50 protein-coding genes and 2 pseudogenes (1 of these 52 running past the window's edge) are annotated in these 56,225 nt (G+C 73.3%); 22 read left to right on the top strand and 30 right to left on the bottom strand.

Going from position 1 to position 56,225, the window contains the following annotated elements:
• Positions 1-4: 4 nt before the first annotated feature.
• The 3 genes from MRBLMG1_RS25345 to MRBLMG1_RS25335 form a co-directional block, all read right to left on the bottom strand.
• Positions 5-277, bottom strand: a complete 273-nt coding sequence (locus tag MRBLMG1_RS25345; protein ID WP_367826406.1) for a DUF6296 family protein — start codon at positions 275-277, stop codon at positions 5-7.
• Positions 278-313: 36 nt separating this feature from the next.
• Entirely contained in the window at positions 314-1,693 is a 1,380-nt protein-coding gene (locus MRBLMG1_RS25340; protein ID WP_367826405.1) for a DUF4157 domain-containing protein, read from the bottom strand.
• A gap of 92 nt (positions 1,694-1,785) precedes the next feature.
• Positions 1,786-2,616, bottom strand: a complete 831-nt coding sequence (locus tag MRBLMG1_RS25335) for an N-formylglutamate amidohydrolase (protein WP_367826404.1) — start codon at positions 2,614-2,616, stop codon at positions 1,786-1,788.
• A 398-nt stretch (positions 2,617-3,014) separates the two neighbouring features.
• Here MRBLMG1_RS25335 and MRBLMG1_RS25330 point away from each other — a divergent pair, with 398 nt between their 5' ends.
• Together MRBLMG1_RS25330 and MRBLMG1_RS25325 are read left to right on the top strand one after the other, a co-directional pair.
• Complete coding sequence (locus MRBLMG1_RS25330; RefSeq protein ID WP_367826403.1) at positions 3,015-3,560, top strand: HPP family protein; 546 nt, start codon at positions 3,015-3,017, stop codon at positions 3,558-3,560.
• 250 nt (positions 3,561-3,810) lie between these two features.
• Complete coding sequence (locus MRBLMG1_RS25325) at positions 3,811-5,274, top strand: SulP family inorganic anion transporter (RefSeq protein WP_367826402.1); 1,464 nt, start codon at positions 3,811-3,813, stop codon at positions 5,272-5,274.
• 6 nt (positions 5,275-5,280) lie between these two features.
• On the opposite strand, the gene ehuA is transcribed toward MRBLMG1_RS25325, so the two are convergent.
• The 10 genes from ehuA to MRBLMG1_RS25275 form a co-directional block, all read right to left on the bottom strand.
• The gene (gene ehuA, locus MRBLMG1_RS25320) at positions 5,281-6,060 is read right to left on the bottom strand and encodes an ectoine/hydroxyectoine ABC transporter ATP-binding protein EhuA (protein ID WP_367826401.1); all 780 of its coding nucleotides are present in this window, start codon (positions 6,058-6,060) and stop codon (positions 5,281-5,283) included.
• Positions 6,050-6,685 (bottom strand): ectoine/hydroxyectoine ABC transporter permease subunit EhuD, encoded by a 636-nt coding sequence (ehuD, locus tag MRBLMG1_RS25315; protein WP_367826400.1) that lies wholly within the window; start codon positions 6,683-6,685, stop codon positions 6,050-6,052. The genes ehuA and ehuD overlap by 11 nt, the downstream gene beginning before the upstream one ends.
• Positions 6,685-7,359, bottom strand: coding sequence for an ectoine/hydroxyectoine ABC transporter permease subunit EhuC (gene ehuC / locus MRBLMG1_RS25310; protein ID WP_367826399.1), 675 nt, complete (start codon positions 7,357-7,359; stop codon positions 6,685-6,687). Before ehuC ends, ehuD begins: the two co-directional genes overlap by 1 nt.
• Before the next feature lie 12 nt (positions 7,360-7,371).
• Positions 7,372-8,289: an ectoine/hydroxyectoine ABC transporter substrate-binding protein EhuB gene (gene ehuB / locus MRBLMG1_RS25305; RefSeq protein ID WP_367826398.1), complete on the bottom strand. Its 918-nt coding sequence runs from the start codon at positions 8,287-8,289 to the stop codon at positions 7,372-7,374.
• Positions 8,286-9,182 carry an ectoine hydroxylase gene (gene thpD, locus MRBLMG1_RS25300; RefSeq protein WP_367826397.1) on the bottom strand — a complete coding sequence of 299 codons (897 nt, stop codon included), beginning with the start codon at positions 9,180-9,182 and terminating at the stop codon, positions 8,286-8,288. Before thpD ends, ehuB begins: the two co-directional genes overlap by 4 nt.
• A gap of 97 nt (positions 9,183-9,279) precedes the next feature.
• Positions 9,280-9,684, bottom strand: a complete 405-nt coding sequence (locus MRBLMG1_RS25295; protein WP_367826396.1) for an ectoine synthase — start codon at positions 9,682-9,684, stop codon at positions 9,280-9,282.
• 36 nt (positions 9,685-9,720) lie between these two features.
• On the bottom strand, positions 9,721-11,004 hold the full coding sequence (ectB, locus tag MRBLMG1_RS25290; RefSeq protein WP_367826395.1) for a diaminobutyrate--2-oxoglutarate transaminase: 1,284 nt from the start codon (positions 11,002-11,004) through the stop codon (positions 9,721-9,723).
• A gap of 72 nt (positions 11,005-11,076) precedes the next feature.
• Complete coding sequence (gene ectA / locus MRBLMG1_RS25285) at positions 11,077-11,607, bottom strand: diaminobutyrate acetyltransferase (protein WP_367826394.1); 531 nt, start codon at positions 11,605-11,607, stop codon at positions 11,077-11,079.
• A gap of 355 nt (positions 11,608-11,962) precedes the next feature.
• Positions 11,963-12,766, bottom strand: coding sequence for an endonuclease I family protein (locus MRBLMG1_RS25280; RefSeq protein ID WP_367826393.1), 804 nt, complete (start codon positions 12,764-12,766; stop codon positions 11,963-11,965).
• 188 nt (positions 12,767-12,954) lie between these two features.
• The gene (locus MRBLMG1_RS25275; protein WP_367826392.1) at positions 12,955-13,419 is read right to left on the bottom strand and encodes an Lrp/AsnC family transcriptional regulator; all 465 of its coding nucleotides are present in this window, start codon (positions 13,417-13,419) and stop codon (positions 12,955-12,957) included.
• 119 nt (positions 13,420-13,538) lie between these two features.
• On the opposite strand from MRBLMG1_RS25275, the gene MRBLMG1_RS25270 reads away from it, so the two are divergent.
• The 3 genes from MRBLMG1_RS25270 (at position 13,539) to MRBLMG1_RS25260 (ending at position 18,214) form a co-directional block, all read left to right on the top strand.
• Positions 13,539-14,654 (top strand): asparaginase, encoded by a 1,116-nt coding sequence (locus MRBLMG1_RS25270; RefSeq protein ID WP_367826391.1) that lies wholly within the window; start codon positions 13,539-13,541, stop codon positions 14,652-14,654.
• Between the two features lie 305 nt (positions 14,655-14,959).
• Positions 14,960-16,393 carry an aspartate ammonia-lyase gene (locus MRBLMG1_RS25265; protein ID WP_367826390.1) on the top strand — a complete coding sequence of 478 codons (1,434 nt, stop codon included), beginning with the start codon at positions 14,960-14,962 and terminating at the stop codon, positions 16,391-16,393.
• 171 nt (positions 16,394-16,564) lie between these two features.
• Positions 16,565-18,214, top strand: coding sequence for a GMC oxidoreductase (locus tag MRBLMG1_RS25260; RefSeq protein ID WP_367826389.1), 1,650 nt, complete (start codon positions 16,565-16,567; stop codon positions 18,212-18,214).
• A 63-nt stretch (positions 18,215-18,277) separates the two neighbouring features.
• Here MRBLMG1_RS25260 and MRBLMG1_RS25255 read toward each other — a convergent pair whose 3' ends face one another.
• The 3 genes from MRBLMG1_RS25255 to MRBLMG1_RS25245 form a co-directional block, all read right to left on the bottom strand.
• Positions 18,278-18,766: a carboxymuconolactone decarboxylase family protein gene (locus MRBLMG1_RS25255; RefSeq protein ID WP_367826388.1), complete on the bottom strand. Its 489-nt coding sequence runs from the start codon at positions 18,764-18,766 to the stop codon at positions 18,278-18,280.
• Positions 18,763-19,842 (bottom strand): dihydrodipicolinate reductase, encoded by a 1,080-nt coding sequence (locus MRBLMG1_RS25250; RefSeq protein ID WP_367826387.1) that lies wholly within the window; start codon positions 19,840-19,842, stop codon positions 18,763-18,765. The genes MRBLMG1_RS25255 and MRBLMG1_RS25250 overlap by 4 nt, the downstream gene beginning before the upstream one ends.
• Positions 19,843-19,941: 99 nt before the next feature.
• Positions 19,942-21,354, bottom strand: a complete 1,413-nt coding sequence (locus MRBLMG1_RS25245; protein WP_367826386.1) for a pyridoxal phosphate-dependent decarboxylase family protein — start codon at positions 21,352-21,354, stop codon at positions 19,942-19,944.
• A gap of 171 nt (positions 21,355-21,525) precedes the next feature.
• On the opposite strand from MRBLMG1_RS25245, the gene MRBLMG1_RS25240 reads away from it, so the two are divergent.
• Positions 21,526-22,317 carry a hypothetical protein gene (locus MRBLMG1_RS25240; RefSeq protein ID WP_367826385.1) on the top strand — a complete coding sequence of 264 codons (792 nt, stop codon included), beginning with the start codon at positions 21,526-21,528 and terminating at the stop codon, positions 22,315-22,317.
• Between the two features lie 125 nt (positions 22,318-22,442).
• Here MRBLMG1_RS25240 and MRBLMG1_RS25235 read toward each other — a convergent pair whose 3' ends face one another.
• The 4 genes from MRBLMG1_RS25235 to MRBLMG1_RS25220 form a co-directional block, all read right to left on the bottom strand.
• Positions 22,443-23,822: an NAD(P)/FAD-dependent oxidoreductase gene (locus tag MRBLMG1_RS25235; RefSeq protein WP_367826384.1), complete on the bottom strand. Its 1,380-nt coding sequence runs from the start codon at positions 23,820-23,822 to the stop codon at positions 22,443-22,445.
• A 134-nt stretch (positions 23,823-23,956) separates the two neighbouring features.
• Positions 23,957-25,165, bottom strand: a complete 1,209-nt coding sequence (locus MRBLMG1_RS25230) for a YncE family protein (protein ID WP_367826383.1) — start codon at positions 25,163-25,165, stop codon at positions 23,957-23,959.
• Positions 25,166-25,338: 173 nt separating this feature from the next.
• Entirely contained in the window at positions 25,339-25,920 is a 582-nt protein-coding gene (locus tag MRBLMG1_RS25225; protein ID WP_367826382.1) for a dienelactone hydrolase family protein, read from the bottom strand.
• A gap of 166 nt (positions 25,921-26,086) precedes the next feature.
• Positions 26,087-26,467, bottom strand: coding sequence for a hypothetical protein (locus tag MRBLMG1_RS25220; protein ID WP_367826502.1), 381 nt, complete (start codon positions 26,465-26,467; stop codon positions 26,087-26,089).
• A gap of 202 nt (positions 26,468-26,669) precedes the next feature.
• Here MRBLMG1_RS25220 and MRBLMG1_RS25215 point away from each other — a divergent pair, with 202 nt between their 5' ends.
• The 6 genes from MRBLMG1_RS25215 (at position 26,670) to MRBLMG1_RS25190 (ending at position 32,949) form a co-directional block, all read left to right on the top strand.
• The gene (locus tag MRBLMG1_RS25215) at positions 26,670-27,878 is read left to right on the top strand and encodes an RNA ligase (RefSeq protein ID WP_367826381.1); all 1,209 of its coding nucleotides are present in this window, start codon (positions 26,670-26,672) and stop codon (positions 27,876-27,878) included.
• A gap of 2 nt (positions 27,879-27,880) precedes the next feature.
• Positions 27,881-28,795 carry an AAA family ATPase gene (locus tag MRBLMG1_RS25210; RefSeq protein ID WP_367826380.1) on the top strand — a complete coding sequence of 305 codons (915 nt, stop codon included), beginning with the start codon at positions 27,881-27,883 and terminating at the stop codon, positions 28,793-28,795.
• A gap of 66 nt (positions 28,796-28,861) precedes the next feature.
• Positions 28,862-29,563: a ribonuclease H family protein gene (locus MRBLMG1_RS25205; protein ID WP_367826379.1), complete on the top strand. Its 702-nt coding sequence runs from the start codon at positions 28,862-28,864 to the stop codon at positions 29,561-29,563.
• A gap of 289 nt (positions 29,564-29,852) precedes the next feature.
• Complete coding sequence (locus MRBLMG1_RS25200; protein WP_367826378.1) at positions 29,853-30,536, top strand: GNAT family N-acetyltransferase; 684 nt, start codon at positions 29,853-29,855, stop codon at positions 30,534-30,536.
• Between the two features lie 389 nt (positions 30,537-30,925).
• The gene (locus MRBLMG1_RS25195; protein ID WP_367826377.1) at positions 30,926-32,029 is read left to right on the top strand and encodes an enoyl-CoA hydratase/isomerase family protein; all 1,104 of its coding nucleotides are present in this window, start codon (positions 30,926-30,928) and stop codon (positions 32,027-32,029) included.
• A complete protein-coding gene (locus tag MRBLMG1_RS25190; RefSeq protein ID WP_367826376.1) occupies positions 32,026-32,949 on the top strand; it encodes a glutaminase in 924 nt (307 codons plus the stop codon). The genes MRBLMG1_RS25195 and MRBLMG1_RS25190 overlap by 4 nt, the downstream gene beginning before the upstream one ends.
• 39 nt (positions 32,950-32,988) lie before the next feature.
• On the opposite strand, the gene MRBLMG1_RS25185 is transcribed toward MRBLMG1_RS25190, so the two are convergent.
• The gene (locus tag MRBLMG1_RS25185) at positions 32,989-33,600 is read right to left on the bottom strand and encodes a TetR/AcrR family transcriptional regulator (protein ID WP_367826375.1); all 612 of its coding nucleotides are present in this window, start codon (positions 33,598-33,600) and stop codon (positions 32,989-32,991) included.
• A 91-nt stretch (positions 33,601-33,691) separates the two neighbouring features.
• Here MRBLMG1_RS25185 and MRBLMG1_RS25180 point away from each other — a divergent pair, with 91 nt between their 5' ends.
• A complete protein-coding gene (locus MRBLMG1_RS25180; protein ID WP_367826374.1) occupies positions 33,692-34,132 on the top strand; it encodes a DUF4345 domain-containing protein in 441 nt (146 codons plus the stop codon).
• 118 nt (positions 34,133-34,250) lie between these two features.
• Here MRBLMG1_RS25180 and MRBLMG1_RS25175 read toward each other — a convergent pair.
• A pseudogene (locus MRBLMG1_RS25175) lies at positions 34,251-34,975 on the bottom strand (lysophospholipid acyltransferase family protein).
• Between the two features lie 199 nt (positions 34,976-35,174).
• On the opposite strand from MRBLMG1_RS25175, the gene MRBLMG1_RS25170 reads away from it, so the two are divergent.
• Complete coding sequence (locus MRBLMG1_RS25170) at positions 35,175-35,681, top strand: hypothetical protein (protein WP_367826373.1); 507 nt, start codon at positions 35,175-35,177, stop codon at positions 35,679-35,681.
• A 144-nt stretch (positions 35,682-35,825) separates the two neighbouring features.
• A complete protein-coding gene (gene secD, locus MRBLMG1_RS25165) occupies positions 35,826-38,117 on the top strand; it encodes a protein translocase subunit SecD (protein ID WP_367826372.1) in 2,292 nt (763 codons plus the stop codon).
• Between the two features lie 92 nt (positions 38,118-38,209).
• Here secD and MRBLMG1_RS25160 read toward each other — a convergent pair whose 3' ends face one another.
• The 3 genes from MRBLMG1_RS25160 to MRBLMG1_RS25150 form a co-directional block, all read right to left on the bottom strand.
• Positions 38,210-38,608, bottom strand: coding sequence for a DUF4440 domain-containing protein (locus tag MRBLMG1_RS25160; RefSeq protein ID WP_367826371.1), 399 nt, complete (start codon positions 38,606-38,608; stop codon positions 38,210-38,212).
• A gap of 9 nt (positions 38,609-38,617) precedes the next feature.
• On the bottom strand, positions 38,618-39,850 hold the full coding sequence (mgt, locus tag MRBLMG1_RS25155) for a macrolide-inactivating glycosyltransferase (protein WP_367826370.1): 1,233 nt from the start codon (positions 39,848-39,850) through the stop codon (positions 38,618-38,620).
• Positions 39,851-39,966: 116 nt separating this feature from the next.
• The gene (locus MRBLMG1_RS25150; protein WP_367826369.1) at positions 39,967-41,487 is read right to left on the bottom strand and encodes a glycosyl hydrolase family 18 protein; all 1,521 of its coding nucleotides are present in this window, start codon (positions 41,485-41,487) and stop codon (positions 39,967-39,969) included.
• Positions 41,488-41,734: 247 nt separating this feature from the next.
• On the opposite strand from MRBLMG1_RS25150, the gene MRBLMG1_RS25145 reads away from it, so the two are divergent.
• The 3 genes from MRBLMG1_RS25145 (at position 41,735) to MRBLMG1_RS25135 (ending at position 46,819) form a co-directional block, all read left to right on the top strand.
• Complete coding sequence (locus tag MRBLMG1_RS25145; protein ID WP_414721641.1) at positions 41,735-42,526, top strand: NPP1 family protein; 792 nt, start codon at positions 41,735-41,737, stop codon at positions 42,524-42,526.
• Between the two features lie 84 nt (positions 42,527-42,610).
• Complete coding sequence (locus MRBLMG1_RS25140) at positions 42,611-44,617, top strand: CASTOR/POLLUX-related putative ion channel (protein WP_367826367.1); 2,007 nt, start codon at positions 42,611-42,613, stop codon at positions 44,615-44,617.
• A 120-nt stretch (positions 44,618-44,737) separates the two neighbouring features.
• Entirely contained in the window at positions 44,738-46,819 is a 2,082-nt protein-coding gene (locus MRBLMG1_RS25135) for a pectinesterase family protein (RefSeq protein ID WP_367826366.1), read from the top strand.
• A 28-nt stretch (positions 46,820-46,847) separates the two neighbouring features.
• Here the strand turns inward: MRBLMG1_RS25135 and MRBLMG1_RS25130 are convergent, their stop codons facing one another.
• The 4 genes and pseudogenes from MRBLMG1_RS25130 to MRBLMG1_RS25115 form a co-directional block, all read right to left on the bottom strand.
• Positions 46,848-47,615: a class I SAM-dependent methyltransferase gene (locus tag MRBLMG1_RS25130; RefSeq protein WP_367826365.1), complete on the bottom strand. Its 768-nt coding sequence runs from the start codon at positions 47,613-47,615 to the stop codon at positions 46,848-46,850.
• A 112-nt stretch (positions 47,616-47,727) separates the two neighbouring features.
• On the bottom strand, positions 47,728-50,769 hold the full coding sequence (locus tag MRBLMG1_RS25125) for a helix-turn-helix transcriptional regulator (RefSeq protein WP_367826364.1): 3,042 nt from the start codon (positions 50,767-50,769) through the stop codon (positions 47,728-47,730).
• Between the two features lie 99 nt (positions 50,770-50,868).
• The gene (locus tag MRBLMG1_RS25120; RefSeq protein ID WP_367826363.1) at positions 50,869-51,762 is read right to left on the bottom strand and encodes an alpha/beta hydrolase family protein; all 894 of its coding nucleotides are present in this window, start codon (positions 51,760-51,762) and stop codon (positions 50,869-50,871) included.
• Positions 51,763-51,948: 186 nt separating this feature from the next.
• Positions 51,949-52,314 (bottom strand): annotated as a pseudogene (locus MRBLMG1_RS25115) (DsbA family protein); the annotation flags it as partial.
• Here MRBLMG1_RS25115 and MRBLMG1_RS25110 point away from each other — a divergent pair.
• Both MRBLMG1_RS25110 and MRBLMG1_RS25105 read left to right on the top strand, forming a co-directional pair.
• Positions 52,225-52,428, top strand: coding sequence for a hypothetical protein (locus tag MRBLMG1_RS25110; RefSeq protein WP_367826362.1), 204 nt, complete (start codon positions 52,225-52,227; stop codon positions 52,426-52,428). The pseudogene MRBLMG1_RS25115 and the gene MRBLMG1_RS25110 overlap by 90 nt on opposite strands.
• 40 nt (positions 52,429-52,468) lie before the next feature.
• On the top strand, positions 52,469-53,602 hold the full coding sequence (locus MRBLMG1_RS25105) for an FAD-dependent monooxygenase (RefSeq protein ID WP_367826361.1): 1,134 nt from the start codon (positions 52,469-52,471) through the stop codon (positions 53,600-53,602).
• Positions 53,603-53,755: 153 nt separating this feature from the next.
• Here MRBLMG1_RS25105 and MRBLMG1_RS25100 read toward each other — a convergent pair whose 3' ends face one another.
• Positions 53,756-55,066, bottom strand: coding sequence for a hypothetical protein (locus MRBLMG1_RS25100; RefSeq protein ID WP_367826360.1), 1,311 nt, complete (start codon positions 55,064-55,066; stop codon positions 53,756-53,758).
• Between the two features lie 160 nt (positions 55,067-55,226).
• Between MRBLMG1_RS25100 and MRBLMG1_RS25095 the strand changes: the two genes are divergently transcribed.
• Together MRBLMG1_RS25095 and MRBLMG1_RS25090 are read left to right on the top strand one after the other, a co-directional pair.
• Positions 55,227-55,796 (top strand): DinB family protein, encoded by a 570-nt coding sequence (locus tag MRBLMG1_RS25095; RefSeq protein ID WP_367826359.1) that lies wholly within the window; start codon positions 55,227-55,229, stop codon positions 55,794-55,796.
• Positions 55,797-55,892: 96 nt separating this feature from the next.
• A protein-coding gene (locus MRBLMG1_RS25090; RefSeq protein ID WP_367826358.1) for a hypothetical protein crosses the window boundary here: on the top strand, positions 55,893-56,225 show its 5' portion. It continues 225 nt past the right edge of the window; 333 of the gene's 558 nt are visible here — the first part of the coding sequence; the start codon lies at positions 55,893-55,895; its stop codon lies off the right edge, out of view.

The raw sequence follows: 56,225 nt of genomic DNA, 5'->3' as shown, positions 1-56,225 counted from the left end.
GGCGTCAGGCGGCGGAGCCGGCGGGATCCCCCGGAGCCTCCGCATCGCCGTCCGGGAGGGGCCGGGCCACCACGCTCTGGTTGGCCTGCTGATGGCCGCCCGAGGCGAGGATGCGGACCTCGTCACGGTCGCTGATCTCCGCACGGATGATGCCGGTCGCGTCGGTGTAGACGGGATGGCCCCCGGACCCCGTGGAGTGCGTGCGCTCCACGACCACGACGTCCTGGGCCGCGCCCGTGGCATCGGAGAACACCAGCTCGTACTTGAGTGGGCTCATTTGCCACATTCTACGCCGCTTGGTCGACGCGACGGGTTATGCGGCGTCCTCCTGGGCGTCTTCCTCAGGCTGCTGCGCGTTGTTCTGCACACGCAGGAACTCGATGGCCGCTCGGGTCGCGTTCAGGGCCGCGACGATGGCCCTGAAGAGCGCGAGGTAGCGCCGTTGGGCTTCCGTGCGCCATGCGTCGAAACGCCGTTTGTCGGCAGCCACGGTCAACCGCCTGTCGCGCACCTTGGTCGCCGCGTCCGCGTCGTAGATCTTCGAGGCGAGGTAGGGCGGCCATTCGGCCGCCGTCGCTGCCGTCGCCATCTCCTGGGGGATCGTCCAGGTCTCCGCGGCACAGGATTGGGCCAGTTCGGTGAGGCCGCTGCTGAACTGGCCGTAGATGCCGGAGTTGGCGTCGGATCCGGTGGTCGAATGCTCGGGAAGAGTGGCGATGAAGGAGCTGAAGGCGGAGTTCTTTGCCGGGTGTCCGTACTCATGGGCGGCCGTTGCGGCCTCGGCCAAGGCCGCCATGGCCTCTCGTTGCGCGGTTCTGAGGGTTATCCATTGACGGCGGAGCGCCGGGGATGCCCCGATGGCGGTGGTGGTCGCGTCGTCGAGGGTCCGGTGGAACGCGTCCAGTGCGTTCGCGAGCGCTGTGGCGATGTCCGTCGCGGCGTCGTCCAGCGAGTTGAAGACGTGGTCCCCCTGGCGCTTCCCGCCGGTCGACGACCCTTCTCCCGGATCGTTCTTCTGGCCCTTCTTCGCGCGCTGGACGAAGGCGCCACCGTCCGGCTGCCGGGCCCCGGCCCGCTGGAGGGGCGCCTCGCCGGGAGGAGTGCTCATGACACGGTGGGCGTTGGCCTCGGCTTCGCGTTCGAAGCGGTCGGAGGGGTCGGAGACCTTGAGGCCGGCGCCGTTGTCGGTGCCGGCCACGGGGCCCTGGCGCTGCTGGACGACGTGGGTGAGCTCGTGGGCCAGGGTGTGCTTGTCGGCGCCGCCGTCACCGATGACGACATGGCTGCCGGAGGTGTAGGCGCGGGCGCCGACCTCGGCGGCGGAGGCCCGGGCGGCGGTGTCGTCGTGGATGCGGACGTCGGAGAAGTCCGCGCCGAGGCGGGCCTCCATGTCGGTGCGGGTCGCGTCGTCCAGGGCGCGGCCGCCGGAGCGCAGGACGTCGTGGACGGCGGACCGCTGTACGGCGGGCTGCTCGGCTTCCTGATGCCCGCAGCCGGCGCCGTGCCGGTGCTCGTCCTGGGCCCAGGCGTGACCGGTCTCCTTGAGCAGCTGGACCACGGCGGCGTTCCCCGCGAGCCGCTGGATCCCGGCGAGGTCGGGCCGCTCCGCCGGGTTCGGAGCCGCGGCCTGAGACCTCTGCCGGTCCGGCCTTCTGGCGGAGGACGCCGAGTCGGGCGCCTGGTCGTGCCTCATGGAGTGCCTTTCGTCGGGTACGGGACGGAATCGACTCCACCGGAACGGCGAGAGGGGCGGAAGGGCCCGGGGTGCAGCTCCGCGGGCAGGTGTCAGTGCCCGAAGGGGCGTGCGGCGTGCGGCGCACCCTCCTGCAGGACCACCGCGTCGACCAGTGCGGCCAGGGCGGTGCCGAGGGCCTCGGCTCCCGGGCCAGCGGGCCCGCCCGGCTCGGTCATGTAGAGATCGCGGCGGATCTCGACCATCAGCGCGGAGACCCGCGGATCGCGGCGGTAGTACCGCAGCGGCACGTACGTCCCGGCGAACGGGGTGTCGGTCGCGACGCCCCCGAACCCGCCGAACGCCTCCCGCGCCGCGTCGAGCAGCGCGGGCGGCGTGTGGAACGCGTCCGTGCCGAGGCAGACCGGCGGACGGGGCCCGTCGCCGTGGAGCTCGTACGGCAGCGGCTTCGTCGGGTACGAGTGGACGTCCACGATCACCGCCCGGCCCGTCGCCGCCAGCCGCCCCGCCACGGCCTCGGTCATGCCCTCGGCGTACGGGGTGAAGTACCGCTCGATCAGCGGCGCCGCGTCGAATCCGGCGGGCCGCAGTTCGGCGCGGTGCGTGGTGCGGGTGTACACCGCGCCCATCCCCACGGCGAGCATCTCCTCGCGCTCGTCGGGGAACCGCTCCGGGTCGACGACCAGCCGGGACAGCCGGTTGACGAACCGCCAGGGCGCCGTCCCCGCCGCCGCTGCCGCGACGGCGGCGATCTCCGCGGTGTGCGCGTCGGTGATGTGGGCCAGCTCGACGGCGAGTTCGTCGTCGCCGAGGACGATGCCGTCGCGCACGTCCGGCGGCACCACGGGCGACGAGTGCGGGACGTGGAGGAGGACGGGGGATTCCGCGGCGCCGGCGAGAAGTGCGAAGGAGTCCTGGGTCATTCGGCTCACCCTTCCACAGACCTGCGGCCGCCCGAGTGCCCGAGGGCCGCCCGCCCCCGGCATCGCCCATCCTCGGTCGCCCGCCCCCCCGGCCGCGCCCCCGCCTTCGGCCGACCGCCGCCCTCGGCCGCCCCCGTCTTCGGTCGCCCGCCCCCCCCGGCCGCCCCCCGCCTCGGTCGCCCGCCACCACCTGGCCGCCACCCCCGGCCGCCCCCACCCCCGCCCCTCTCGCCGTGAAACCGCTGGTTAGAGTGGTGGGAGGTCGCGCCGCCGCACCAGGACCGGGCGCATGACCGGGCGCATGATCGGGCCGACTGTCGACCACAGGATCCCGTACGACCGTCCCGACTCCTGTCTCGTCCCGGCCCACGGCCGCCTGCCCGGAAACGCCGCATCACATGAGCACCGACACCGCCCTGCGCCCCGAAGCCCCCTCCGGGAGCCCCCGCCGACCGAGGATGAGCGGCCGGGCCCCGGCCCGCCCCGCACCCGTCGCGGCCTTCCACAGCGTCAGCGCGGCGACCGCCGCCCTGCTCGGGCTCGTCGCCCTCGGCGCCCTCATCCACGAGCCGGTGCTGATCCCGCCACTCGCCGCCAGCGCGGCCCTGGTGCACTGCGCGCCCGCGCTGCCGCTGGCCCAGCCCCGCAGCGTGGTCGTCGGCCACCTCCTGGGCGCCGCCGCCGGCTTCGCGGTGTCGGCCGCCGCCGGCGGCAGCGCGTGGGCCGCCGCCGTCGCGGCCGGCGTGACCCTCACGCTCACCACGCTGGCCAGGACCCCGCACTCCCCGGCCTGCGCGACCTCCGTCGTCATCGTGCTCCAGGCGCCCGCGCCGGCCCGCTTCGTCCCGCTCCTCCTCGGGTCCACGGTCCTCCTCGTCCTCACCGCGTACTGCGCGTCCCGCATCAGGCGCCGCGCGCCGAGGTACCCCGCCTACTGGTGGTGAGCGGGCCCTGCGCCCCATGTGAGCGCCGTACGCCCTCCCCGGCGCGGGTGAGCGGGGCGCCCGCGGCCGGTGCGCCCCGGAGTGCCGCGCTCCCGGGCGCCGTTCCCGTAGGTGATCGGGTCACGTTGCGGCCGGTTCCGGTCGGAAACCCCGGTGATGCCCCGGATCGTCCCCGCCCGGGGCCTCCGGGGGCGTATTCCCTTCCTTGCGACGCCCGAACGTGCGTCGCGCAGTGAGGGGAGAGAACCGCATGCCGTCCTCCTGGCCCGATCTCCGGCAGGACTTCGCCGCGTCCCTCGTCGTCTTCCTCGTGGCCCTCCCGCTGTGCGTCGGGGTGGCCGTCGCCTCCGGCGTCCCCGCCGAGCTCGGCCTGGTCACCGGCATCGTCGGCGGAGTCGTCACCGGCCTCATGCGGGGCAGCAGCCTCCAGGTCTCCGGACCGGCCGCAGGGCTCACCGTGCTCGTCTTCGAGGCGGTCAGGAGCTTCGGGCTGCCCGCGCTCGGCGTCATCGTGCTCCTCGCCGGTCTGCTCCAGGTCGTGGTGGGCCTGCTGAAGTGGGGCCGCTGGTTCCGTGCCATCTCCGTCTCGGTCGTCGAGGGCATGCTGGCCGGCATCGGCCTCGTCATCGTGGCCGGCCAGCTCTACGCGGCCCTCGGCATCAGCGCCCCGGCGTCGGGCACGGCCAGGATCGTCGGGCTGCCCGGCACGCTCTGGCGGGCGCTGACCGGCGCCGCCGGCACCCTGGCGCCGCTCGCCGTCGCGGCCGCCACCGTCCTCGTGATCGTGGGATGGCGGCACGTGCCGAAACCGCTGCGGGCCGTACCCGGAGCGCTCGTCGCCGTCCTGCTCGCGGCCCTCGCGACCGCGCTGTTCGACCTGCCGGTGGCGACCGTGCGGGTCGGCGGGGTCCTCGACGCCGTCCGGATGCCCGGACCGGACGCCTTCGCCGCGGTGACCGACGTCGCCGTGGTCGGAACGGTCCTCGCCTTCGCTCTGATCGCCTCCGCCGAGTCGCTGTTCGGCGCGGCCGCGGTGGACCGGCTGCACGACGGACCGCGCACCGACTACGACAGGGAACTGGTCGCCCAGGGCTTCGGCAACACCGTCTGCGGGCTGCTCGGCGCGCTGCCCATGACCGCCGTGATCGTCCGCAGCTCGGCCAACGTCCAGGCCGGCGCCAGGACCAAGGCGTCCCGCGTGCTCCACGGCGTGTGGCTGCTTGTCTTCGCCGCCCTGCTGCCCGCCACCCTCGCCCATGTGCCGCTGGCGGCGCTCGCCGGGATCCTCGTCCACGCCGGCTGGAAGCTCATCCCCTTCCGGGGAGTGGTCGCCCTGTGGCGCGCGCACCGGGGCGAGGCCCTCGTGCTCGTCGTGACGGCCGGCGCCATCGTCACCGTCAGCATGCTCGAAGGCGTCCTGATCGGACTCGTCCTCTCCGTCGCGAAGGCGGCCTGGGACGTCTCGCACCTCCGGGTAGAGCACACCGACGACGGCCACGGCCCGGTGCGGGTGCGGCTGTCGGGCAACGCCAACTTCCTGCGGCTGCCGAAGATCCTCGACACGCTCGAATCACTGCCGGGCGACCGCCCGGTCGAACTCGACCTCGCCGGGATCCACCACCTCGACCACGCCTGCCGTGCGGCGCTCGAAGCGTGGGCGGAGCGGCACCGCACGGCAGGCGCCGCCTCCGTGCTCCTCCACGGGCACCCCTGACGCCCCTCAGCGCACCGCGCCGAGGAACGCCCGGGTGCGCTCGTGCGCGGGCGAGTCCAGGAGCTCGTCCGCCGGGCCGGACTCGACGATCCGGCCGCGGTCGAACATCAGGACCCGGTCGGAGACGTCCCGCGCGAAGCCCATCTCGTGCGTCACGCACAGCAGGGTGATGTCCGTGCCGCGGGCGATGTCCCGCAGCACGTCGAGGACCTCCGCCACCAGCTCCGGGTCGAGTGCCGACGTCACCTCGTCGAGGAGCAGGATCCCGGGCCGCATGGCCAGCGCGCGGGCGATGGCGACGCGCTGCTGCTGGCCGCCGGAGAGCCGGGTGGGGCGGGCGTCGATCTTGTCGCCGAGCCCGACCAGGTCCAGCAGGTCCCTGGCCGTGCGGTCGGCCTGCTCCCGGCTCTCGCCGAGTACGTGCACGGGCGCCTCGACGACGTTCTCGAGCACGCTCATGTGGGGGAACAGGTTGAACTGCTGGAAGACCATGCCGATCCGGCGCCGCCGCTCGGCGAGACGGCGCTCGCTCGCCGGCACCAGCTTCGCCGGCGTCCTGCCCGGCATGTGGGAGTAGGGCTCCCCGTCGACGTGGATGACGCCGTCGGTCACCCGCTCCAGCGTCATGAGCAGCCGCAGGATGGTGGTCTTCCCGGAGCCGCTCGGGCCGATCAGGGTCACCCGCTCCCCGCGGCCGACCTCCAGGTCGAGTGCGTCGAGCACCGTGTGATCCCCGTACCGCTTCGTGACCCGCTCGAAGCGGACCGCCGGGTCCTCAGTGGGCAAGGCGTGCCTCCAGTCGTCGTACCAGCAGGGACGTCGGCCAGCTCGCGAGCAGGAACACCGCGCCGGCCAGGGTGAAGCTCTCCAGATAGGCGAAGTGCGTGCTGCCGAACGTGTTCGCCTCGTGGACCATCTCGTGCACCGTGATCACCGACAGCAGGGGAGTCTCCTTGAACAGCGAGACCGCGTAGTTGCCCAGCGGCGGCAGGACGTTGCGGACGGCCTGCGGCAGCACCACCGCCCGCCACACCCGCCGGCGCGGCAGCGACAGCGCCGTGCACGCCTCCCACTGGCCGCGCGGAACGGCGTCGATGCCGGTCCGGTACACCTCGGAGAGATACGTGGCGTAGTGCACGCCCAGGACGAGGACGCCCAGCGCGAGCGCGTCGAGCGAGGGGATCAGCACCCAGGCCGCGAAGAGCTGCACCAGGAGCGGTGTCGAGCGGACGAACCCGGCGGCGCCGGCCAGCGGAACGGCCACCCAGCGGGGACCCGCCCGCAGGACCACGGCGAGCACGAGGCCGAGCACCACCGCCACGGCGAAGCCGAGGGCGGTCGCCAGCAGGGTGAGACCGAACCCCTCGAGAACCGCCGGCAGCGCGTCGCCGGCCGCCTCTCCGTCCCACATCAGACACCGCCTTCCTGCCCGAGCCGGGCCTTCGCCGCCCGCTCCAGGGCGTTCATGAGGAGGGCGAGCACGCCGGCCATGGCGCCGTAGACCCCGAGGAGCAGCAGGTACGAGGCCGCCGTCGCGCCCGTCGCGGAACGCACCTGGTCGATCTGGAAGGTGAGGTCGGGGACCGTCACCAGGGAGAGCAGCGGCGTCGCCTTCAGGAGCTGCACCAGCAGGTTCTTGAACGGGGCGACCATCAGGGCGTGCGCCTGCGGCAGGACGATCCGGCGCAGCCGCAGAGCCGGCCCCATGGCCAGCGCGATCCCCGCCTCGGTCTGGGCGCGCGGCACGGCGGCCACCGCGCCCCGCACCACCTCGGCGCCGTACGCCCCGAAGTTGAGGCCGAGCGCCAGGACGCCGCAGGCCAGCGGTTCGAGCCGGAACCCGAGCATCGGCAGCGCGAAGAACAGCCAGAACAGCTGGACGTACAGCGAGGTCCCGCGGAAGAACTCGACGACGAGCCGCGCCCCGCCCCGCACCGGCAGCCGCGCCGACCGGGACGCCAGGCCGAGCGCGTACGCGAGGACGAGGGCGAGCGCGGCCCCGAGCACGGTGGCCTCCGCGGTGACGAGCAGCCCGTCGGCGAGCCGGGGGAGCGCGCCGCGGACCTCGGACAGGAAGTCAGCCATGGCGGCCGCCCCTCATCCGGCGCACAGGTCGGCCGTGCGCAGGGTGCGCGGCGGTACCTCGCGTGCGGTGAAGCCGTAGCGGCCGATGAGCCCGACGAACCGGTCGGGTGCGCCCGTGATCTCGCGCAGCTCGCGGTTGAAGGCGTCGCGCAGATCGGTCGCTCCCGACCGGAACACCGCGCCGCCCGCGCCCAGTTGACGCACACCGTCGACGACGGGGACGAACGGCTCGGTGACCCGCACCGAGGCTCCCCGGTTGGTCCGGGCCAGCCAGCGCAGCGAGATCGCGGTCAGCGCGAAGGCGTCGATCCGGCCGGCCAGCAGGGCGTCGAGCCCGTCCTGCTGCCGGGCCAGCGTCTTCACCTGCCCGTCGGGGACGCCGGCCGCCTTCGCGTACGTCGCCTCGACGGCGGCGGTCAGCACGCCCACGGTGGCGCCCGCCGCCGCGCAGGAGGCCAGGTCGCTCAGCCCCTTCGGATTGCCGGAGCGGACCATGAGGGCGGTGGGCGAGACGAACTCCGGCTCGGAGAAGATCACCTTGGCGCACCGCTCCGGCGTGATCGACATGCCCGCACTGACGACGTCGAACCGGTCGGCGAGCAGTCCGGGGATGAGCGCCCCGAACTCCGTGAGCGTCGGGCGCAGTTCGCGCACGCCCAGGGCCGAGAAGATCTCGCGGTGCAACGTCGGTGCCTCGCCCGCGAGTTCACTGCCGTCCTGGAAGCCGTACGGTGCCTCACCGGCGAACCCCACCCGTACGTAGCCCTGCCGGCGCAGCCGGGCGAGCAGGCCGCCGTCGCTTCGGGGCGCGCCCGTTCCGGGCTGGGTGCGGGTGCACGCGGCCAGGGGTCCGGCCGTCAGGGCGAGGCCGGCGGCGAGCGACGTCCGGGTGAGGAACCGGCGGCGGTCGAGTCGGCTGCCACCCGTCACGACCGGTCCCCCGGGCGGGCGGCGATGAACGAGGGGCGCCGGACCGGGGCGGCGAAGGGCATCTCGGGGAGGTTCTCGACGCTGTTGAAGACCAGGAACACGTTGCTCCGCGGGTACGGGGTGATGTTGTCGCCCGAACCGTGCAGGGCGTTGCAGTCGAACCAGGTGGCGGAGCCGGCCGGACCCGTGAAGTGGCGGATCCCGCAGGCGTCCGCGAAGGCCGTCAGCGCCTCGTGGGACGGCGTCCCGGCGTCCTGCATCCGGAGCGACTTCTTGTAGTTGTCCCGGGGTGTCTCGCCCGCGCAGCCCAGGAACGTGCGGTGCGAGCCTGGCATGATCATCAGGCTGCCGTTCGTGGTGTGGTTCGGGGTCAGCGCGATCGACACCGAGACCGTCCGCATCTGCGGCAGGCCGTCCTCGGCGTGCCAGGTCTCGAAGTCGGAGTGCCAGTAGAAGCCGCTGGCGCCGAATCCGGGCTTGACGTTGATCCGCGACTGGTGGACGTAGACGTCGGAGCCGAGGATCTGGCGGGCGCGGCCCGCGACCCGCGGGTCCGCCGCGAGCCGGGCGAACACCTCGCTGATGCGGTGGACCTCGAAGACGGAGCGGATCTCCTGGGAGCGGGGCTCGACGATCGCCCGCTCGTCCGACCGTACGGCGGGGTCGGCGACGAGCCGGTCGAGCTCGGCCCGGAGCTCGTCGACTTCTTCGGCCGTGACGAGCTCGTCCACCGTGACGAACCCGTCGCGGTCGTACTCCTCCAGTTCACGGTCCCAGAACGGTCCCGCGGTGCCGGGCTCGGACCACACGACGGGGTCCTTGCGGCCGATGAGCACCTCCTCGGCGCCGCGGGTGGGGTAGAGGTCGACGGGACGGGCGGGGGCGGAGGTCATGGGCTGGAGTGCCTTCCTTTCGCGTACGGACGGGAGTGCGGGCCGGTGGTGACGGGGGCGGACGCGTGATGCGGAACCGCCGGCGGACCGGGCGCGGTCAGGTGGTGCCGGGCTCGGTGAGGAGCGGGTAGACGCCGTTCGCGTCGTGGTCCTCGCGGCCCGTGACGGGCGGGTTGAACACGCAGAGGCAGCGGAAGTCCCGCTTGACCTTGAGGGTGTGGCGCTCGTGCCGGTCGAGCAGGTACATCGTCCCGGGCAGGATGGTGTACGTCCGGCCCGTCTCGTGGTCCGTGAGTTCGGCCTCGCCCGCGGTGCAGACGACGGCCTCGACGTGGTGCGCGTACCACATGGACGTCTCGGTGCCGGCGTACAGCACCGTCTCGTGGAGGGAGAAGCCGACCCGCTCGCGGGCCAGCACGATGCGCTTGCTCTCCCAGGTCCCGGACGCGGCCCTCACATGCCGCTCGGTGTTCTCCAGCTCGTCGAAGGAACGGACGATCATGGGCGATGGCCTTTCGGTGTTCGGCTGTTCGGGCGATCAGGCGGCGAGGCGGCCGGCGGTGTGGCGCACGGAGCGGGCCAGGACGCCGAGGCCCTCGTCGAGTTCGTCGTCCGTGACGGTCAGCGGCGGCAGCAGTTTGACCACCTCGCCGTGCGGCCCCGACGTCTCCAGGAGCAGCCCGAGTTCGAAGGCCCGCCGGCAGACGGCCTCGGCGCGCTCCCCGTCGGCGAACTCCAGGCCCCAGACCAGGCCTCGGCCGCGGACGGCGACGCCGGCGCGCCCGTCGCCGCCGCAGAGGTCGAGCAGGGCGCTCTCCACCCGGTCGGCCCGGCCGAGGGTGCGCTCGCGCAGGACGCCGTCGCGCCAGTACGCGTCCAGGGCGGCGGTGGCGGTGACGAAGGCGGGGTTGTTGCCGCGGAAGGTCCCGTTGTGCTCGCCCGGCTCCCAGACGTCGAGCTCCGGCTTGAAGAGGCAGAGGGCCATGGGCAGGCCGTAGCCGCTGATGGACTTGGAGAGGGTGACGATGTCGGGCGTGATGCCCGACTCCTCGAAGGAGAAGAAGTCGCCGGTGCGGCCGCAGCCCATCTGGACGTCGTCCACGATGAGGAGCATGCCGTGCCGCCGGCAGAGCTCCGACAGCGCGCGCAGCCACTCGGCGCGGGCGACGTTGATGCCGCCCTCGCCCTGGACCGTCTCGACGATCACGGCCGCGGGATGGTCGAAGCCGGAGCCGGGGTCGTCGAGGAGCCTCTCGAACCAGAGGAAGTCCGGGACCCGTCCGCCCAGGTAGTGGTCGAAGGGCATGCGGGTGGCGTGGGGGAGGGGGACGCCCGCTCCGGCGCGTTTGGCGGCGTTGCCGGTGACGGCGAGCGAGCCGAGCGACATGCCGTGGAAGGCGTTGGTGAACGAGACGACGGTCTTGCGCCCGGTGACCTTGCGGGCGAGCTTCAGCGCGGCCTCGACCGCGTTGGTGCCCGTGGGGCCGGGGAACATCACCTTGTAGGGCAGGGCGCGGGGTTCCAGGACCGTCGAGCGGAAGGTCTCCAGGAAGTCGCGTTTGGCCGTGGTCGACATGTCGAGGCCGTGGGTGACGCCGTCGTCGGCGAGGTAGTCGAGCAGGGCGCGCTTGAGCACCGGATGGTTGTGGCCGTAGTTCAGCGAGCCCGCCCCGGCGAAGAAGTCGAGGTACGGCCGCCCCTGCTCGTCGTAGAGCCGGCTCCCGCTGGCGCGCTCGAACACGACCGGCCAGGCGCGGCAGTAGCTGCGGACCTCCGATTCCACGGTCTCGAAGACGGAGGGGGCGATGTCGGTGAGGGTCACGGAGTGTCTTCTCCAGGGTCTTGTGCGGCGTGCGGCGTGCGGTGGCGGGATGGCTCAGGAAGGCGGGACGGCTCAGGAGGCGGGGTGGTCGAGGGGGCCGATGCGGTACAGCACCTCGGACTCGTGTCCCGTGGTGGGGAAGGCGGCGGACGGGAAGAGGACCTCCTGGGTCAGCTCCGCCCCGTGCCGGCGCGCGAAGGACCGGAAGAGCCGGTCGGACGCCAGGTTGCCCGGCGTGACGGTCGACTCGATCCCGCGGAGTCCGTGCTCGGCGGCCACGCGGTCGGACAGGGCGTCGAGCAGGTTCCCGGCTACCCCGCTTCCGCGGTGCGAACCCTCCACGGCGACCTGCCAGACGAAGAGCGTCCCCGGCGCGTCGGGGCGCAGGTAGCCGGTGACGAAGCCGATGGGTCGTCCGGAGGCGTCACGGGCGACGGCGGTGGTGTCGGCGAAGTCACGGCACCACAGCAGGTAGCTGTACGGCGAGTTGAGGTCGAGTTCCCCCGAGCCGCGTGCGATCCGCCAGAGGTCGGCGCCGTCCGCGGGGCGGGCGGGGCCGATGGAGACGCCGTCGATCGGGGAGGTCAGAGGGGCAGTGGTCATGGGCGCCGAAGTTACCGAGCGATTGCCGGAACTTCCTCGGCCGAAGGGGTTGTTCGAGGCGCGGTGACGTGATAGGTGCGCCGGAGGCTTCGAGGGGAGGAATCGGTCTTCCCGTGCACGGCGAAGCGTAGGGAACCGGGGCAAAATGCCCGTTTATCACGGATGGATAACGTCTGATCAAGGAAGAGTCGGGAGCCTCAACATCATGAGAAAATCCGGCGCTTCGCGTTTGAAGGCGCCGGGAGCGGTGATGCGTACGGGTCGGCTCCGAAGTCCCGCGGCCTGGATCGCTACGCGGGTCGACCCGAGCGCGCCGGACCGGGCACCCGCCGGTGCCCGGTCCGGTGTGTCGGGTCTACCAGATCGCCTCGATCCACTCCGGGTGGTCGATGAACGGGTTCCGGTTGTGCTGGTAGGTGTTGAAGATGATGTCGTTGCGGCGCTCTTCGAACGCACTCGGCGGGTCCTGCTCGTTCCACTGCTTCAGGACCGAGAGGCGGCCGTGGAAGGGGACGCTGCCGTTCGTGGTCGAGTCGTTGGGCTCCAGGTCGGCCCAGGCGTCGTCGCCCTCGTAGCGGACGGCCATGTAGAGGATCATGCGGGCCACGTCGCCCTTGTCGGCGTCGCGCGGCTCGAAGGAGTTGCTGTCCGTGTAGCTGCCGGGAGCGCCGCTGACCGCGCTGCCGCCGTAGTCGAAGTCCTTGTTGCCGCGGGTGCTGTTGACCTGGACGTCGGCCGCGCGCAGGTGGTGGAGGTCGGTGCCGGGGCCGGCGGAGGTGCCGAAGTTGCCGTGGGACTGGGCCCAGGTGTGCTCGCGGTTCCAGTCGCCGACGGAGCCGCCGTTGAGGGACTTGCTCCGGGAGGTGCCGCTGTAGAGCAGGATCACGTTGGCGGTGTTGTTCGGGTCCTGGTCGGTGGTCTTCAGGGCGTTCCAGACCGCGTCGTACGAGATCTTGCTCTGGCTGCTGATGATGGTGTGCAGCGAGGACTTGAGGCCGGTGCCGGTCTTGCCGATCGCGTCCTTGTAGTACGTGCTGTCGTACGCCGTGGTCGTGGCGCTCGCGGGGGTCGCGGCGACCGTCGGCACGGTGAGGGTGACGAGGACGGCGGCTATCGAGGCCGCCCAGGCCTTCCAGCGGCCTGTCTGTGCAACGGACATGGGGGGTGCCCTTTCCCGGGTGCGTCACGCGCCGGAACGCGGCCCCGGCTCAAGGGTTCCGCGTTCTACGCGTGTTGAGTACGTGTCAGCCGGGAGCGTGGCACAAGTCAGGTACCTGTCATGTAACGGGAAAGAGGCTGTTGCGTGACGTTCTGGCATCCCGCACCACCGAACCGCCCCAGAGGTGCTCAGGTGCCCCGGACGTCCACCGGCATCCCCTTCGGTTCCTTGATCCGCTTCATGATGATCTGCGAGTTGACCTCGGTGACGCCGGCCAGGGTCGTCAGCCGCTCGATCCACAGCCGCTCGTACGCCGCGAGGTCGGCCACCGCGATCCGCAGCAGGCAGCCGGGGCTGCCGAAGAGCCGGTACGCCTCGATCACGTCCGGGACGTCCTGGAGCGCCTCCTCGAAGGCCTCCACCGTCTCCCGGTCCCGCCGCACCTCCACCGAGACGAGCACCTCGAAGCCCCGGCCCACCGCCGCCGGGTCGATGATCGCCCGGTAGCCCTGGATCACCCCGTCCTGCTCCAGCTGGCGCACCCGGCGCAGGCAGGGGGACGGGCTGAGGCCGACCCGCTGGGCCAGCTCCTGGTTGCTCAGCCGGCCGTCGTTCTGGAGCTCACGCAAGATGTGGAGATCGATTCGGTCCATGGCGCAATTATCTACCACGCTGAAACGTTGCCCCGGGTGATTTCGCAATCGTCTTGCGCACTCCCTGTCCTATCGTTGCGACAGCAGGGCGATATCGGTACGGAGTAAGGACGGCAGGCATGAAGCGGACGAACGACGGGGGAGCGCGCCGGATCGTCGTCATCAGCACCGGCGGCACGATCGCCAGCCGCTGGCAGGGCACCGGATACGCGGCCGACGCCTCCGGAGACGACGTCCTGGCCACCGCACCCCTCCCCGAAGGCGTCACCGTCGAGGTCGTCGACCTCTTCAACGTCAACAGCTCCCGCATGACCGCCGCCCACCAGCTGGCCCTGCTGCGGACCGTCCACGAGACCCTCGCCGACCCCGGCGTCGACGGCATCGTGGTCACCCACGGCACCGACACGCTGGAGGAGACGGCCTTCTTCCTGGACCTCCACCACGCCGACGCCCGCCCGGTCGTCCTCACCGGCGCCCAGCGCCCGTTCGGCACCGGCGACGGCGACGGCCCCGGCAACCTGTACGACGCGCTCCAGGTCGCCGCCACCGTCCGCGAACTCGGCGTCCTCGTCGTCTTCGACGGCCGCGTCCACGCCGCGCGCGGCACCGTCAAGACCCAGACCCTCGCCGCCGACGCCTTCTCCGACCCCTCCGCCGAGCGCCTCGGCCGCGTCGGCTTCTCCCGCGTCGACATCGAGCGCCAGCCCGAGCGCCCCGCGCCGCTGCCGCTCCCCGCCGCCGCGCGGACCGCGATACCCGGAGCGACCGGCCCCGACGCCACCCCGCTGCCCCGCGTCGACATCGTGAGCCACCACTCCGACGGCGACCCGATGCTGTTCGACGCGGCCGTCGCCGCCGGCGCCGGGGGCATCGTCCTCGAAGCGACCGGGGCGGGCAACGCCACCCCCGAGATCGCCGCCGCCGTCGCGAACGCCGTCGCCCAGGGCGTCCTCGTCGCCGTCAGCACCCGGGTCCCCGCCGGACCGCTCGCCGAGATCTACACCGGCGGCGGCGCCGTCGACCTCGTCGCCGGCGGCGCGGTGCTCACCGGCACGCTCCGGTCCGCCCAGGCCCGGATCGCCCTCCTCGCCACGCTCCTCGCCGACGGCGGCACCAGCGACCCCGCCCGCAGCTCCGCCCTGCTGCGCCGCCTCCTGGAAGGCCCGGTCCGCGCCGAGCCCGCGCTCGCCACCGGCGGCTCCCGCTCGGCCACGGCCGTCGCCGGCCGCGCCTGACCGGCGCACCCCGGGGAGTCCGGCCGAACGACCCGGGCTCGCGGCGAGAGCGACGAGTCCAGCTAGAGCAACGAAGTCCGACGACTCCGACGAGCCTGGCGAGTCCGACGAGCCTGCCGAGTCTGACGAGTCCGACGAGTCCGACGAGACCGTCGGGACACCCCCTAGAACCCCGGCTCGCGGGCGGCGCACCCCCCCGCCCGCCCGCGAGCCGGCACCCACTTCCCACCGAGGGGCCCTCCGGCGCGGTCCGGGCAGGCGGCCCCGCCCTTTCGCATGCCCGCACCCCCTCAAGGACGCCCTTCATGGTTCCCGCACCGGCCCCGCACGACGCACCCGTCCGCAGCGAGCACGACCTGCTCGGCGACCGGGACGTCCCCGCCGACGCCTACTGGGGCGTGCACACCCTGCGCGCCACCGAGAACTTCGCCATCACCGGCACCCCCATCTCGGTCTACCCGCTGCTGATCGACGCGCTCGCCGCCGTCAAGGAAGCCGCCGCCCGCGCCAACGAGGAGCTCGGCCTGCTCCCCGCCGACAAGGCCGCGGCCATCGCCGGTGCCTGCCGGGAGATCCGTACCGGACACCTCCACGACCAGTTCGTCGTGGACGTCGTCCAGGGTGGCGCGGGCACCTCCACCAACATGAACGCCAACGAGGTCGTCGCCAACCGTGCCCTCGAACTCCTCGGCCACGCCAAGGGCGACTACGCGCACCTGCACCCCAACGAGGACGTCAACCTCGGCCAGTCCACCAACGACGTCTACCCGACCGCGATCCGGATCGCCGCGATCGGCGCCGCCCGCGAACTCCTGAAGGCCATGGCCGTGCTCCAGGACGCCTTCGCCGCCAAGGCCCTGGAGTTCCGCGACGTCGTCAAGATGGGCCGCACCCAGCTCCAGGACGCGGTGCCCATGACGCTGGGCCAGGAGTTCTCCACGTACGCCGTGATGCTGGAGGAGGACCGCGGCCGGCTCGCGGAGGCGATCGAGCTCATCCACGAGATCAACCTCGGCGCCACCGCCATCGGAACCGGCCTCAACGCCGCTCCCGGCTACGCGGAGACCGCCCGCCGCCACCTCGCCGGGCTGACCGGGCTGCCGCTCGTCACCTCGGTCAACCTGATCGAGGCCACCCAGGACTGCGGCGCCTTCGTGCAGCTCTCCGGTGTCCTCAAGCGCATCGCGGTCAAGCTGTCCAAGACCTGCAACGACCTGCGGCTGCTCTCCTCCGGACCGCGCGCCGGGCTCAACGAGATCAACCTGCCGCCCGTCCAGGCCGGTTCGAGCATCATGCCCGGCAAGGTCAACCCGGTGATCCCCGAGGTCGTCAACCAGGTCGCCTTCGAGGTGATCGGCAACGACATCACCATCACCATGGCCGCCGAGGCCGGGCAGCTCCAGCTCAACGCCTTCGAGCCGGTCATCTTCCACGCCCTGTCCAAGAGCATCCTCTCGCTCCGCGCGGCCTGCCTGACCCTCGCCGAGCGCTGCGTCACCGGCATCACCGCCAACACCGAGGCGCTCCGCGCCGCCGTGGAGAACTCCATCGGCCTGGCCACCGCTCTCAACCCGCACCTCGGGTACACCGCGGCCACCGCCATCGCCCAGGAGGCGCTCGCCACCGGCCGCGGAGTCGTCGAACTCACCCTGGAGAAGGGCCTGCTGCCGGCCCACCGGCTCGCCGAACTCCTCACCCCCGAGCGCCTCACCGGCGCTCCGGGCTCGTCCCTGGCCTGACCCCAGGACCCACGCTCCTCTGCTATGGCGACGGGCGGCCCCGTGCCGCGTCCATAGCAGAGGCGATCAAGAGGGCCTGTCCGGCCCGAAGTTACCCGGCAGTTTCTCGTGACTTCCTCGACGGCCAGTCGTAGAACGTGTTCCCATTCACTCGCGAGTGAGGAAGATCACATGAGTGAACACCCCCTGTCCGTCCAGGGAAATCGCCGGGTCAGTCGTCGCGGTTTCCTCGCGGGAACAGGTTCTGTTCTCGGTGCCGCCGCCCTCGCCGGCACGATCGCGACCCCCGCCCGCGCCGAGGTCCCCGGCCTGAACTGCACCCCCATCGCCGACGGCTCCCAGGTGCGCGCCCTCGTCATCGGCACCGGCTACGGCGGCTCCGTCGCCGCCCTGCGGCTCGCCCGCGCGGGCGTGGACGTCCACATGGTCGAGATGGGCATGGCCTGGGACACCCCGGGACCGGACGGCAAGATCTTCGCCAACACCACCACCCCGGACTACCGATCCTTCTGGCTGCGCACCCGCACCAAGCAGCCCCTGAGCCAGTTCCTCGGCTTCCCGCTCGACAAGGACGTGCCCCTCCACACCGGCATCCTCGACGCCGAGGACTTCGCCGGGATCACCGTCTACCAGGGGCGCGGCGTCGGCGGAGGGTCCCTCGTCAACGGCGGCATGGCCGTCACCCCGCTCCGGGAGCGCTTCCCTGCGATCCTCCCCACCGTCGATCCGGCCGAGATGTACGCCACCTACTACCCGCGCGCCAACGCGGGCCTCGGCGTCACCTCGGTGGACGTGAACTGGTGGGAGAACGCGGACTGTTACCAGTACGCCCGCGTCGGCCGCAAGCACGCCCAGCGCTCCGGATTCCCCTTCGTCTTCGTGCCCAACGTCTACGACTGGGACTACATGAAGCAGGAGGCCGCCGGGTCCGTCCAGAAGTCCGCCCTGGCGGGCGAGGTCATCTACGGCAACAACGTCGGCAAGAAGAGCCTCCAGAAGACATACCTCGCCCAGGCCGCCGCCACCGGCCGGGTGAGCGTCTCCCCGCTCCACCGGGTGACCTCCGTCAGTCCGGCGGCCGCCGGCGGCTACACCGTCGTCATCGACCAGATCGACACCACCGGCGCCACCCTCGTCACCAAGACCGTCCGCGCCGACCGGGTGTTCTTCGCCGCCGGCAGCGTCGGCACCAGCAAGCTCCTCACCCGCCTCAAGGCGACCGGCGCCCTGCCGTCGCTCAACGAGCACATCGGCAAGGGGTGGGGCGACAACGGCAACGTCATGTGCGGCCGCGCCAACCACATGTGGGACCCCACCGGCAAACTCCAGTCCTCCATGCCCACCGCGGGCATCGACAACTGGGACGCCGGCGGCGCGTTCGCCGAGGTCGCCCCGCTGCCCACCGGCATCGAGACCTACGCCTCCTTCTACCTCTCCATCACCCGCACCCCGCGCCGCGCCGAGTTCTCCTGGAACCCGTCCACCGGCAGGGTCGACCTGAGCTGGGACCGGGCCTGGAAGCAGACGTCCATCGACATGGCCAAGTCCATCTTCGACAAGATCAACAGCAAGGAGGGCACGATCTACCGCACCGACCTCTTCGGCGCGTACAAGATCTGGGGCGACCACCTCACCTACCACCCGCTCGGCGGCGCGGTCCTCGGCAGCGCCACCGACAACTACGGCCGCCTCCGCGGCTACTCCGGCCTCTACGCCATCGACGGCTCCCTCATCCCCGGCAACACCAGCGTCAACCCGTTCGTCACGATCACGGCCCTCGCCGAGCGCAACATCGAGCGCATCATCGCCGAGGACTTCTGAGCGGACCCGCACGCCGAGGGGCCGGCCGGTTCGAGAACCGGCCGGCCCCTTCGCACGCCCGGCTCAACCCGTCGGCAGCACGCACACCGTGTCGAGCCCGAGCACCCGGTTGAGCCGCCCGAAGGCCAGCCACGAGCCCAGGCTCATGGTCAGCTCCACGATCTCGGCCTGGCTGTACCGGGCCGTCATGCGCGCCCAGAACTCGTCGTCGAGACCGTGGTGGTCCAGCGCGTACCGCTCCGCGTACTCGGCCGCGAGCCGGGTCCGCTCGTCGAAGGACTCCGAGACCTCCGTCGTCCGCCAGGCCGCGACGACCTCGTCGAAGCCCTCCTCGACCTTCACGCCGTCCCGGTCGGTGCGCCAGTCCAGACAGAACCCGCACCCGTTGATCTGTGCGATGCGCAGCCGCGCCGCCTCGAACTCGCGCAGTCCCAGGGTCGTGTGGGCGTACACCGACAGCGAGAAGTTCGCCGCCGCCGTCCCGATCTCCGGAACCATGTCGCCCCACACGTACCCGATGGGCTCCTGGCCCTCGGGGATGTCGATGATCACCGTGGTCTCCTTCCCAGCTTCCCGACCGCCGGCCGCAGCGGTATGTCCAGCGCGTCGTACAGTCCCGGTTCCGCCGCCACCAGCCAGTCGATCGCCCCGACCAGCCGGCCCACGGCCGTGGCGTTCCCGCCCGCCGACCGGTTCTCGCCCTCGTCGGTGGCCGCCACGGTCACCTCGATCCGGGGACTTCCCTCGACGATCACCCGGTGCGCGCCGGCCCCGTCCGGCGGCACCGGCCAGTCCGGCGCGCAGGAGGGGTGGATGCGGGTGACGTGCTCGATCACGATGCGGGGCTCCCCGCCGACGATGCCCTGCACCTCGAAGCGGATCGCGCCCTGCGTCCCGGCCTCGAAGACGCCCATCGTCCGCGTCTTGACCGTGGACTCCAGGGGGCGGCGTTCGATCGTCTCGCGGATCTCGTCGAGCTCGGCGCCCAGGGCGCGGGCCATCAGCCGGATCTGACCGCCCCAGATCATCGTCGGCACCGAGGGCCACAGCATCGGCGCCTCGTACTCCAGGGGCTTGCCCATGCCCACCAGTTCCCTGACCGACTCCTCCTGCTCGTACGTCGAGTAGTCGAAGATCTCCTGGCACCGGATCGCGTCCACCGTGGCGGCGAGACCACTGACCAGCAGCGGCAGCACGTCGTTGCCCCAGCCCGGGTCCACCCCCGACACGAACAGCGATCCGCCTCCCTCGGCGACCGCCGCGAGCACCGGATCGCGGAACTCCGGCGGCGCGTTGCGCTGGTCGTACAGCGGATAGAGCGCGGGCGTCACCACCACCGCCCCCGCCGACACCGCCCGCGCCACGTCGGCGAGCGCCCCGTCGGGCCGGGTGTCGCCGGAGGCCGCGTACACCACCGCCCCCGGCCGCCCGCCGAGCACGGCCCCCACGTCGTCGCTCGCCGGCACGCCGAGCTCGCACCCCAGCCCCGCGAGCACGCCCGCGTCACGGCCGACCTTCGCCGGGTCGGACACCAGTACGGCCGCGAGTTCGAGCCCTGGATGGGCGTCCACGGCGCGAATGGCCGCGCGCCCGACATTTCCGGTACCCCACACCACCGTCCGAATCATGCGCGGAGGGTAGCGCCGGGCCCCGGAGGTTCCCAGACTCGTGACGTGACGTTCTGACGATTAGTCAGATTCCTCTGGTTCTCACCCCCGGACCGACGCTCACGCCCCCGGCACGGCGGAGAGTCGCCGTACCGCGCGCGCCAGCGCGTCCCGGACCCGGTCCGTGTCCGCCTCCGTGGTACGCCAGTTGCTGAACGCGGCCCGCAGCGCGGGCGTCCCGTGCAGGACGGTCGGGGTGAGGAACGCCTCGCCGGAGTCGGCGACCGCCCCCGCCAGGGCGCCCAGCCGCTCCGTCGTCGGCCCGTCGGCGAGGGTGAAGCAGACGACGTTCAGGTGCACCGGCGCGAGCAGCCGCAGCCCGGGGACGGCGGAGATCCCCTCGCCCAGCCGCCGGGCCAGGGCGACACAGCGCTCGACGATCTCGGCATGCCCTTCGCGCCCGTACGCCGTCAGCGAGAACCAGGTGGCCAGCGCGCGCAGCCGCCGGGAGTTCTCCGGAGTCAGGTGCAGGAAGTCGGGGGTACCGGTGGGGAGGCCGAGATACGGCGACTCGTTGTGGAAGACCCGCACCTGGAGGTCCTGGCGGCGGGTGAACTGCACGGCGGCGTCGTACGGCACGTTCAGCCACTTGTGCAGGTCCACGCAGATCGAGTCGGCGGCGTCGAGCCCGTCGACGAGCGGGGCGTGTGCGGGGGAGAGGGCGGCGAACGCGCCGAACGCGGCGTCCACGTGCAGCCAGAAGTCGTGGCGCTCCTTGAGGGCGGCGATGGCCCGCAGGTCGTCGAAGTCGACCGTGTTCACCGTCCCGGCGTTGGCGACGACCACGGCGGGCTCCCCGTTCAGCGACTCCAGCGCCTCGGCCAGCCGCGCCACGTCCACCGCCTCACGCTCCCCGCCGAGCAGCGGCACCGGCCGCAACCGGTCGCGGCCGACCCCCAGGACGGACAGCGCCTTCGTGACGCTGGAGTGCGGACTACCGGACAGCACGTGCACCGGGCCGAGCGCGGCCACTCCCTCCCGGGCCACCGAGACGCCCCGGCGCTCGCCCAACCACTCCCGGGCCACGGCCAGCCCCACGGTGTTCGACATCGTCGCCCCGCTGACGAACGCGCCCCGGTGCGCAGCGCCCAGCCCGAACAGCTCCCGCAGCCACCCCAGCGTCTCGTGCTCCAGAGCATCGGCGGTCGACCCGCCGCCGCTGGAGCCGTTCTGGTCGTACGCGCCGGTCAGCCAGTCGCCGGCGAGCGCCGCCGGAGTGGCACCGCCCGTCACGAACCCCAGGTAGCGGGGCCCCGCCGAACCGGAGAACCCGGGCTCCCAGCGCCGCGCGAACCGCTCCAGCGCGCCCTGCGCGCCCACGCCCGCCGACGGCAGCCGGTCGGGCACGGGCGCCTTCGCCGCGGTGGCGACCGGCCGCTCCCCGACCCCGGACAGCTGATGGGCCGCGAAGTCACGGGCGGACTGCAGGAGTTCGGGGAGCCGTTCGAGGTCGGCGGCGAGCGTCGGATGCATGGCCTCACCCTAGGCAGGCCCGGGGGAGGTGCGCGGGGGCCAATCCGAAGAGAGTGGCCTGCCCGCACGCCGCGGGCGTCCGTACGGGTGAGGGGGCGGGCACGGCGCGACGGCGGACCGCCGAACGGGTACGCATCGCTGCATTGCCCCCGGCCAGGAGGATGCCGACCCATGTCCGTACGCAAGGGCGCCCCCGCGCTGCTGAGCGCCGGCACACTGTGCGCGGTCCTGCTGCTCACCGGGTGCGCGGGCACCGCACCCACGAACCCCGCCGCCGCGCGGACCCCCGCGAGCGGGCCCGCCGCGGATGACGCCCGCCCCGACGCGGCCCCGCCGGACACCGCCGCCAACAGCCTCGCGTCCGCGCCCGTCCCCCGCATCCCCGGCATCGGCCCCGCCACCCACGCCTCCGTCCCGGACAGCACGTCCCAGGCGCTCGTCGTCACCGGTTCGAGCCCGGACTCCCACACGGCCACCGCGACGCTGTACGCACGGGACCCGGCCGGCGGCTGGACCGAGCAGGCAGGGCCCTGGCCCGCGCACAACGCGCTGGAGGGCTGGACCTCCGACCACGTCGCGGGAGACCTGCGCACCCCGATCGGCGTGTTCCGGCTCGGCGACGCGGGCGGCCGGCTGCCCGACCCCGGCTCCCGCCTCCCGTACGACCAGGACGCGGAGTTCGCGATCACCGGTACGGGCTTCTCCGGCGAGCCCCTGGAAGGCTCCTTCGACCACGTCGTCGCCATCGACTACAACCGGGTCCCCGGCCGGACCCCGCTCGACAAGGAACGCCCGCTCGGCGCCGAGAAGGGCGGCGGGGTCTGGATCCACGTCGACCACGGCGGCCCCACCCAGGCCTGCGTGGCCCTGGAACGCGAGGCGCTCCGCGAACTCCTGCGCGCCCTCGACCCGGCGAGGGAGCCCGTCGTGGTCATGGGCCCGGCCCCCGACCTCGCGCGCTGACGACGGTCGCGCGTGCGAGCCTGCGGCCGGGTGCTTGCGGCCAAGTGCCTGCGGCCAAGTGCCTGCGGCCGGGTGCCGGGTGCCGGGTGCGGGGTGCCGGGTGGGCGGGTGTCGCGTCCGGGACGTCAGTTCCCGCCGGCCCCGACCGCCCCGCGGAACGAGGCCGTGTGCTCACGGACCTGCTCCGGCGTCAGATAGGCGTCCGTGTACTCGAAGTCCCGCAGCGTCCCCGCCTTCGACGCCAGGAACCCGGTCCGTACGTAGTCGTCGCCCGCGGCGGCGTTGAGCAGCCAGTTCGTCATCACCCGGGTCTTGGCCACGTTGGTCCGCAGCGCGGCCCAGTGATAGGCCCGGGCCACGGCCTGCGCCGGCATGCCGTGCAGTTCGACGCCGAGCGGCTTCGAGACGCCGTCCATGCCGCCGAGGTCCACCACGAGCCCCAGGTCCTTGTGGACGTACGGGTGGGTGGGCTCCCCGCGCAGCCTGGCGACCAGGTTGTCGGCGACGGCCTTGCCCTGCCGCATCGCGTGCTGCGCGGTCGGCGGGCAGATCGCCCCCTCCTCGCCCTTGGCGAGGTCGGGCACCGCCGCCGCGTCGCCGAGGGCCCACACGCCTTCGAGGCCGGGCACGTCCATCTCGGCCGAGACGACGAGCCGGCCGCGGAGGGTCTCCGCGCCGAGCGTGCCGATCAGCGGACTCGCGGCGACGCCGGCCGTCCAGATCAGCGTGCGGCTCGGCAGCACCCGCCCGTCGGTGAGCGTCACCGTCTCCTCGTCGACCGAGGCCACCGAGACGCCGAGCGAGACCTCGATGCCGCGCTTGGTCAGGATGTCCATCGCCGCCGAGCCGAGCTTCTCGCCCAGCTCCGGCATCAGCTTCGGCGCGATGTCGACCAGGTGCCACTTGATGAGGTTCGGGTCGAGCCGCGGATACCGCTTGACCGCGTTGCGGGTGAGCAGTTGGAGGCAGGCCGCCGTCTCCGTGCCCGCGTAGCCGCCGCCGACCACCACGAACCGCAGGCGCGCGGCCCGCTCCTCGTCGTCGTTGCTCGCGTCGGCCAGGTCCAGCTGGGCGATGACGTGGTCGCGGATGTACACGGCCTCCGCCAGCGTCTTCATGCCCCGAGCGTGCTCGGCGAGCCCGGGGATGTCGAAACTGCGGGTCACGCTGCCGGGCGCGAGGACGAGGTGGTCGTAGGGCTCGGTCACGAACTCGCCTGAGATCGTGCGCACCACGCAGACCTTCGCCGCCGTGTCGATCCCCACCACACCGCCGGGGACGATCCGGGTGCGGTGCCGCTGGCTGCGCCGCAGCGACAGGGCCACCGACTGCGGGGTCAGCACCCCCGCCGCCACCTGGGGGAGCAGCGGCAGGTACAGCTGGTACGAGAACGGCGACAGGAGCGTGATCAACGCCTCCCGCTCCGTGAGCCGCCGTTCGAGCCTCCGCACACAGCCCACTCCGGCGAATCCCGCGCCCACCACGAGAATCCTCGGTCGACTCACGCTGTCCGCCCTTCCGTACGGGCGTGCAATACGCCCTCGCCAGTGGCTGAATAAGCCGATTCGGCGATGTCTCGCTGACTATCCGTGGTTCACCCTTTCTATCGCCATTGCCGTCGTATCGCTCTTCGACGGGGTCAGAGGACGGCGATCCCCAGGGGGCGCGATCCCGCGGCGAGGCGCCGGGTGTCGCCCGAGGCGAGGTCGACGACGGTCAGGCCGTCCCAGTAGCCGTCGCGGGTGAATCCGCCGGTCACATACGCGGTCCGCCCGTCGCGGGGGACGGCCACGCTCTCGTGCGCCCCTTCCAGGGGGTAGACCCGCTCGGCCCCGGCGGGGGTGCGGACGGTGAGGGAGGGACCGCGGTCCTCGGCCGGGTCGATCGGGCCCGTGCCGACCGTGAACAGGGTGCCGTCGGCGGTGACGGTGACGCCGTGCTGGTGGGTGTTCGCGGTCATCGGCTCGATCGTCGTCCGGCCGGTCCGCGGGTCGACCACCGCGAGCCGCTCGCCCTCGAAGGGGAGCAGCAGCTTGCCGTCCGTGGGGCGGACGGCCGCGTAGTGCGGCTTGAGCCAGGAACCGAGGCCGCCCTCCGTGCCGTACGGGGCGACCTCCACACGCCGCGTCCGCAGGGTGTCCGCGGCGACGACCGTGACGTCGAAGGAGTCGTGGTTCGTCGCGTACACCTCGGCGCCGTTCCGCGACACGTCCACGTCGAACGGGCGCCGGCCCACCTCGACGGCGTCCGTGACCCGCAGGGCCGCCGTGTCGACGACCTCCAGGGCGCCGTTGCCGCCCGGCACGTTGACCCCCACGTACACCCGGCGCCCGTCCGGGGAGAGCACGATGCCCATGCCCCCGCCCCGGTACTCGCCCGTCGTCACCGGCCCGGTGTCCGTCCGGTACGGCACGAGCGCGAGGCGCTGCCTGGTCGCCGTGTCCACGACCGCCACGCCCTCGGCGGTCGCCACCCACGCGCGCCCGTCCTCGCCGACGACCAGCCCGTACGGAGCGGTGCCGACCTTCACGGAGCCCGTCGCCCCGCGCGCGGGGTCGACGAAGGTGACGGTGTCGGATCCGAAGTCGCCGACGAGGAGCGTGCCCGGGGTTGGCGCACCCGCCACGGCCGAGTCGGCCGGCGCCGGGGTCACGGTGACGGACCCGCCCGGCGAGGCCGTCCCGGGGGACGCCGGCGCGGCCGTGGAGGAGCCCCCGGAGCGCGGTGTCGAGTCCGTGGCGGAGGCCGCCCCTCCGGCGCCCTGCGCGCACCCCGCGAGCAGGGCGGCGGCCACCGCCGCGGGCACGAGCGCCCGGACGGAACGGGGCGAACGGCGGAACGCTGTCATGACGGACTCCTCGCTGCGGGGACCACACGGCCCGGACGGCTCCGCGCCCTGCACCGATCCTCCGCCCGTGGCACGCCCGGCCCGGTCCGCCGCCCGGCTCCCGGGCCACGGCGGGACGGACGACCCGCGGGTCCACCGATCGGTCGACCCGGAGCCCGCGCGGCGGAGCCGGTTCAGCGCTTGAGGCCGTCCAGGAAGCAGAGCACGCGCTCGACGCACAGGGCGGCCGCCTCCGGCACGTAGGACGGTGCGCCGCGTTCCGCGAACAGGTGCGAGGTCCCCGGGTACAGGAACAGCCTCCGATCCTCCGCGTCCGCCACGAGCGCCCGCGCCGCCTCGACGTCCCCCTCGTCGACGAAGAACGAGTCGGCGTCCATGCCGTGCACCTGCGCGGGCACGCCGGCCGGCCAGGCCGTGCCGAAGGAGTCCACGGGCACACAGGCGCTCAGCAGCACGGCACCGAGCGCCCCGGCCCGGGTCTGCGCCAGCTTCTGCGCGGGGAGCACACCGAGTGAGACCCCCACGTAGACGATCTCCTCCGGCAGCCTGTCGGCGGCCCGCACGCCACGCTCCACGAGCGCGTCGAAGCCGACCTCCATGGCGTACCCGACACCGGCCTCCAGGTCCGTGAACGTGCGCCCCTCGTACAGGTCGGGGGTGTGCACCGTGTGCCCCGACCGCCGCAGCTCGCCGGCGAACGCGGCGATCCCGTCGGTCAGCCCGAGCGAGTGGTGGAAGAGCAGAACCTCGGCCATGTCGTCATCCCCTGTTCACCGTCCGCAGCCCGCCCCCGTGCCCGGCACAGGCCATTGCGGGGACAGCATCGCGCACGGCACTGACAACGAGGGCCGGCCAGGCGGTGTCCTGCCGATCAGGCCCCGCGAGCCCGGCCTGATCGGCAAGACACCCGCCGGACAGGCCCTAGAGCTGCGGCCGGTGCGGCATGACGGCGGCGCCCGGCTGAGGGTGGGACATCAGCGCGGCGCCCTGACCCATGCCGTTCGGGCCGTGGCCGCCCTGGACCATTCCGCCCTGGACCATGCCGTGCTGCCCCATGCCGTGCTGCCCCATGCCGTTCGGGACGCCCATGCCGCCCTGGTGGCCCGCGACGGCGACCTGCCCGCCGACGCCCGCGTGAGCGGCCGGTGCCTGCGGCCCCGGAACGCCCTGCGGCGGCATCTGGATGACCCGGCTCAGGTCCCGCAGAACCTCCTCGGCGACCTGGCGGACGTCACCCGGAACATCCCCCCGCTCCCGTATGAGCTCGGCGTAGATCGGTGCCGTGCCATCCGCGTGGTTCATGGGGCTCGCTTCCTTCGACTGCGCCGGTTCCGTCACCGGCGGGCGACGGCGAGTCTACGGGGCACCACCGACACGGCAGGGCTCGGGAGCCGGCCCGCCGGCTCCGAAACGGGCCTCCGGGAACCCCTCGCCCCCCGAAATTCGCTGTCCTCCCCGGCAGGTCCTGCCGAGAATGGATCACCGAACAACCGGGAGGGACCCCATGAGCCAGGCGACCCTGACTCTGCACGACCTGATGCCGTCCGACGAGCTCGCCACCGCACTCGACGAGGGGCATGTCACACGCAAGCGGCACCCCGGGCTGCCGCTGTCGATCTACACGTACACGCGCGCGTGCCAGTACGCCCAGCACTGGAACAGGGCGACCACACGCTGCCGCGGCCTCGTCGCGGACGACACCACCGGACGGATCGTCGCCCTCCCCCTCCCCAAGTTCTTCAACCTGGCCGAACACGCCACCGGCCGCCCCTACGCGCCGCCGCTGCCGGACGAGCCCTTCGAGGTCTACGACAAGGTCGACGGCAGCCTCGGCGTGGTCTTCCACTACGGGGACCGCTGGCACGCCGCCTCCAAGGGCTCCTTCACCAGCGCCCAGGCCACCTGGGCCCAGCGCCGACTGGACGCCGCCGACACCTCGGGCCTGACCCCGGGAGTCACGTACCTCGCCGAGATCCTCTACCCGCACAACCGCATCGTCGTGAACTACGGCGACCGGCGCGACCTGGTCCTGCTGGCCGCCTTCGACCGCGACGGCACGGAGATCCCGCTCGCCGAGGCGGCCGCCTCCTGGCGGGACATCGGCTCGGTCGTCCGCACCTGGCCCGCCATGACCCTCGCCGAGCTCACCGCCCACACCGAGGCCAACACCCTCCCCGGCGGTGTCCCGGCCACCGGCACCGACGCCGAGGGCTTCGTGCTGCGCTTCGCCTCGGGCCTGCGGGCCAAGGCCAAGCTCACCGAGTACGTACGCCTCCACAAGGTGCTCACCGGCGTCACCGAGCGGGACATCTGGCGCGGCCACGGCATCCAGCGCTTCGCCGCCGTGCCCGCGGCCCGGCTGGCCACGGGCATCGGCTGCTCCGTCGCCGACGTGGAGGCCTCCGGAGGCAAGCCGCTCGACGCCCTCCTCGAACAGGTCCCCGACGAGTTCGACGCCTGGGTGCGCGAGGTCGTCGCGGGCCTCGAAGAGGCCGCCGACCGGCGCGAGCGCGCCGTCGACGAGGCCTACACCCGCCTGGCGCACCTCGCCGGCGACCGGGCCGCCTTCGCCCGTGCCGCCGCGGAGGTGACCGACCGGGGGGTGCGAGCCGCGCTCTTCCTGCGCCTCGACGGGCGCCCCACCGACCTCCTCGTGTGGCGTCAGATACGCCCCGAGGCCACCGACCCCTTCACGCACGACGAGGAGAACTGACCGTGCCTGTCGTCCACGTCATGACCGGCCTCCCGGCCTCCGGGAAGACGACGGCCGCCCGCGCCCTCCAGGCCGCCGCCGAGGGACGCGTCCGCCGCGTCAACCTCGACGACCTGCGCTCCATGCTCGACCTCCCCGCGGGCGACCGGCGCTCCCGCACGCACGAGCAGACCGTGCTGGGCATCCAGGACGCCGCCGTCCGCGCGGCCGTGGACGACGGCTTCGACGTCGTCGTCGACAACACCCACCTGACCCCGCACATCCCGAAGCGGCTCAAGGCCGCCGTCGCCGGCCGGGCCGCCACCTTCGTCGTCCACGACTTCACCGACGTACCCGTCGACGAGTGCGTCCGCCGCGACGCCGCCCGCGACCGGCCCGTCGGCGAGGAGATCATCCGCCTCCTCGCCGACAAGCACGCCAAGGCCACCCGCGGCGGCTGGCGCCTCACCGCGGAATGGCTCAACGACCGGCCCGCCGGCCTGCCCTACGTCGCCGACCCGGCCCTCCCCTCGGCCGTCATGTGCGACATCGACGGCACCCTCGCCCTGCGCGGCGACCGCGGCCCGTACGACTTCACGCGCTGCGGCGAGGACCTGCTCAACCCCTCCGTACGGGACGCCCTGCGGGCCTTCCGGCACGCCGAGAGCGACCGGATCGTCCTGCTGTCGGGTCGCAGCGAGGACCACCGCGCCCTCACCGAGACCTGGCTCGACCGGCACGAGGTGCCGTACGACGAGCTGTGGATGCGGGCCTCCGGCGACGGCCGCGGCGACGACATCGTGAAGGCGGAGCTCTTCGACGCCCACGTGCGCCACCGCTACGCCGTCCGCGTCTCCCTCGACGACCGCGACCGCGTCGTCGCCCTCTGGCGCCGGATGGGGCTGCCCACCTGGCAGGTCAACTACGGGGCCTTCTGACGGCCGTCCCCCGCGCGGTCGCGGGGGTGGGACCACCCACCCCCGCGACCGTGTCAGGATCGTGGGATGGTGGAAAAGATCATCGCGGCGTGCGACGGCGCGTCGAAGGGAAACCCCGGCCCCGCGGCCTGGGCATGGGTCATCGGCCGCTCCGACGGCGAGGTCGACCGCTGGGAGGCGGGGCCCCTCGGGCGGGCGACCAACAACGTGGCCGAACTCACGGCCCTGGAACGGCTCCTCGAAGCCCTCGACCCGGGCGTGCCCGCCGAGGTCCGGATGGACTCGCAGTACGCCATGAAGGCCGTCACGACGTGGCTGCCGGGCTGGCGCCGCAAGGGCTGGAAGACCTCGTCGGGCTCTCCCGTCGCCAACAAGGAGCTCGTCGTGCGCATCGACGCGCTGCTCACCGGCCGCGACGTCGCCTTCGTCTACGTGCCCGCCCACCAGGTCGACGGCGACCCCCTCAACGACGCCGCGGACCGGGCGGCCAGCCACACCGCCCGCACCCAGGAGCCCACGGGCTCCGCCGCCGGCGCTCCGCTGCCCCCGCCGGAAGCCCCGTCGCGCGCCTCCGCGCCCCGGACGCGCGCCTTCGCGACCTCCTCCTCGGGAGCGTCGTCCCCGGCCTCGTCCACGCGGCGGAGTCGCCCGTCCGGCGGCACCCTCAAAGCGAAGTTTCCGGGCCGCTGCCGCTGCGGCAAGGCCTACGACAAGGGCGAGACCATCGCCAAGAACGCCGACGGCTGGGGCCATCCCACCTGCGTCTGAAGGCGGGGGCCGTCCGACTGGCGGGCGGCCCTGTCCGGCTCGTGAGACCGGTGAAACGGGGTGTGCGGCAGGCTTCACCCACGTGTGGGTACGGGTTCGTCCTGGGTTCTGTTCTCGGAGCGGTTGTGGCTGCATACTGTTCCTCCTCGCACCTGGTGACGAACCGTTTTACCTGCGATTTCATCGCTTTCACGACGTGATTCGGCACCCGGCGAGAACCTCCCTCCCGCTGCCGCCGCGGCCACTCCTCGGCGGGAGCTCTCCCTGCCCGTGAAAGACCCGAGGACCCGTGCCAGTACCTGTTCTCCTGACCGGGCGCTCCGTGCGCCTGGAGCCGCTGGCGATGCGGCACGCCGAGGCCCTCGCCCGGGCCGGCGGGGCGGACCGATCGGCCTACGCCTTCACCCCCGTACCCGACGGCTTCGAATCGGCCCTCGACTACATCGCCCGCGCCCTCTCCGATCAGGCGGCAGGCCGATGCCTGCCCTTCGCCCTGATCAGTACGGCCGACGAGCAAGTCATCGGTTCGACCCGGTTCCTCGAACTCGACTACTGGCGGGGACCGCTGGTCTGGCCCCCCGTGCCCGGCATGCCCCACGGCGATCCGCTGACCGCCGTCCCGGACGCCGCCGAGATCGGGAACACGTGGATCTCCGGTGCCGCCCGGGGGACCGGCATCAACACCGAGGCCAAGTACCTCATGCTCCGGCACGCCTTCGAGGCCTGGGGCGTCCGCCGCATCACCCTGCGCGCCGACGCCCGCAACACCCGCTCCCGGGTCGCCATCGAACGCCTCGGCGCCACCTGCGAAGGTGTCCGCCGGGCCCACTCCCGGGGCCTCGACGGAGCCGTCCGCGACACGGCCTTCTACTCGATCCTCGACGACGAATGGCCCACCGTCCGGGACATCATCGAGCTCCGCATGGCCACCCCCCGCCAGGTCCGCGTTCCCCAGGACCTGCTCCCGGCCTGAGCCCCCGGGAACCCGCCCCCTCATGGTCCGGCGGGCGCTAGCGCGCCCGTCGGACGGGTGGTTCCATGGAGGGGACGGGAAGGACCCGGCATGAGGATGCGGAGTAGCGGTCGTAACCGGGCCGTGCACCGTGCAATCAGGATCCGCGAGAAGCGGATGAGTCCTTCCCGCCCTTGACCTGCCCGGCCGTCCCGCCGGCCGCTGCCCGCCGCACCCCGAGGCCCCGCCCGCCGTCTCCGCACGGCCCCGGACGCGCCGTCTCCCGATCGCCCCGGCCCCTCTTCTCCGCGGCCCCGGCCCGCCGTCACCGGCCCTCGAACCGATCGCCCCGCGCGCGCCCGGTACCGTGATCGAAAACAGCGAGCCGCGCGACCCGAAAGGACCGAGTGATGGTGCCGACCGGAACCCCCGACGTGCTTCTCCGGACGGAGGGGCGTGCCGGTTTCATCACCCTGAACCGGCCCCGGGCCATCAACGCGCTCACCCACGCCATGGTCGTCGCCGTAGACGCCGCGCTCGGCGAGTGGGAGCACGACCCCGAGGTCGCCACGGTGGTCATCGAGGGGGCGGGCGAGCGGGGCCTGTGCGCCGGCGGTGACATCCGCGCCATCCACGAGGACGCCCGCGCCGGCGGCTCCGCGTCGGCGGCCTTCTGGCGGGACGAGTACCGGCTCAACGCCCGGATCGCCCGCTACCCGAAGCCGTACGTCGCCCTCATGGACGGCATCGTCATGGGCGGCGGCGTCGGCGTCTCCGCGCACGGCTCGGTCCGAGTGGTCACGGAACGCTCCCGGGTCGCCATGCCGGAGACCGGCATCGGCTTCGTCCCCGACGTCGGCGGTACGTACCTCCTCGGGCGCGCCCCCGGCGAAATCGGCACCCACCTCGCCCTCACCGGCGGAGCCGTCGGCGCGGCCGACGCGCTCCTCGCGGGCCTCGCCGACCACTTCGTCCCGGCCGCCGAACTGCCCGCCCTGGTCGAGGACCTGACGCGGCTGCCCGCCGCGGAGGCCGTCGCCCGCCACGCCGTCGCTCCCCCGGCCGGCGTCCTCGCCGAGCAGCGGGAATGGATCGACGCCTGCTACGGCGCCGCGGACGTCGAGACCGTCGTCGAGCTGCTCTTCGACGCCGGACTCCCCGCCGCCAAGGAAGCCGCGACCACCCTCCTCACGAAGTCGCCCACGGCCCTCAAGGCCACGCTGGCCGCCATCCGCCGCGCCCGCCTGCTCGGCACCCTGGAAGAGGTCCTGGACCTGGAGTTCCGCGCCTCCTGCGCCGCTCTGACCACCCCGGACCTCGTCGAGGGCATCCGCGCCCAGGTGGTGGACAAGGACCGGAACCCGCGCTGGACCCCGTCGACCCTCGCGGAGGTCACCGACGCGGACGTCGCGCGCTACTTCACCGCACCGCCCGGCGGGGACCTCGGCCTCGCGGGCACGCCGGCGGACGTCGACGCCACGGGCGCGGACCGGGACGCCCGCGACTGGGCATGACCACGAACACCTCCTTCCAGCCCGTACTCGACCGCATCGCCGAGGAGATCGCGGAGCTCACCGAGCGGGGCACCCCGGCCGACTACATCCCCGCCCTCGCCGCGGGCGACCCGCGGCGCTTCGGCATGGCCGTCGCGGAACTCGACGGCACGGTCTACGGGGTGGGCGACTGGCGGCACCCCTTCTCCACGCAGTCCGTGACCAAGGTCTTCACCCTCGCGCTCGCCCTCGCCGGGGAGGGCGAGGACCTGTGGGCCCACGTGGGCAGGGAGCCTTCCGGTGACCCGTTCAACTCCCTCGTACAGCTGGAGTACGAGCACGGCATCCCGCGCAACCCGTTCATCAACGCCGGGGCCCTCGTCGTCACCGACCGCCTGCACCGCCTCACCGGCGACGCCTCCGGCAGCCTGCTCGCCTTCCTCCGCGCCGAGAGCGGCAACCCCGACCTCGCCTTCGACTCCGGCGTCGCCGCGTCGGAGGCGGCGCACGGCGACCGCAACGCCGCCCTCGCCCACTTCATGGCCTCCTACGGCAACATCACGGGACCCGTCCCCGACCTGCTGCGCGAGTACTTCCGGCAGTGCTCGCTCGAAGCCTCCTGTGCCGACCTGGCCCTCGCCACCGGCTTCCTCGCCCGGCACGGCCTGCGCGCCGACGGCAGCCGCCTGCTGACCCGCAGTCAGGCCAAGCAGGTCAACGCCGTCATGCTCACCTGCGGCACCTACGACGCCGCCGGCGACTTCGCCTACCGCGTCGGCCTCCCCGGCAAGAGCGGCGTCGGCGGAGCCGTCGTCGCCGTCGTCCCCGGCCGCTGCACCCTCTGCGTCTGGAGCCCCGGACTCGACGCCCGCGGCAACTCGGTCGCCGGCGTGACCGCCCTCGACCGCTTCACCACCATCACGGGCCTGTCCGTGTTCTGACCTCCGCCGGGCCCCGGGGCCGCACGAGCGGTCCTTCGCTCAGTGCGGCGGCCAGTCCGGGGCCGGGTCCTCGTCGAGCAGGGGCCGCAGGGCCCCGACGACCGCCCCGACGCACACGTCACGCAGTTCGGTACGGGTACAGGTCTCGTGGGTCAGCCAGTCGACGCACAGGACCTGCACGAAGACCAGCCAGCTCTTCAGCACCCCCGAAACGGCCGCCCGGGTCCGCTCGTCGGCGAGCGGCAGCACCCCCAGCAGACGCTCGCGCAGGGCGTCGAGCTCCTCGGCGATGATCGTCTGGACGAGACGGTCTCCGGCCAGTACGCGGTTCGCCGCGAGGACCGTGTTCCGGTTCTCCGCGAAGTACGCGATGTGCGCGTCGAGCCCCTCGACCAGCTGCTCGACGAGGGTGTCGGCGGGGTCGAGCCGCGTCTTCGCCAACAGGTCGTCGGAGACCGCCTGGTAGAGCGCGGCGAACAGGTCGCGCTTGCTCGGGAAGTGCTGGTACAGCAGCGCGCGGGAGACGCCGGCGCGCTCGGCGACCGCCTCCATCCGCACCTCGTCGTACGGCTGAGCCGCGAAGAGGCCGGCGGCGACGTCCAGGAGCTGGGCGCGGCGTTCGGCGGGGCTGAGGCGTCGGCGGGGAGGCACGCCGCCATGTTACTTGACACGCGTCTAGTAAGCGGCCGTACGCTGCTGCTCGTCGTTACTGGACGCATGTCTACTGGATGGGGGTCGCACCATGACCAGAGCCAAGGCGTTACGAGGGCTGGCCCTGACGATGGGGTACGCCTGCGTGGCGATCGGAATCCTCCACGTCCTCCTCGGCAACGCCTCGATCCCGGGCGCCGAGAACGCCGGCCCGACGATCGACAGCCTCGGCCGCTTCCTCGGCGCGACCTTCGCCGGCTACGGCCTCGCCTGGCTCTGGGCGGCCCGGCAGACGCCGATCCCGGCGACCGCCGTGCGAGGCCTCACCGCCGTGTTCCTCGCGGGGGCCCTGGGCCGACTGCTCTCCCTCGCCGTCGAAGGACGCCCGCACGGGTTCCAGCTCGCGCTCGCCGCCCTCGAACTCGCCCTCTCCCCGCTGCTGTTCTGGCTGGCGGACGCGGACGCGGACGTCGCCGCACGGGCGGACGGCGAGGGGCGTCCGGCGACGCACGCCCAGGACGACACGGCCTGACGGGCCGTCGGTGGTTCGGCCCCCGGTGCCGGGTCGACGAGTGCCGGTTCAGCGTTGGTGCCGGACCAGCGAGCCCCGGTGGATCTGCTCCGGGGCCGGATCGGCGAGCCCCGGTGGTTCAGCCCTGGCGCCGGACCGGTCGCCGCCGCCACCGTGCGCGCGTCGGCGCGGCGGGCGGCTCGTCGTCGAAGGCCGCCGGTTCGCCCAGGGCTCCCGCCGCCGTGCGCCAGGCCTCGGTGACGGCGCCGTGGGCGAGCAGGGTCGCGGCGGCCACGTCGTCGGGCAACCGGAGCGGGGTCCCGATGTGGACGTGGAGGCCGGGTCTGCGGACGGGCGCGGTGAGGACCCCGGCGATCTGCTTCGCGCGGCCGCCGGAGGTGATCCGCCGGGCGCCGGCCTGCCCGATCGGCACGACCTGCGCCCCGGTGGCGCCGGCGAGCCGGGCGAGCCCGGTACGGAACATCTCGGGCGGGTTCTCGGCGGCGTCCCGGCGGGGCGGGATGCGGCCCTCGGCGTACAGCATCACGTGCCGTCCCGAGGCGAGGGCGACCGCGGCGGCGTCGAGCGCGGCGGCGGCCCGCGCCGAGTTCCGATGGACCGGTACGTGGCCTTCGCGGGTCAGCGCCGGCCGAGTACCGGGACGCGCCACAGCCCCGCCGTGGCGAGCACCACCGGCTCCAGGGCAAGCCGCCTGCGGAGCGCGGCGAGGACCAGCGCGGGGTCGGCCGTCGACGTGTGGTTGACGACCAGGATGCTGCCGGGCTCGATGGAGGCCCCGGCGTCCGCGGTGACGGTCAACCGGCCGAACAACGGCACGACACGGGCGGCGAGACGACTGAGCACGGACGACCCCTGACTCCGGGAAGGATGCGCTGACCGGACCATCGTCGCGGCGCCGTGGGGGTACGGGGATGAGCACGCGTACTCACCTCCGTACCCAACCGCACTCCGTACGGGGCCGGGTGGCCGGCGCTTCCCGCCCCCGGGCTAGTGTGGGCGCGACGGGTCGGCCGGCGCGACGGACCAGGGGAGGTGCGGGACGGTGAGGCGTTCTCCCCGACGGCTCGCGACCCTCCTGCCCGCGCTGCTCTGGGCGATCTGGTCGCTCCTCCTGCTCCCGCCGTCGGGCGCGACGGCCGTGAGCGCCATGGCGCCGGTGAGTGCCGAGACGCCCGTGAGTGCCAAGACGCCCGTGAGCGCCAAGGTACCCGTGAGTGCCGATGCGCCCCTGAGCGCGGCGGCGGCCGTGCAGGCCCCGGCGGCCGTGCACGGCCCGGCGGTCCGGGAAGCCGGGGCCGCGCCGGCCTCCCGCCATGTCGCCTCGCCGGAGTCGCACTTCGGGGCCTCTGCCGGCGTACGGGTGACGGCGGCCGTGGAGAACCCGGTGCGGTTCCCGGGAGCTCCCGCGGCCCCGGCCGCGGCGACCGCCGAGGTTCCCGTACCGACACGGGGACTCGTGGTGGGCGATCCGCGCCGCGAGCGGGCGCCGCCCGGCGGTTCCCACGGTCCGCGCGATCCCCGAGGGCCTCCCTCTCCCCGGCACGACTGACGTTCTCCCGCGTCGCCGTCCGGGTCTTCGGCATGCCCCGGACCGGTCGGCGACGCGCATCCGACCGTACGTCCGGCACGGACGGCTCGGGCTCCCCGGGAAGGGTGACGCCCGCCGGATCCGTGCGCTGCCCGTGGAGTACCCATGCCAGCTCGTTCCGCGCTCCGGCGCGCGCTCCTCGCGTGCGCCGTCGTCGCGCTCGCCCTCTGGATCGCCCTGACCACCTCGCCCCGCCTCGGACTCGACCTCCGCGGCGGGACGCGCATCGTCCTCCAGACCGAGGACGGACCCACGACCCGCGCCGACGCCGCGTCCACCGACCGCGCCCTTGAGGTGCTCCGCAAGCGCGTGGACGGCCTCGGTGTCGCGGAGCCCTCGCTCGCCCGGGCCGGTGAGCGGCGGATCGTCGTCGAACTGCCCGGCCTGCGCGACCCGCAGCGGGCGGCCGAGGTGATCGGCCGGACGGCGCAACTGACCTTTCACGCGGTCACCGGCGAGGCCCGGGGCCCGGCCGGACCCGCCGGCGCGGACGGGACGCGCGTCCTGGCCGACCCGGACGCACCGGGCCGCTTCCTCGCCCTGGCCGCACCCGCGCTCACCGGCGACGGCGTCGAGAGCGCCGAAGCCGTGCTCGACACGGCGAACGGCCGCGGGTGGACGGTCGACCTGTCCTTCCGCGACCGGGCCGCGGACGGCTGGGCGCGGCTGACCGGCGAGGCCGCGTGCGCGGGGCCCGCGGATCCGGCGCGCAGGGTCGCGATCGTGCTCGACGACCGGATCGTCTCCGCTCCCGGCATGCAGGCCGGAGTGCCCTGCGGGGCGGGCATCGCGGGCGGGTCCGCGCAGATCACCGGAGGGTTCTCGGCGCGGGAGGCGCGTGACCTCGGGGCGCTCGTCCAGGGCGGCGCGCTGCCCGTGCCGGTCACGACGGTCGAGCAGAGCACCGTGGGCCCGACGCTCGGCGCCGAGGCGATCAGGGCCAGCGCGCTGGCGGCGGTGATCGGCCTGGCCTGCACCGGGCTCTTCGTGATGGTGGTCTACCGCCTCCTCGGTGTGCTCGCCACGGCCGCCCTCCTGCTGTACGGGCTGATCTCGTACGCCGCGGTGGTCGCCCTGGGAGCCACCCTCACCCTGCCCGGGCTCGCCGGATTCGTCCTGGCCGTCGGGATCGCCGTGGACGCCAACGTGCTGGTCTTCGAACGGGCGAGGGAGGAGTACGCGGCTCTGGGCCGGGCCGCAGGACGCGACCCGCGGCGGCCGGTGACGGTGGCGTTCGGGAAGGTGTGGAGCGCGGTCGCCGACTCCCACGTGACCACCCTGCTCGCGGCCGGCCTGCTGTTCGCCTTCGCCACCGGCCCGGTCAAGGGCTTCGGGGTGACGCTCGCGATCGGCGTCGTCACCTCGGTTCTCACCGCGATGGTCATCACCCGGCTCCTCGCCGACGTCGCCCTGCGCCTTCCGGCGGTGCGCCGCCGCCCGGCACTGACCGGCGTTGCGTCGCTCGGCCGGCTGCGGACGCGGCTGGCCCGCCGGGCCCCCCGCGTGACGGCGTACCGGCGCCGCTGGCTCACCGGCTGCGCGGGACTCCTCCTCGTGGCGCTGGCCGGGATCGGTGTCCGGGGCGTGGAGTTCGGCGTCGAGTTCACCGGCGGCCGGGTCGTGCGGTACGCGGCGGAACGTCCGGTCGACGCCGACGAGGCGCGTACGGCGATCGTCGCCGCCGGTTTCCCCGACGCCGTCGTCCAGACGGCCGGTGACGGCGGCACCGACGTGTCGGTCCGCGTCCGGGAGACGGGCGACGGTGAGCAGCGGGAGATCCGCGAGGCCCTCACCGGGGTCGCGGGCCCGGTGTCCGTGGAGCGGGACGACCTGATCGGACCGAGCCTCGGCGGCGAGCTGCGCACCCATGCCCTGCTCGCCCTCGGACTGGCCGTTGCCGCCCAACTCCTCTATCTGACCGTGCGGTTCCGCTGGACGTACGCGACGGCGGCGGTGGCCGCGATGGCCCAGGACGTGCTGCTCGTCGTCGGCCTCTTCGCCTGGCTGGGCAAGCCGTTCGACAGTGTGTTCCTGGCCGCGCTGCTGACCGTCGTGGGCTATTCCGTCAACGACTCGGTGGTCGTCCTCGACCGGCTGCGGGAGCTGCGCCGCCGAGGTGGCGGCGTCCCGCTGGCGGACCTCGCCGACCGGGCCGTCGCCCAGACCCTGCCGCGTACGGTCAACACCGGCATGGGGGCGCTCTTCGTCCTCGTCGCGCTGGCGGTCCTCGGCGGCGACTCGCTCACCGACTTCTCCGTCGCGCTCCTCGCGGGCGTGGTCCTGGGCATGGCCTCCACCGTGTTCACGGCCCTGCCCCTGGCCGTGGTCCTGGAGCGGCGCCGTCCGGCGCCCGTTCCCGTGGCCGCGCCCCGGCGACGGTCGGGCGCCGTGGTCTGACGCGGCTCGGTGGCGGCCCGTCCCTGTAGCGGGGTGCGACGGGCCGCCTGCCGGGGGCGGGCGGCCGTACGCGGGAGGGGTCCGGGAGCCGGTCAGGGGTGGTCGTACCAGGACAGGGCCGCGATCCGCCAGCCGTCCGGTGTCCGCACGAACTGGAGGGTCTTGGTGCCGGTGCCGTCGTAGTGCTCGCCGTCGAGGACACCGGACTTGCGGTACGTGCCGAACCGCGAGGCGAGGTCGCCCTCGATCCGTGTGTCCTCGGAGGTCTCCCACTCCGAGAACTCGACGAGCCGCCCGCCCGAGAGGAGTTGCTCGCGCGGCACCACGAACTCCTCGACGGAGTACGCCGCGAACGTGGGCGCGGTGCAGACGATCACCCCCTGGGGCAGGACGAGGCGGCGGATCCGCTCCACGTCGGCGGGCTTGCCGCCGCGGTTGTCGAACGCGCCGTAGAACTCGGCGGTCACCCGGTCGATCTCGCTCTTGGACATGGTGCGACCCTACGCGCGGGCCGACGGGTCCGTCGCCCGGTCGGGGAGCCCGGCGAGCTCCGCCTCGACGAGGTCGGCGGCGCGGCGCGTGCCGCCCTCGCGGGCCATCGCGTCCTGGATCTCCCGTGCGCGGCGGGCCACTTCGGGGTCGTCGGCCAGGGCGAGCACCGCCTCGCGCAGGCGTTCCGGGGTGACCTCCTCCATCGGCAGGTGCCGGGCGACGCCCAGGGACTCCAGCATCGCGGCGTTCCCGAACTGGTCGACGGCCTGGGGTACGGCGACCATCGGGGTGGCGGTGGCGAGGCCCTCCTGGCTTCCGCCCGCGCCCGCGTGCGTGACGAAGGCGTCGGCCTCGCGGAGGATCGCGAGCTGCGGCACCCAGGCGTGCGCCTCGACGTTGGCGGGCAGGTCGCCGAGCTCCGCCGGATCGACGAACTTCCCGATCTGCAGGACGACGTGCCAGTCCGGAAGACCGCGGAACGCCTCCACGCAGTCCCGGTAGAAGCCGGGCTGCTTGGTGAAGGAGGACCCCAGCGAGACGAGGAGCACCTTGCGCGCGCCCTCGGGCCGCCGCCACTCGCCCTGCTCGGCGCGGGCGCCCTGGCAGGCGCCGACGAACGTGTACACGGACTCGTCCACCCGGTCGGCGTGCGGCTGGAGCGCCTTGGGGATGAGCACCACCGCGCGGCGCGGCCGTGCCACGAACCGGTCGGGTTCCGCGTCGATCCCGTGGCCGGCCAGCCACTCCCCGAACCGCGCGTAGTACGCCTTGCCGCGCGCCGATGCCTTGAGCTCGGCGAACATGGGTTCGGCGACCTCCTCCTCGTATCCCTCCCACGGCACCAGGTTGGGCCACAGCGACAGTGCGGGCACGCCCCATCCGTGGGCGAGCACGGGCGCCGGGTAGGACGTGATGTCGTGGAGGACGAGGTCGGGCCGGTCCTCCGCGAAGGCCTCCGCGAGCTGAGGCAGCGCCTGCACGGCGTCGGCCAGGAACGGTTCGATGTTGTCGATCAGTTCCGTGCCCCAGGCGTCCGGGTCGTCGTCGGTCGGCAGCGTGGACCCGTAGACGACGGGGGTGGCGCCGGTCGCGGCGACCTTCTCCGCGAAGGAGGCGGGAACGGCGTAGCTGACCCGGTGGCCGCGCGCGACGAGTTCGCGGATGACCTCCAGGCTGGGGTTCACGTGACCGTGGGCGGCGATGGAGAACATGGCGATGTGGGCGGGGGAGGTGGTGGTCATGACGCCACCCTAAGCGAGACGAACCGTATCGTCTAGTTGATTGGCCCGCCGAACGCCGAGGGGCGTGCCCGACGGGATGCGTCGGACACGCCCCTGGCTGGGCGAGGAGGCGGGGATCAGCAGGCGCCGAGGTCCTGCCAGACGCCCCACTGGCCGGTGGTGCCGGGCTCTTCGCCGGTCGTCCACCACTTGGCCTTCCAGGTGTGGCCCTTGTGGGAGACCTGCTGGCCGCCGGTGTAGACGGCGGTGGTGACCCACGGGCTCGCGGTGCACTGGCTGACGCCGCCGGTGACGGTCAGGGTGAAGACGGCGGAGTGGGCGGCGGACGGCCCCGAACCGTTGACGACGATCTGGTAGGTGCCGGAGACGGCCGCCGCGGTGGTGGCGACGGTCAGCGTGGCGGAGCCGCCGGCCGTGACCGAGGTGGGGCTGAGGGAAGCGGTCACGCCGGCGGGGAGGCCGCTGACGCTGAGGGCGACGGTCTGGGCGGCGCCGGCCGTGACCGCGGTCTTGACCGTGGTGGAGGTGGCGGAGCCCGCGGCGACCGTGGCGTTCGCGGGGGTCGCCGTCACCGAGAAGTCGTCGGTCGGGGCCGTGGTGCCGCTGGTGAACGGACTGAAGACGTGGGAGAAGTCCCAGGTGTTCTGCTGGATGCCGGAGCAGTTGTCGGCGGCGGCGCCGCCGGGGCAGCCGCCGTTGTCGCGCTGGAGCGCCCAGAACGAGAGCGTGTTGATGCCCTTGGAGACCGCCCAGTCGTACACCGTGCGGGCGTTGGCCAGGGTGAACGTCTCGGCCGGGCCGAAGTCGTCGACGCCGATCATCTCGGTGATGCCGACCATGCCCCAGAGCTGCGCGGGCGTCTTGGCCGGGTACAGCTTGGCGAGCTGGTCGTAGAGGCCCTGGGCCGCCGTCTTGGTGTCGGCGGCCATGTCGTGGGCCGCGTTGTCGTAGTAGTCGAAGGTCATCATGTTGACGACGTCGACCTTCGCGCCGTTGGCCACGGCGTTCTTCAGCACGGCGAGACCGCTGGCGGCGAGGCCGTGGGTGGTCGTCGGCAGGGTGTACGAGATCTGGATCCGGCGGCCGTTGGCCGCGGCCCAGTCCTGGAGGACCTTGATGGCCTTGTTCCGCCGGTCGATGCCGGCGGTGTCGTCCAGCGAGTCGACCTCGATGTCCATGTCGAGCCGGGTGACGTCGTAGGTCGTGATGACCTTCTGGTAGACGGCGGCGATCTGGTTGACGTCGGTGCAGCTGTCCGCGATCTCGGTGCCGGTGGTGTCCGCCGTGTACCCGCCGAAGGAGGGGATGACGTCGCCGCCGCGGGACTGGATCGTCTTGATGTCGGCGCCGAAGGAGGCCGGGGCGATCGGCGTGCCGGAGTCGCCGTTCCAGTACGCCGTGCACGACCCCTTCGTCGCCGTCTGGAGGAACGCCATCGTGAGGTGCTTGGCCCCGGACTGGGCGCTGAGGGCCGCCGGGCTCTCCCCGGTCCACGCCTCGAAGTACGGGGCGAAGACGTGCTCGGGGAGCGGGGTCGCCGCCTGGGCGGGGGCGGTGGCGACCGTGGCCAGGCCCAGGGCGGCCACGGCGGTCGCGACCCCGGTGAGGGCCGAACGGAGCGAACGTACGCGTCTCATGGGAATCCAATGACGTGGGGGAGTGCGCCGACATGCCTGCCGCGCACGGTTGTCGGCATAGGAAGTAGCCCGGCCGTCAGGGGCACGTCAATGGCCTGGACCAAAGTTGGACTAGACCAATTCGCCGTTTCGTTGCGTGGTGCATCCAGCGGGCGTGGGCCCGTCTGGTGCGATGCGCCGGGGCTCCCGGATTGGTCCAGTGAGCCACGGGCGTGATCTGTGCATGCCAATATGGGCTTCCCGCACCATGCCTCCGACCCAAGGGGACGTAGTGAAGACACCGGCGTACGTCACCAGGGGCGCCCTCGCCCTCACCGGGGCCCTCGCCCTTCTCATCGCCCTGCCGAGCAGCGCCCTCGCAGCCCCGCCCACCGCCCTGCCCGCCAACGCCGACGGTCTGGAACAGACCTTCCAACCGGCCTTCGACTACGACACGGACGGCTGCTACCCCACCCCCGCCATCGGCCCCGACGGCACGCTCAACGGCGGCCTCAACCCGTCGGGAGCCCTCAACGGCCAGTGCCGCGACGCCTGGGACCTCACCAACACCAACGGCTACGCACGCTCCAAGTGCAACAACGGCTGGTGCGCCATCCTCTACGGCCTCTACTTCGAGAAGGACCAGGCCGTGCCCGGCAGCAGCCTCGGCGGCCATCGCCACGACTGGGAACACGTCGTCGTCTGGGTGCAGAACGACCAGGCCCAGTACGTCTCCACCTCGGCCCACGGCAACTTCGTGATCAACGGCCGTGACCGCATCCGCTGGGACGGCACCCACCCCAAGGTCGTCTACCACAAGGACGGCATCGGCACCCACTGCTTCCGCCCCGCCAACACCAACGACGAACCGCCCGAGAACCACCAGCACACCTGGCAGTTCCCGAGCCTCGTCGGCTGGAACGGCTACCCCGCGGGCCTGCGCGACAAGCTGAGCCAGGCCGACTTCGGCAGTGCCGTCTTCGGCCTCAAGGACGGCAACTTCGCCGCCCACCTCGCCAAGGCCAAACCGGCCGGCATCACCTTCGACCCGTACGCCTGACCCCCACCCCGGACACTGATCACGAAGGGATGAACCTGGCGCGATGGCGCCCCGCCCGTCACGGCCGGGCGCCACGCTGCTGACGTGCGCACAGAAGGCAGCAAGGTGGTTCCACAGCAGCGGAACCACGCACAGGGATCCGGCACGGGCAGGGCCGTCACACCACCCGCACCCCCCGGACGGCCCCCGAACCGGACCGACACCACCGAGGCACGCCTCCGCTACTGGTTCGACACCGTCCTGACCCGCGGGACACCCGCGCTCGTCGGCTGGCTGGCCCTCGCCTGCCTGCTGCTCGTCGTCCCCGTCAGCGTCCTGCTGGTGTGGACCGACGACCGTGCCCCCGCCTCCCTGAACTCCCGCATCGCGGCCGTCTGGAGGAACACCGGACAGACCCTCCGCCTCGGCGGCGAAGTCGGCCCACCGCTGCGCGTCGCCCTCTCCGTCCTCCTCGCCCTCATCGCCCTCCTCTACGTCTCCACCCTCGTCAGCCTCATCACCACCGGCATCACCGACAAGCTCATCGCCCTCAACAAGGGCCACTCCACCGTCCTGGAACGCGGGCACACCGTCGTACTCGGCTGGTCCGAGCAGATCCCCACCGTCGTCGCCGAACTCGTCACCGCCCAGGTCGCCGCCGCCAGGCGCGGCCGGAGCGTCGTCACCGTGCTCGCCGACCGCGTCAAGACCGCGATGGAGGACGAACTCCGCGCGGCCGTCGGCGCCACGGGCCGCACCCGGGTCATCATCCGCACCGGCAGGCCCGCCGACCCCACCGCGCTCGCCCGCGTGAGTCCCGCCGCCGCGGAGTCCGTGCTCGTCCTGCCCCGGGACAGTCCCCGCGACGACGCCGAGACCGTGAAGACCCTGCTGTCCCTCACCGCCGCCGCCGGGGACGAACACCCGGTGCGCGTCATCGCCGCCGTACGAGGCGACCGCCACCTCACCGCCGCCCGCCTCGCCGGCGGCACCCGGGCCACCGTCCTGCACACCGACGACATCGCCGCCCGGCTCCTCGTCCAGTACGCGCGCACCCCCGGACTCTCCCTCGTCCACCAGGAACTCCTCGACTTCGCCGGCCACGAGTTCCACACCCTGCCCGCACCCGGACCGGCCGGACTGACGTTCAAGAAGGCCTCCGCCCGATGTCCGCGGTCGTGCGGAGTCGGCCTGGTCCGCGGCGACGGAACCGTCCTCCTCAACCCGCCCGCCGACACCCCGCTGGAACCGGGCGACCGCCTCCTCGTCGTCGCCGAGGACACCGACACCACCCATCCCGCCGACCCTCCGGTCCCCTACGACCCGACCGCCGTCGCCACGCCCCCGCCCCCGGCACGCGCCGCCCCCGAGCGGTACCTCCTCCTCGGCTGGAACCGCCGCGCGCCCCGCATCGCCGGCCGACTGGCACGACGCACACCCCCCGGCTCCACCCTCGACGTCGTCGCCGAACCCACCGCGGCGACCGTCACCGCCGTCCGCACCGCCGCCGAAGCCGTCGCCCACCGCCTCCCGCTCCGCCACCACCGGGGCGACCCCAGCCGGCCCGAAACCACCGCCGCACGGGACCTCACCGGCTACGACGCCGTCATCGTGCTCGGCCCCGACCGCCGCCGAGGCCACGAAGACCCGGACGACCACACCCTCGTCACCCTCCTCCACTTACGGGAACTGCAGCGCCACAGCGCGCACCCCGTCCCCGTCGTCGCCGAACTCACCGACGACCGCAACCACCTCATCGCCCCCCGGGCCGCCGCGGCCGACTTCCTCGTCAGCGGCAGGACCATCGGCCTCCTCATGACCCAGATCTCCCAGAACCCCCACCTCGCCGCCGTGTTCCAGGAGCTCTTCGCCACCGACGGCAACTCCGTCCACCTCCACCCCGCCGCCCGGTACGTCGCCACCGGCCGCCCCACCTCCTTCGCCACCGTCGTGGAATCCGCCGCCCGCCAAGGCGCCACCGCCATCGGCTACCGCTCCCACCGACACGCCGCCACCGCCCCCCACCACGGCGTACGCCTCAACCCCCCGAAGGCCCACGTACGCCACTGGGACCCCGCCGACCAGGTCGTGGTCATCGCACCGGACGACTGACCGGGGCCGGCCGCCCGACCGGCCGCGAGGGGGCGGCAACCTTTCCCGTCACGGCGGCGACTCACTCACCGGTCGCCCCTCCGGGGCAGAGCCACCCCCCACTGACGGAAGGACCACGACGTGAGTGAGACCCCCGGCAGGGCCAGGCACCGGCGGAGCGGAAAGGCGTGGGCGATCGGCGTTCCCGCGGTCCTCGCCGCGGCCGGAGTGCTGGCGTACGGCACGGCGTTCGGAGTGTTCGGCGGGGACGCGAGCCCGCGGGCCGGGGCCGCCGACGCGCCGGCTTGGGCGCGGGCCGCCGCCGACGGGTTCGCTTCGGTGAACGCCCTCGGGCAGAACGGGACGTACGGAGGGCGGGACGGGGCGACGGTCACCGTACGGAGCCTCGCCGACCTGGAGAAGTACGCCACCGCGCCGGAGCCCTACGTCATCGTCGTCGCCGGGACGATCACGATGAACCCCGTCGGCAAGGAGATCAAGGTCGCCTCCGACAAGACGATCGTCGGCTCGGGCACCGCCGGGCACATCGTCGGCGGGGGATTCTTCCTCGGCGCGGGCGTCCACAACGTCATCATCCGGAACCTGACGATCCGTGACGCCTACCAGGGCATCTGGAACGACAAGGAGCACGACTTCGACGCCGTGCAGATGGACGGCGCGCACCACGTGTGGATCGACCACAACGACCTGCGGAACATGGCCGACGGGCTCATCGACAGCCGCAAGGACACGACGTACGTCACCGTGTCCTGGAACAGGCTGAGCAACAACAACAAGACCTTCGGGATCGGCTGGACCGAGAACGTCACGGCCGACCTCACCCTCCACCACAACTGGTTCCGGGAGACCGAGCAGCGCAACCCGTCGGCCGACAACGCCGCCCACGCGCACCTCTACAACAACCTCCTCCAGGACGACGCCGGTACGGCGATCACCTCGGCCTACGGCAACTACGCACGCGGCAACACCCGCATGCTGCTGGAGAACAGCTACTTCCAGGGCGTGAACAACCCGGTGATCAAGGACGCCACGGCCGGCCTCGTCCAGCGCGGCAACCTCTTCTCCGGCACCACCGGCCGCAACGAGAGCGGCGGCACGGCCTTCGACCCGAGGACCTCCTACCCGTACACCGCCGACCCGGCGGCCGACGTGCCCGCTCTGGTCAAGTCCGGTGCCGGGCCCCGCAGCTCCATCGGCACGACGGCGACGGCGACGGCGACCGCGACGGCCACGGCCGCCGCGGCCACGACCCTGACCGTCGCCAAGGACGGCAGCGGCCGGTTCACGAGCGTGCAGAAGGCCGTCGATGCCGTCCCGGCGGGCAACACCTCCCGGGTCGTGATCCGCCTCGCCCCCGGCGTCTACCGCGAGACCGTGAAGGTCCCCGCGAACAAGCCCCACGTCACCATCGAGGGCACCGGCGGCAGCCGCAAGGACACCCTCATCGTCGAGGGCCACGCCTCCGGGACGCCCAAGCCCGACGGCTCGGGCACGTACGGCACCGGCGGCAGCGCCACCGTCGCGGTCGAGGCCGACGACTTCCAGGCCCGCAACCTCAGCATCTCCAACGACTTCGACGAGGCGGCCAACCAGGCACTGAACGGCCATCAGGCGGTCGCCCTCAGGACGGCCGGAGACCGGATCGTCCTCGACGGCCTCATCGTCAGCGGAGACCAGGACACCCTCCTCCTCGACACCGCCGCCCGCGACCGGATCGGCCGCGTGTACCTGAGCAACTCCTACGTCATCGGCAACGTCGACTTCGTCTTCGGCCGCGCCACGGCCGTCATCGACCGGTCCGTCCTCACCCTGAAGAAGCGCTGGGACGGCACCTCGGCCGGCTACCTCACCGCACCGAGCACCGCCGCCGGCCGCAACGGCCTCCTCATCACCCGCTCCACCGTGAACGGCGACGTGGCCCCCGGCAGCTTCCACCTCGGCCGTCCCTGGCACGCGGGCGGCGACGCGACCCTCGACCCCCAGACCACCGTCCGCGACAGCGTCCTCAGCGCCGCCGTGAAGACCACACCGTGGACGGACATGGGCGGCTTCTCCTGGAAGTCCGACCGCTTCGCCGAGTACCGCAACACCGGCCCCGGAGCGGGCCCCGCCGGCCCCGACCGCCCCCACCTCACGGACGCCCAGGCCGCCGTCCAGGACACCGCGCACTGGCTCGGCGACTGGACCCCGACGAACGGCTGACGGCCTTCGCACCACTTTCCCCGGTGACCTACGCGGGGGTTTCCGGCTTGCGCGCCTCGATCAGGGTCCGCGCGGAGTGGGCCACGAACGGCCCCTCCGCGCGGATCCGCGCGTCCAGCTCGCGCAGCCGGGACAGCTCCCCGTCGACCGTGAACCCCGGCACGATCCAGATGACCTTGCGCAGGAACCAGACGACGGCACCGATGTCGTGGAACTCCATGCGCAGCCGCTCGCTCCGGACGTCCACGACGTCGAGACCGGCCGCACGCGCCCCCGCCGCCTCGTCGTCCGGGCGCCGGGCCCTGGCCGCCTCGGGCTGCGGCCCGAGGAAGTACTCGACGAGTTCCCATACGCTGGCCGGCCCGACGTGCTGGGCCAGGTAAGTGCCACCGGGCCGCAGCACCCGGGCGATCTCCGCCCACCACACGGTGACCGGGTGCCGGCTGGTGACGAGATCGAAGGCCGCGTCGCCGAACGGCAGCGGAGGCCTATCGGGATCGGCGACGACGACCACCCCCCGCGGGTGGAGCAGCCGGGTGGCCCGAGCGATGTTCGGCGGCCACGCCTCCGTCGCCGCCATCGCCGGAGGGAGCACCGGCACCCCGGCCAGGACCTCCCCGCCGCCCGTCTGGACGTCGAGACCGGCCGAGGCCCGTGCGAGCCGCTCGCCGAGCAGCTGCCGGTAGCCCCAGGAAGGCCGTTCCTCCGTCGCGCGTCCGTCGAGCCAGGAGAAGTCCCAGCCGTCGACCGACGCCTCGGAGGCTTCCGCGATGAGTTCTTCGAAGGAGCGTGTCATCCCCTGATCATCGGCCCGGGGATGACCACCTGCGAGCGGTTTACGCGCGGCGCGGCGCGCGGTGGAGCGACGGGGGATGGGGAGTGACGGGGCCCGCCGCCGTGACGGCGGGCTACCGCCCGCCGGATCCCGCCGCTCCCGCCTCCCGCTCCGCGTCCCACCCGCCCACCACGGCGGGCAGTTCGACCCGGGAACGGATGCCGAGCCGGGCGAAGACGCCGCGGAGGTGGTGGTCGACCGTACGGGGACTGAGCGAGAGGTGGTCGGCGACCTCCTGGTTGGTGGCGCCGCGCGCGACGAGACGGGCGATGCGCTGCTGCTGCGGGGTGAGCTCGCCCGGCCCTCCCGGGGCCGTGGCGCCGCCGGACGCGCCGCCCGTCGCGCGGAGTTCGGAGCGCGCGTGCTCGGCCCACCCTCCGGCCGCCGCCCGCTCGAAGGTGACGAGCGCGTCGCGCAGCGGACCACGCGCGTCCCCCGGACGCCGACGGCGCCTCAGCCACGTGCCGTAGGCGAGGAGGGTACGGGCCCGCTCGAAGTCGTTGCCGCAACCGTCGTGGCGGCGCACGGCCTCACCGAACCAGTACGCCGGCCCCTCGCCCTTCGCCAGGAGCGCCCGGCAGCGGGCCAGCTGGGCCGGTGCCGGACCGTCGACGCCCAGGGCGGCCCACGCCGCGTACTCCTCGGCCGCCTCCAGGGCCTCGGCCTTCCGGCCCGCCGCGACGGCGGCCTCGACGAAACACGGCACGGCCAGCATGCGCAGCGCGAAATGACCACCACGCGGACCGGGCCGCACCAGCGGTACCAGGCGCGCGGTCGCCTGGTCGGCCAGACCCCGGCCCAACTCGGCACGGGCCAGTGCCCACTCGGCCAGCGTCGCCGCCTGCACCAGACCGTGCGGGCCCGCCGTGGCGAGCGCCCGCCCCGCGTGCTCGGCCACCGCGGGCCCGTCACCCGCCACCGACGCCACCAGGGCCAGTACGGCGTGCTGATGCGCGGCCACATTGTGCTGCCCCGTCGCCTCCGCCGCCCGCAGCCCCTCACGTGCCGTACGCGCCGCCCTGCTGTACCGCCCGGCCCGGAGCTCGGCGTAGGCGAGCTGCTCGAGCGCCCGCGGCAGCAGGCCCGTCCTTCGCTCCGCCCTGGCCCGGGACAAGGCCCGCGCGTGCACCCGCGCCGCCGCGGCGGTGTCCCCGAGCACCAGCGCGGCCGAACCGGCCCGCAACAGCAGCCGCGGATCATCCGCCACGCCGTCCCGCGCGACCACCCGCGCCAGCGCCGTCCGCCCCTCTTCGAGCCGTACCGACAGAGCGGCACTCAACCCGTCGGCGAAGTCCCGCTCCGTACCCCGCACCTCCTCCCCGCCGTCGAGGGCCGCCAGACACCCGGCGACATCACCCCCCGCCCACGCCGCCTCCATCGCCAGGAACCGTGCATCGGACGCCTCCACCGGCGCCCGCCCCCGCAGCAGCTCCGCCGCCTGCAGCAGCGCCTCGAACGCGTCCCCCACCGGCCCCCCGGCCAGCGCCGCGAGCCCGCGCACCACCTGCGCCCGCCCCCGGACCAGCGGCGACAACGCCCGCACGGCGGCTGACGCCCCCAGCCGGTCCACCCGATGGCCCTCGCCCCGCACGAGGGCGGCACCCGGCACTGTGCCGGATGCCGGGTGGGGCGATTCCGGCGCCGGGCTGGATGCCGCGTGGGGCACAGGTCGGGCCGTGCCTGGCGCCCGGCGTGAGGTGGGGGAGACCGCACTGGGTGCCGGGCCGGACGCCGGGCCGGATGCCAGGACGCCCGCACCCGCGGCCGGGCCGCCTGCCGTGCCCGCCGCCGGGCCGGCCGCGGTGCGAGTTGTGGGCCCGCCCGCCGTCCCCGCCGCCGGGCCGCCTGCGGTGCGAGTCGTCCCGCTCAAGGAGTCGGCCGCCGGACCTCCCGCCGCAGGGGCCGTACCCGCGATCGGACCCGCCTCGCCCCGACTCGGCCGGGCCGAGGCGAGCGCGGCACGCCCGAGGAACGGGTCCTGGAAGCCGAGCACCCCGCCCCTGCGGCACAGCAGCCCGTCCGCGACCAGCCCCTCCAACGGCTCCACCGGCGTGCGCGCCCCACGGGCCCCGGAGGGGAGGGCGCCGACACCCATCCCGTACGCCCCGACCATCGCATCGCCGACCCCGGCGCGGCCGGTCAGGGCCATCACGGCGACCGTGGTGAGCAGGCGGCGGGAGGCCGACGGGAGACGGTCGAGAAGCCCTCCGTACACCTCGGAGAGGACGTCGTCGTCGACGGCGGGCAGCGGCAGAGGTACCGTTCCCGCGAGCTGAGCGGCAGTCAGGCGCCGGACCGCCGCGGTGAGGACGCCCGGGTGCCCGGAAGACTCGTCGAGCACCCGCTCCTCGACGTGGGCCGACGGGCCGCCCGCCGGGCACAGGTCACGCAGCAGGGCCCGCGCACCGGCCGGGGTCAGCCTGCCCAGCCGTACGGTCTCCGCCCCCGGCACGTCCGGGAGCCGGTGGTGACGGGCGGCCGATACGAGCCATGCCACCCGGAACGGCGGGCCCGGTTCGCGCCCGCCGTTCTCCCGCCAGGTCGCGGTGAGGGCGGCCCGGGAATGCGCGTCCCACAGGTGGAGATCGTCGACGCAGATCAGTACGGGACCGGACCCGACGGCAGGGGAGCGGCCGACGGACGCGAGGCCGGCGGGCCCGGCATCGCAATCGGGCTCGGAGCCGGAGCCGGCCCCAGAACCGGGACCGGAACCATCGGCACCGGAATCGGACCCGGCCCGGACCAGGGCAGTGGCATCCGCTTCCGCCTCGGCCACGAGGGCCGCCACGGCCCGGCCCAGCCCGCCCTCGCCCCGCGCCTGGCGGAGCGCCCGGCGTCCGGCGGCAGGGGTGGGCGCGAGGGCCGCGAACAGTGCGCGTGCCGCGCTCCAGGGCCCGCGGTGCGGGGGCGCGGCGACCAGGTACCCGGTGCCGGGAAAGGCATGGCACGCGTGGGCGAGGACGGTGGTGCGCCCCTCGCCGGGGTTCCCGGTGACGAACAGCACGCCGGGGGACCCCGTGGCGGCACGGGCCGACAGGCGGGCCACGGCGGCGAGTTCGGCCGTGCGGTCGTGGAGCCGCGGGCCAGGGGCGGCGGCATGGGTCGATCCGCTCACGGCGGTCACGTTACCGACCCGTAGGAGGCCGCGGAAGCTTCCCGGTCCTGGGCAGTGGCCCAGAACCGGGAAGCGGGCGCTGTGACGCCGCACAGAGCGTCAGGAGCCGTGCGGGCAGGTGCCCCGGTACTCGTCGATCGTGAGACTCGGCCGCGGCAGCGGGCAGAGGAACTGCTCGTAGCGGGTGTCGTCGTCGATGAAGCGCTTGAGCCAGGAGAGGCTGTACTTCGCGATCGTCGTGTTGGACGAGTTCGGAGTGAAGTGCGTGGCGCCGTTCAGCTCCAGGTACGCCTTGTCCAGCGAGCCGGGGAGGGTCTCGTAGAAGGGCTCGGCGTGGGTGGCGACGGGCGCGATCGTGTCGCCGTCCGCACCGATGACGAGGGTGGGCGTGGTGATCTCGGGCCACGTCTTGTCCGTGTTCCACGGCGTGAGCGGGACGGCGGCCTTGAGCGACGGCCGGCTCTTGGCCGCTTCGAGGCTCCCGCCGCCGCCCATGGAGTGCCCCATCACACCGAGCCGGGTCGCGTCGACCCGCCCCCGCACGGCGCTCCGCTGCGTCAGGTAGTCGAGCGCGGCCAGGAGCTGCCGGCCGCGGCTGTCGGGCTGGTCGAGCGTGGTGAGCGTGTCGATGGTGAACACCACGAAGCCCTGCGAGGCGAGTCGCGGCCCCAGCCACGCGATCGACGACTGGTACGCGGTGAACCCCGGCGCGATCACCACCGCGCCGAACGTACCGTCGCCGGTCGACGTGGGGTAGTAGATCGTGCCCCCACCGAAGCCGGTAACGGCCAGCGACGAGACGCCGGTCTCGGAGACCGCGTACGAGCCCCGCAACGCCTCGGTGCTCGCGTCGGTCGGCGCGGGCCCCCGCTCGTACGGATTCACCCCGGCCTCGGAAATGCCCACCGGAGCCGTCTCGGCGGCCTGGACGCCGGGTGCGAGCAGCAGGGTCAGGCAGGCGGCGGCCACGGCCGCGCCGATGTGTCGTGTCACGACGGAGTCGTCCTCTCGTGTCGTGGGCGGCCGTCGTCCCCCTCTCGGGACACCGGCCGCGCCGTGATCTGGCCCGGCCACTGTCCGGGCAGCACGACACGAGGGCATCGGCAGAACCACCGGTGTTCGCCGGGCGCGTCCCGGCACTCGGCGCCGCCGGGGACCGGCGCGCCGGGAACGCGCCCCTCAGGCCGACACCTCGGCGCGCTCGCGGGCCGTGCGCACGGCGGCGGACAGGGTCGCGATGTCGTAGGCACCCTGGTGCCGACGCCCGTTGACGAAGAACGAGGGCGTGCCGGCCACGCTGCTGAGTTCGGCGGACTCGACGTCCTCGGCGACCCGGGCGGCCCCGAGCCGGTCGTCCAAATCCCGTTCGAACCGGGCCGTGTCCAGGCCGACGAGCTCCGCGTACCGGCGCAGATCCTCGGTGCAGAGCGCGACCTGACGGTCGATGAGCAGGTCGTGCACCTCCCAGAAGCGTCCCTGGAGCGCGGCGGCCTCCGCCGCCTCCGCGGCGAGCTGGGCATGGACGTGGACATCGGCCAGCGGCAGGGCGCCCCCATTGCGGGAAGGCGGGGCGGGATGCCGGGCACCGGTATCGGATACCGGGAACCGGGAACCCGGGGACGCACGGGGCAGGGCGGGCGGGGTGTGATCATGAAGTGATCGGAACCGTACCCCCGTTCACGCTTTGGAGAGATCACCGATGGCATCAGCCCTGCGCGTCCTCATCAACGGCGGAGGAATCGGCGGGCTCGCGCTCGCCACCGCCCTGGCCCGGCGCGGCCACACCGTGGAGGTCGCCGAGATCCGTGCCGAGCCGACCGCGCTCGGCGTCGGCATCATCCAGCCGTCGAACGCGCTGCACGTCATGGGTGAGCTGGGGGTGCTCGACGAGTGCCTCGCGGCGGGGTACGCCTGGGAGTTCCTGACGATCGCGGACCCCGCGGGGAACACGCTGGCGCGGATACCGCAGCCGCGCATGGGCGACGCCCCGCCGAGCAACGGCATTCCGCGGGCCGCGCTCGCCGAGATCCTCGGGGGCGCCGCCGCCGCGGCCGGTGCGCGGGTCCGGTCCGGCACAACAGTCACCGAGCTCGACGACGACGGTACGGGCGTCACGGTCACGCTCTCCGACGGCACCACCGGGCGCTGGGACCTGGTCGTCGGCTTCGACGGCATCGGATCGCCGCTGCGCACCCGGTTGTACGGGGACCGGTACACGCCCGCGTACACCGGCTTCGCCAACTGGCGTGCCACCGTGCCGCGACACCCCGACGTGCGCGGTGTGGTGATGGCGACGGCCGGCCAGGAGGCGAAGGCGCTGCTCACCCCGATCACCGACGAACTGATGTACCTGGGCGCCGTGTTCGCTGAAGTCGAGGACTTCCGTCCCGACCCGGAGCGGGCGCACGAGGAGCTCGCCAAGCGGCTCGCCCCGTTCTCCGGCCCGGTCGCGGAGGCGCTCGCCGCGGTCACCGACCCGTCCGCCGTCGTGTACTCCCGTATCTCCCAGGTCACCGTGGACGAGCCGTGGCACGTGGGCCGTGTCGTCCTCGCCGGCGACGCGGCCCACGCCTCCACCCCGCACCTCGCCCAGGGCGCGGCGATGGCCGTCGAGGACGCGCTCGTGCTCGCCGAGTCCCTGGACACCGCCGACTCGGTGCCGGCCGCCCTGGAGGCCTGGGAGTCCCGCCGCAGGCCCCGGGCGATGTGGGTGCAGGCCATGTCCCGCGCGGTCCTCAAGCAGGAGATGGGCGCACCGACCACCCCCGAGGAGGACGCCCTCCTCGAGGTCGGCATCCCCGGCGCGGCACACGTACTGGCGAAGCCCTTCTAGGCGGCCGTGAGCTCCCCGTGACCCGTGACCCGTGACCCGTGACCGGTGAGCCGTGACCGGTGACCCGTGACCGGTGAGCCCTGACCCCTGACCTGCGATCCGTGATCGGGGTCAGGGCTCAGGGGAGCTCGCCGGGGACCTGGCCCCGTCGGGTCAGGCCGGGTTCTTGACGTCGCCGACGTAGGTCGACGCGCCGACGCAGTCGCGGACCTCGTAGCGGGGCGCGACCGTTCCGGTCCAGCGGAGGAAGCCGGTGGGGCCGGTCGCGGTGCTCATGTCCATGAAGCGGCAGCCTTCGTAGAGGACCTTGCCGTAGGTGGTCGCCGAGGCGCCCGTCGTCACCTGGTGCGAACCCATGAGCGCGCAGTCGACGTAGCGGACCATCGGGCCGCGCGAGCCGTTCGCCTCGAAGTCGTAGACGTGCGTGACGGCGCTCGGGGCCCACGACTTGAAGCTGTGCGCGGTGTCGTCGCACGAGACGAAGGTGACGTTGCCCTTGTACCACCGGGAGTCGATCACCTTGTGGCCCGTACCGCGCAGCTCGAAGCGGATGCCCTGCGCGTACAGGCGCATGACGGAGTCGGCGCGGGTGCCGGCGTCGGCGGTGAGCTGGAAGAAGGTGCCGGTCGACGCGGTGTCCGTGAGGATGTAGGAGCCGCCGGTGAAGTTCATCGAGCCGCCGCGGGTGTTCTTCACGAACACGCCCGACTGGTACTCCACCTTGCAGTCGCGGAACCAGTAGTTGAGGAACTGGTCCTGCTGGCTCGCGGTCGGGGTCATGCCGATGACGAGGAACGCGTCGGAGTAGGAGCCGCCCACCTGGCAGTGGTCCCAGCCCATCTCGCTGTTGAGGTTGGACGTCGTGGCCGGACCGTCCAGGCCGATGCCGCGCTTCCAGCTGCCGCGCCATTCCACGTCCGTGTACCAGGTGTCCTGGACGCCGTACGTGGCCGAGGAGTACGCGTAGCAGAAGCTCGACGTGGCGTTGGTGCTGGTGAAGGTCAGACCGGAGATCCGGATGTTCTTGTAGCGCTGGTAGTTCGTCCACAGCGTCGTGTCGTCGGCGGTCGGGGCGTACACGATCCGCGAGAGGCGCTTGCCGTAGCCGGTGATCGAGAGGCCGTCGACGATCCCGCCGTTGCCCTCGCCGTTGACGTTCGGCAGCAGGGAGTCGGGCTGCGTCAGCAGGTACGTGCCCGGCGGAATGACCAGGACCTTCTTCGGGATCGCGCCCGAGATCGGATCCGGCTGGAACGAGGCGAGGACCTCCGCGGCGGCCGCGCGGAAGGCGGCGTCGCTGGCCGTGGCGCCCGTCGGGTCCGCGCCCTTGCTGATGACGTCCACGCTGTACGGGTCGTCACCGGAGCCGGCCGCGTACGCGGTCCCGCCACCGGCCACCACGGCCCCCGCCGCGACCCCCGCACCGGCCGTCGCCATCCCGCGGATGACGGAACGGCGGTCCATGCTTCCGGTCATTGCTTGCCCCCAAAAGTAATGATCATGTGAAAGACACGCCATACGATCACGACTGTCGTGACGACGCAAGATCACTTTCCCGCCCGTCGGCGGCCGTTCGGGAAGTCCGTGTGAAACTCGCTGGCGGGCCCGCCGCAGCTGGACGATCATGCGAGGCATGAGCGACGAACCCGCGCGTTGGACCCAGGCGACCGTGTACCCCGACATGTGGGCCGACCCCGACGACGACCCCCGCAACAGGGACAGCAGCAGCCCGGACGGCGAACGGGCCACGCTGCTGGAGTTCCTGACGGACTACCGCATCACGCTGCGCCTGAAGTGCGAGGGCCTCGACCCGGAACAGCTGGCCCGCCGCTCCGTTCCGCCGTCGACGATGTCCCTGCTCGGCCTCCTGCGCCACCTCGCCGAGGTCGAACGCGACTGGCGCAACTGGATCACCGACGGTGAACCGCTGCCGAAGCTGTACGGCCGGCGCGACGCCGACTTCCACGGAGCCGTCGCCGAACAGGCCGTCGTCGACGCCGCGTACGCCGATCTCGCACGCGAACAGGCCGCCACCGACGCCGCGATCGCCGGCTTCGCGGACCTGGGCGAGCGCGTCGGCGAGGACGACATGGCGATACGCGAGCTGATGGTGCACATGATCGACGAGTACGCCCGCCACTGCGGACACGCGGACCTGCTCCGCGAGTGCGTCGACGGCCGCGTCGGCCAGTAGGAGGCCCGTCCACGCGCCGGGCCGGTTTCACTCGTCATGGTGGACCCGGGCCGTGCCGTCCCCGGCGGGTGGGGCGACTCGGGCAGCGTGGGCGCCATGCAGCCCCGTCGCACCACGCTCGCCCTGCTCGTCGTACTCCTCACCAGCGGATGCGTGGCCGTTCCGCGTCCCGCCGCACCGGCTCCACCGGCCCGGCACGCCGACCTCGCACCGGACGCCGAGCGCGCGCCCGCACCCCTGCCGGCCTGGCCCGTGCCCACACCCGCCGCCGCCCGCGAGGCCCTCACCGACACGGACACCGGCACCGGTCCACGGCCCGACGCCCGTGAGGCCGCACCGGCCGCCCGCCCCGCGGCACCGGCACCGGCCGTCGACCGGGCGGCCGGAGGGTCGGCCGTCCGTCCGCCCGCTCGTCGGGCGGGCCCGAAC

It is taken from the genome of Streptomyces sp. LMG1-1-1.1 (genome assembly GCF_040815545.1).
In the GTDB taxonomy this organism is placed as follows: Bacteria; Actinomycetota; Actinomycetes; order Streptomycetales; family Streptomycetaceae; genus Streptomyces.
The sequence above is the reverse complement of the archived record's forward strand: the minus strand, read 5'-3'. Positions and strand labels throughout refer to the sequence as shown.

Bases quoted from the DNA above. Each gene is read 5' to 3' on its own strand.
- MRBLMG1_RS25345 (WP_367826406.1), bottom strand. From the start codon at position 277: ATGAGCCCACTCAAGTACGAGCTGGTGTTCTCCGATGCCACGGGCGCG.
- MRBLMG1_RS25340 (WP_367826405.1), bottom strand. From the start codon at position 1,693: ATGAGGCACGACCAGGCGCCCGACTCGGCGTCCTCCGCCAGAAGGCCG.
- MRBLMG1_RS25335 (WP_367826404.1), bottom strand. From the start codon at position 2,616: ATGACCCAGGACTCCTTCGCACTTCTCGCCGGCGCCGCGGAATCCCCC.
- MRBLMG1_RS25330 (WP_367826403.1), top strand. From the start codon at position 3,015: ATGAGCACCGACACCGCCCTGCGCCCCGAAGCCCCCTCCGGGAGCCCC.
- MRBLMG1_RS25325 (WP_367826402.1), top strand. From the start codon at position 3,811: ATGCCGTCCTCCTGGCCCGATCTCCGGCAGGACTTCGCCGCGTCCCTC.
- ehuD (WP_367826400.1), bottom strand. From the start codon at position 6,685: ATGTGGGACGGAGAGGCGGCCGGCGACGCGCTGCCGGCGGTTCTCGAG.
- ehuC (WP_367826399.1), bottom strand. From the start codon at position 7,359: ATGGCTGACTTCCTGTCCGAGGTCCGCGGCGCGCTCCCCCGGCTCGCC.
- thpD (WP_367826397.1), bottom strand. From the start codon at position 9,182: ATGACCTCCGCCCCCGCCCGTCCCGTCGACCTCTACCCCACCCGCGGC.
- MRBLMG1_RS25295 (WP_367826396.1), bottom strand. From the start codon at position 9,684: ATGATCGTCCGTTCCTTCGACGAGCTGGAGAACACCGAGCGGCATGTG.
- ectA (WP_367826394.1), bottom strand. From the start codon at position 11,607: ATGACCACTGCCCCTCTGACCTCCCCGATCGACGGCGTCTCCATCGGC.
- MRBLMG1_RS25280 (WP_367826393.1), bottom strand. From the start codon at position 12,766: ATGTCCGTTGCACAGACAGGCCGCTGGAAGGCCTGGGCGGCCTCGATA.
- MRBLMG1_RS25275 (WP_367826392.1), bottom strand. From the start codon at position 13,419: ATGGACCGAATCGATCTCCACATCTTGCGTGAGCTCCAGAACGACGGC.
- MRBLMG1_RS25270 (WP_367826391.1), top strand. From the start codon at position 13,539: ATGAAGCGGACGAACGACGGGGGAGCGCGCCGGATCGTCGTCATCAGC.
- MRBLMG1_RS25265 (WP_367826390.1), top strand. From the start codon at position 14,960: ATGGTTCCCGCACCGGCCCCGCACGACGCACCCGTCCGCAGCGAGCAC.
- MRBLMG1_RS25260 (WP_367826389.1), top strand. From the start codon at position 16,565: ATGAGTGAACACCCCCTGTCCGTCCAGGGAAATCGCCGGGTCAGTCGT.
- MRBLMG1_RS25250 (WP_367826387.1), bottom strand. From the start codon at position 19,842: ATGATTCGGACGGTGGTGTGGGGTACCGGAAATGTCGGGCGCGCGGCC.
- MRBLMG1_RS25245 (WP_367826386.1), bottom strand. From the start codon at position 21,354: ATGCATCCGACGCTCGCCGCCGACCTCGAACGGCTCCCCGAACTCCTG.
- MRBLMG1_RS25240 (WP_367826385.1), top strand. From the start codon at position 21,526: ATGTCCGTACGCAAGGGCGCCCCCGCGCTGCTGAGCGCCGGCACACTG.
- MRBLMG1_RS25230 (WP_367826383.1), bottom strand. From the start codon at position 25,165: ATGACAGCGTTCCGCCGTTCGCCCCGTTCCGTCCGGGCGCTCGTGCCC.
- MRBLMG1_RS25225 (WP_367826382.1), bottom strand. From the start codon at position 25,920: ATGGCCGAGGTTCTGCTCTTCCACCACTCGCTCGGGCTGACCGACGGG.
- MRBLMG1_RS25220 (WP_367826502.1), bottom strand. From the start codon at position 26,467: ATGAACCACGCGGATGGCACGGCACCGATCTACGCCGAGCTCATACGG.
- MRBLMG1_RS25215 (WP_367826381.1), top strand. From the start codon at position 26,670: ATGAGCCAGGCGACCCTGACTCTGCACGACCTGATGCCGTCCGACGAG.
- MRBLMG1_RS25205 (WP_367826379.1), top strand. From the start codon at position 28,862: ATGGTGGAAAAGATCATCGCGGCGTGCGACGGCGCGTCGAAGGGAAAC.
- MRBLMG1_RS25195 (WP_367826377.1), top strand. From the start codon at position 30,926: ATGGTGCCGACCGGAACCCCCGACGTGCTTCTCCGGACGGAGGGGCGT.
- MRBLMG1_RS25190 (WP_367826376.1), top strand. From the start codon at position 32,026: ATGACCACGAACACCTCCTTCCAGCCCGTACTCGACCGCATCGCCGAG.
- MRBLMG1_RS25180 (WP_367826374.1), top strand. From the start codon at position 33,692: ATGACCAGAGCCAAGGCGTTACGAGGGCTGGCCCTGACGATGGGGTAC.
- secD (WP_367826372.1), top strand. From the start codon at position 35,826: ATGCCAGCTCGTTCCGCGCTCCGGCGCGCGCTCCTCGCGTGCGCCGTC.
- MRBLMG1_RS25160 (WP_367826371.1), bottom strand. From the start codon at position 38,608: ATGTCCAAGAGCGAGATCGACCGGGTGACCGCCGAGTTCTACGGCGCG.
- mgt (WP_367826370.1), bottom strand. From the start codon at position 39,850: ATGACCACCACCTCCCCCGCCCACATCGCCATGTTCTCCATCGCCGCC.
- MRBLMG1_RS25150 (WP_367826369.1), bottom strand. From the start codon at position 41,487: ATGAGACGCGTACGTTCGCTCCGTTCGGCCCTCACCGGGGTCGCGACC.
- MRBLMG1_RS25145 (WP_414721641.1), top strand. From the start codon at position 41,735: ATGCCTCCGACCCAAGGGGACGTAGTGAAGACACCGGCGTACGTCACC.
- MRBLMG1_RS25130 (WP_367826365.1), bottom strand. From the start codon at position 47,615: ATGACACGCTCCTTCGAAGAACTCATCGCGGAAGCCTCCGAGGCGTCG.
- MRBLMG1_RS25105 (WP_367826361.1), top strand. From the start codon at position 52,469: ATGGCATCAGCCCTGCGCGTCCTCATCAACGGCGGAGGAATCGGCGGG.
- MRBLMG1_RS25100 (WP_367826360.1), bottom strand. From the start codon at position 55,066: ATGGACCGCCGTTCCGTCATCCGCGGGATGGCGACGGCCGGTGCGGGG.
- MRBLMG1_RS25095 (WP_367826359.1), top strand. From the start codon at position 55,227: ATGCGAGGCATGAGCGACGAACCCGCGCGTTGGACCCAGGCGACCGTG.